The organism is Nocardioides panacisoli, assembly GCF_039537325.1.
Taxonomy (GTDB): Bacteria; Actinomycetota; Actinomycetes; order Propionibacteriales; family Nocardioidaceae; genus Nocardioides; species Nocardioides panacisoli.
In genome coordinates this window covers 56,386-112,503 of record NZ_BAABAH010000002.1, presented here as the reverse complement: position 1 = coordinate 112,503, position 56,118 = coordinate 56,386, and the positions used below count along the sequence as shown (strand labels likewise).

General features: G+C 72.0%; 59 protein-coding genes (2 of these 59 cut by a window edge). 44 read left to right on the top strand and 15 right to left on the bottom strand.

Annotated features, from left to right (window positions below):
* Nucleotides 1-698, top strand: the 3' portion of a protein-coding gene (locus tag ABD709_RS03520) for a phosphatase PAP2 family protein (RefSeq protein ID WP_344772417.1). The gene continues 85 nt to the left of window position 1, outside the view; 698 of the gene's 783 nt are visible here — the last part of the coding sequence; its start codon lies beyond the left edge, outside the window; its stop codon occupies nt 696-698.
* Here the strand turns inward: ABD709_RS03520 and ABD709_RS03515 are convergent.
* The 4 genes from ABD709_RS03515 to ABD709_RS03500 are packed head-to-tail and all read right to left on the bottom strand — an operon-like array spanning nt 630 to nt 5,494.
* Complete coding sequence (locus tag ABD709_RS03515) at nt 630-2,789, bottom strand: molybdopterin-dependent oxidoreductase (RefSeq protein WP_344772416.1); 2,160 nt, start codon at nt 2,787-2,789, stop codon at nt 630-632. The genes ABD709_RS03520 and ABD709_RS03515 overlap by 69 nt on opposite strands.
* Nucleotides 2,719-3,552 carry a polyprenol monophosphomannose synthase gene (locus ABD709_RS03510; protein WP_344772415.1) on the bottom strand — a complete coding sequence of 278 codons (834 nt, stop codon included), beginning with the start codon at nt 3,550-3,552 and terminating at the stop codon, nt 2,719-2,721. Before ABD709_RS03510 ends, ABD709_RS03515 begins: the two co-directional genes overlap by 71 nt.
* A gap of 29 nt (nt 3,553-3,581) precedes the next feature.
* Nucleotides 3,582-3,950 (bottom strand): response regulator transcription factor, encoded by a 369-nt coding sequence (locus ABD709_RS03505; RefSeq protein WP_344772414.1) that lies wholly within the window; start codon nt 3,948-3,950, stop codon nt 3,582-3,584.
* Nucleotides 3,947-5,494, bottom strand: coding sequence for a hypothetical protein (locus ABD709_RS03500; RefSeq protein WP_344772413.1), 1,548 nt, complete (start codon nt 5,492-5,494; stop codon nt 3,947-3,949). The genes ABD709_RS03505 and ABD709_RS03500 overlap by 4 nt, the downstream gene beginning before the upstream one ends.
* 78 nt (nt 5,495-5,572) lie before the next feature.
* Between ABD709_RS03500 and ABD709_RS03495 the strand changes: the two genes are divergently transcribed.
* Both ABD709_RS03495 and ABD709_RS03490 read left to right on the top strand, forming a co-directional pair.
* On the top strand, nt 5,573-6,145 hold the full coding sequence (locus ABD709_RS03495) for a hypothetical protein (protein ID WP_344772412.1): 573 nt from the start codon (nt 5,573-5,575) through the stop codon (nt 6,143-6,145).
* 133 nt (nt 6,146-6,278) lie between these two features.
* Complete coding sequence (locus tag ABD709_RS03490; protein WP_344772411.1) at nt 6,279-7,010, top strand: AIM24 family protein; 732 nt, start codon at nt 6,279-6,281, stop codon at nt 7,008-7,010.
* Nucleotides 7,011-7,024: 14 nt separating this feature from the next.
* On the opposite strand, the gene ABD709_RS03485 is transcribed toward ABD709_RS03490, so the two are convergent.
* Nucleotides 7,025-7,507 (bottom strand): hypothetical protein, encoded by a 483-nt coding sequence (locus ABD709_RS03485; RefSeq protein ID WP_344772410.1) that lies wholly within the window; start codon nt 7,505-7,507, stop codon nt 7,025-7,027.
* Between the two features lie 119 nt (nt 7,508-7,626).
* Here ABD709_RS03485 and ABD709_RS03480 point away from each other — a divergent pair, with 119 nt between their 5' ends.
* Together ABD709_RS03480 and ABD709_RS03475 are read left to right on the top strand one after the other, a co-directional pair.
* A complete protein-coding gene (locus tag ABD709_RS03480; RefSeq protein ID WP_344772409.1) occupies nt 7,627-9,105 on the top strand; it encodes an AlkA N-terminal domain-containing protein in 1,479 nt (492 codons plus the stop codon).
* Nucleotides 9,105-9,584, top strand: coding sequence for a methylated-DNA--[protein]-cysteine S-methyltransferase (locus ABD709_RS03475; protein WP_344772408.1), 480 nt, complete (start codon nt 9,105-9,107; stop codon nt 9,582-9,584). Before ABD709_RS03480 ends, ABD709_RS03475 begins: the two co-directional genes overlap by 1 nt.
* A 251-nt stretch (nt 9,585-9,835) precedes the next feature.
* On the opposite strand, the gene ABD709_RS03470 is transcribed toward ABD709_RS03475, so the two are convergent.
* Entirely contained in the window at nt 9,836-10,558 is a 723-nt protein-coding gene (locus ABD709_RS03470) for an IclR family transcriptional regulator (protein WP_028655929.1), read from the bottom strand.
* 98 nt (nt 10,559-10,656) lie between these two features.
* Here ABD709_RS03470 and leuC point away from each other — a divergent pair, with 98 nt between their 5' ends.
* The 3 genes from leuC (at nt 10,657) to ABD709_RS03455 (ending at nt 13,526) form a co-directional block, all read left to right on the top strand.
* Nucleotides 10,657-12,069 (top strand): 3-isopropylmalate dehydratase large subunit, encoded by a 1,413-nt coding sequence (leuC, locus tag ABD709_RS03465; protein ID WP_344772407.1) that lies wholly within the window; start codon nt 10,657-10,659, stop codon nt 12,067-12,069.
* Nucleotides 12,070-12,074: 5 nt separating this feature from the next.
* Complete coding sequence (gene leuD / locus ABD709_RS03460) at nt 12,075-12,674, top strand: 3-isopropylmalate dehydratase small subunit (RefSeq protein ID WP_344772406.1); 600 nt, start codon at nt 12,075-12,077, stop codon at nt 12,672-12,674.
* A gap of 198 nt (nt 12,675-12,872) precedes the next feature.
* Nucleotides 12,873-13,526, top strand: a complete 654-nt coding sequence (locus tag ABD709_RS03455; RefSeq protein ID WP_344772405.1) for an HU family DNA-binding protein — start codon at nt 12,873-12,875, stop codon at nt 13,524-13,526.
* Between the two features lie 57 nt (nt 13,527-13,583).
* Here the strand turns inward: ABD709_RS03455 and ABD709_RS03450 are convergent, their stop codons facing one another.
* Nucleotides 13,584-14,090: a hypothetical protein gene (locus ABD709_RS03450; protein WP_344772404.1), complete on the bottom strand. Its 507-nt coding sequence runs from the start codon at nt 14,088-14,090 to the stop codon at nt 13,584-13,586.
* Nucleotides 14,091-14,159: 69 nt separating this feature from the next.
* Nucleotides 14,160-14,804, bottom strand: coding sequence for a 2-phospho-L-lactate guanylyltransferase (gene cofC / locus ABD709_RS03445; RefSeq protein ID WP_344772403.1), 645 nt, complete (start codon nt 14,802-14,804; stop codon nt 14,160-14,162).
* An 88-nt stretch (nt 14,805-14,892) separates the two neighbouring features.
* On the opposite strand from cofC, the gene ABD709_RS03440 reads away from it, so the two are divergent.
* Nucleotides 14,893-15,639 (top strand): lysophospholipid acyltransferase family protein, encoded by a 747-nt coding sequence (locus ABD709_RS03440; protein ID WP_344772402.1) that lies wholly within the window; start codon nt 14,893-14,895, stop codon nt 15,637-15,639.
* Nucleotides 15,636-16,640, top strand: a complete 1,005-nt coding sequence (locus ABD709_RS03435) for an NAD(P)H-dependent glycerol-3-phosphate dehydrogenase (protein WP_344772401.1) — start codon at nt 15,636-15,638, stop codon at nt 16,638-16,640. The genes ABD709_RS03440 and ABD709_RS03435 overlap by 4 nt, the downstream gene beginning before the upstream one ends.
* 3 nt (nt 16,641-16,643) lie before the next feature.
* On the opposite strand, the gene ABD709_RS03430 is transcribed toward ABD709_RS03435, so the two are convergent.
* On the bottom strand, nt 16,644-17,729 hold the full coding sequence (locus ABD709_RS03430) for a trans-sulfuration enzyme family protein (RefSeq protein WP_344772400.1): 1,086 nt from the start codon (nt 17,727-17,729) through the stop codon (nt 16,644-16,646).
* 24 nt (nt 17,730-17,753) lie between these two features.
* Here ABD709_RS03430 and ABD709_RS03425 point away from each other — a divergent pair, with 24 nt between their 5' ends.
* Nucleotides 17,754-18,878 (top strand): D-alanine--D-alanine ligase family protein, encoded by a 1,125-nt coding sequence (locus ABD709_RS03425; RefSeq protein WP_344772399.1) that lies wholly within the window; start codon nt 17,754-17,756, stop codon nt 18,876-18,878.
* Here ABD709_RS03425 and ABD709_RS03420 read toward each other — a convergent pair whose 3' ends face one another.
* Nucleotides 18,879-19,355: a DUF3515 domain-containing protein gene (locus ABD709_RS03420; RefSeq protein WP_344772398.1), complete on the bottom strand. Its 477-nt coding sequence runs from the start codon at nt 19,353-19,355 to the stop codon at nt 18,879-18,881.
* Nucleotides 19,356-19,357: 2 nt separating this feature from the next.
* Entirely contained in the window at nt 19,358-19,594 is a 237-nt protein-coding gene (locus ABD709_RS03415; protein ID WP_425575019.1) for an Lrp/AsnC family transcriptional regulator, read from the bottom strand.
* A gap of 87 nt (nt 19,595-19,681) precedes the next feature.
* On the opposite strand from ABD709_RS03415, the gene ABD709_RS03410 reads away from it, so the two are divergent.
* On the top strand, nt 19,682-20,653 hold the full coding sequence (locus ABD709_RS03410; protein ID WP_425575018.1) for a thiamine-phosphate kinase: 972 nt from the start codon (nt 19,682-19,684) through the stop codon (nt 20,651-20,653).
* Between the two features lie 97 nt (nt 20,654-20,750).
* Here ABD709_RS03410 and rpmB read toward each other — a convergent pair whose 3' ends face one another.
* Nucleotides 20,751-20,936: a 50S ribosomal protein L28 gene (gene rpmB, locus ABD709_RS03405; protein WP_344772396.1), complete on the bottom strand. Its 186-nt coding sequence runs from the start codon at nt 20,934-20,936 to the stop codon at nt 20,751-20,753.
* Between the two features lie 121 nt (nt 20,937-21,057).
* Here rpmB and ABD709_RS03400 point away from each other — a divergent pair, with 121 nt between their 5' ends.
* From ABD709_RS03400 to ABD709_RS03360, 9 genes are all read left to right on the top strand, one after another.
* Entirely contained in the window at nt 21,058-22,752 is a 1,695-nt protein-coding gene (locus ABD709_RS03400; RefSeq protein ID WP_344772395.1) for a DAK2 domain-containing protein, read from the top strand.
* A gap of 22 nt (nt 22,753-22,774) precedes the next feature.
* A complete protein-coding gene (locus ABD709_RS03395) occupies nt 22,775-25,006 on the top strand; it encodes an ATP-dependent DNA helicase RecG (protein ID WP_344772394.1) in 2,232 nt (743 codons plus the stop codon).
* Nucleotides 25,003-25,575, top strand: a complete 573-nt coding sequence (gene rsmD, locus ABD709_RS03390) for a 16S rRNA (guanine(966)-N(2))-methyltransferase RsmD (protein WP_344772393.1) — start codon at nt 25,003-25,005, stop codon at nt 25,573-25,575. Before ABD709_RS03395 ends, rsmD begins: the two co-directional genes overlap by 4 nt.
* 28 nt (nt 25,576-25,603) lie before the next feature.
* The gene (gene coaD / locus ABD709_RS03385; protein WP_344772392.1) at nt 25,604-26,101 is read left to right on the top strand and encodes a pantetheine-phosphate adenylyltransferase; all 498 of its coding nucleotides are present in this window, start codon (nt 25,604-25,606) and stop codon (nt 26,099-26,101) included.
* An 85-nt stretch (nt 26,102-26,186) separates the two neighbouring features.
* Nucleotides 26,187-26,789, top strand: coding sequence for a YceD family protein (locus tag ABD709_RS03380; RefSeq protein ID WP_344772391.1), 603 nt, complete (start codon nt 26,187-26,189; stop codon nt 26,787-26,789).
* 30 nt (nt 26,790-26,819) lie between these two features.
* Nucleotides 26,820-27,005, top strand: a complete 186-nt coding sequence (gene rpmF / locus ABD709_RS03375; protein WP_194706333.1) for a 50S ribosomal protein L32 — start codon at nt 26,820-26,822, stop codon at nt 27,003-27,005.
* Nucleotides 26,962-27,741, top strand: coding sequence for a ribonuclease III (gene rnc, locus ABD709_RS03370; protein WP_344772390.1), 780 nt, complete (start codon nt 26,962-26,964; stop codon nt 27,739-27,741). The genes rpmF and rnc overlap by 44 nt, the downstream gene beginning before the upstream one ends.
* Before the next feature lie 16 nt (nt 27,742-27,757).
* Nucleotides 27,758-28,648 carry a bifunctional DNA-formamidopyrimidine glycosylase/DNA-(apurinic or apyrimidinic site) lyase gene (mutM, locus tag ABD709_RS03365; RefSeq protein WP_344772389.1) on the top strand — a complete coding sequence of 297 codons (891 nt, stop codon included), beginning with the start codon at nt 27,758-27,760 and terminating at the stop codon, nt 28,646-28,648.
* 92 nt (nt 28,649-28,740) lie between these two features.
* Entirely contained in the window at nt 28,741-28,941 is a 201-nt protein-coding gene (locus ABD709_RS03360) for a hypothetical protein (protein WP_344772388.1), read from the top strand.
* A 192-nt stretch (nt 28,942-29,133) separates the two neighbouring features.
* Here ABD709_RS03360 and ABD709_RS03355 read toward each other — a convergent pair whose 3' ends face one another.
* On the bottom strand, nt 29,134-30,552 hold the full coding sequence (locus tag ABD709_RS03355; protein WP_344772387.1) for a DHA2 family efflux MFS transporter permease subunit: 1,419 nt from the start codon (nt 30,550-30,552) through the stop codon (nt 29,134-29,136).
* 102 nt (nt 30,553-30,654) lie between these two features.
* On the opposite strand from ABD709_RS03355, the gene ABD709_RS03350 reads away from it, so the two are divergent.
* From ABD709_RS03350 to ABD709_RS03285, 14 genes are all read left to right on the top strand, one after another.
* Nucleotides 30,655-31,413, top strand: a complete 759-nt coding sequence (locus ABD709_RS03350) for a TetR/AcrR family transcriptional regulator (RefSeq protein ID WP_344772386.1) — start codon at nt 30,655-30,657, stop codon at nt 31,411-31,413.
* A 48-nt stretch (nt 31,414-31,461) separates the two neighbouring features.
* The gene (locus tag ABD709_RS03345) at nt 31,462-32,730 is read left to right on the top strand and encodes an MFS transporter (protein ID WP_344772385.1); all 1,269 of its coding nucleotides are present in this window, start codon (nt 31,462-31,464) and stop codon (nt 32,728-32,730) included.
* Nucleotides 32,731-32,816: 86 nt separating this feature from the next.
* On the top strand, nt 32,817-36,380 hold the full coding sequence (smc, locus tag ABD709_RS03340) for a chromosome segregation protein SMC (protein WP_344772384.1): 3,564 nt from the start codon (nt 32,817-32,819) through the stop codon (nt 36,378-36,380).
* Nucleotides 36,370-36,843 (top strand): acyl-CoA thioesterase, encoded by a 474-nt coding sequence (locus ABD709_RS03335; RefSeq protein ID WP_344772383.1) that lies wholly within the window; start codon nt 36,370-36,372, stop codon nt 36,841-36,843. The genes smc and ABD709_RS03335 overlap by 11 nt, the downstream gene beginning before the upstream one ends.
* Before the next feature lie 49 nt (nt 36,844-36,892).
* A complete protein-coding gene (locus ABD709_RS03330) occupies nt 36,893-38,101 on the top strand; it encodes a sulfotransferase family protein (protein ID WP_344772382.1) in 1,209 nt (402 codons plus the stop codon).
* On the top strand, nt 38,098-39,084 hold the full coding sequence (locus ABD709_RS03325; protein WP_344772381.1) for a glycosyltransferase family protein: 987 nt from the start codon (nt 38,098-38,100) through the stop codon (nt 39,082-39,084). The genes ABD709_RS03330 and ABD709_RS03325 overlap by 4 nt, the downstream gene beginning before the upstream one ends.
* Before the next feature lie 40 nt (nt 39,085-39,124).
* Entirely contained in the window at nt 39,125-39,328 is a 204-nt protein-coding gene (locus tag ABD709_RS03320) for a hypothetical protein (protein WP_344772380.1), read from the top strand.
* A gap of 54 nt (nt 39,329-39,382) precedes the next feature.
* On the top strand, nt 39,383-40,519 hold the full coding sequence (ftsY, locus tag ABD709_RS03315) for a signal recognition particle-docking protein FtsY (protein WP_425575017.1): 1,137 nt from the start codon (nt 39,383-39,385) through the stop codon (nt 40,517-40,519).
* A gap of 147 nt (nt 40,520-40,666) precedes the next feature.
* A complete protein-coding gene (locus ABD709_RS03310; protein ID WP_344772378.1) occupies nt 40,667-42,013 on the top strand; it encodes an ammonium transporter in 1,347 nt (448 codons plus the stop codon).
* Nucleotides 42,010-42,348 carry a P-II family nitrogen regulator gene (locus ABD709_RS03305; protein ID WP_344772377.1) on the top strand — a complete coding sequence of 113 codons (339 nt, stop codon included), beginning with the start codon at nt 42,010-42,012 and terminating at the stop codon, nt 42,346-42,348. The genes ABD709_RS03310 and ABD709_RS03305 overlap by 4 nt, the downstream gene beginning before the upstream one ends.
* Before the next feature lie 6 nt (nt 42,349-42,354).
* A complete protein-coding gene (locus ABD709_RS03300; protein ID WP_344772376.1) occupies nt 42,355-44,607 on the top strand; it encodes a [protein-PII] uridylyltransferase in 2,253 nt (750 codons plus the stop codon).
* 149 nt (nt 44,608-44,756) lie between these two features.
* The gene (gene ffh, locus ABD709_RS03295) at nt 44,757-46,337 is read left to right on the top strand and encodes a signal recognition particle protein (RefSeq protein ID WP_344772375.1); all 1,581 of its coding nucleotides are present in this window, start codon (nt 44,757-44,759) and stop codon (nt 46,335-46,337) included.
* 11 nt (nt 46,338-46,348) lie between these two features.
* Nucleotides 46,349-46,717: an NYN domain-containing protein gene (locus ABD709_RS03290; RefSeq protein WP_344772374.1), complete on the top strand. Its 369-nt coding sequence runs from the start codon at nt 46,349-46,351 to the stop codon at nt 46,715-46,717.
* Between the two features lie 117 nt (nt 46,718-46,834).
* A complete protein-coding gene (locus tag ABD709_RS03285; protein WP_344772373.1) occupies nt 46,835-47,908 on the top strand; it encodes an amidohydrolase family protein in 1,074 nt (357 codons plus the stop codon).
* Here ABD709_RS03285 and ABD709_RS03280 read toward each other — a convergent pair.
* Nucleotides 47,899-48,426 carry a hypothetical protein gene (locus ABD709_RS03280; RefSeq protein ID WP_344772372.1) on the bottom strand — a complete coding sequence of 176 codons (528 nt, stop codon included), beginning with the start codon at nt 48,424-48,426 and terminating at the stop codon, nt 47,899-47,901. The two genes, ABD709_RS03285 and ABD709_RS03280, sit on opposite strands and share 10 nt — an antisense overlap.
* 37 nt (nt 48,427-48,463) lie before the next feature.
* A complete protein-coding gene (locus ABD709_RS03275; protein WP_344772371.1) occupies nt 48,464-49,363 on the bottom strand; it encodes a VanW family protein in 900 nt (299 codons plus the stop codon).
* Nucleotides 49,364-49,578: 215 nt separating this feature from the next.
* On the opposite strand from ABD709_RS03275, the gene rpsP reads away from it, so the two are divergent.
* The 9 genes from rpsP to ABD709_RS03230 all read left to right on the top strand — a co-directional run.
* Complete coding sequence (gene rpsP / locus ABD709_RS03270) at nt 49,579-50,157, top strand: 30S ribosomal protein S16 (RefSeq protein WP_344772370.1); 579 nt, start codon at nt 49,579-49,581, stop codon at nt 50,155-50,157.
* A 4-nt stretch (nt 50,158-50,161) separates the two neighbouring features.
* Nucleotides 50,162-50,413, top strand: coding sequence for an RNA-binding protein (locus tag ABD709_RS03265; protein WP_344772369.1), 252 nt, complete (start codon nt 50,162-50,164; stop codon nt 50,411-50,413).
* Nucleotides 50,414-50,968 carry a ribosome maturation factor RimM gene (rimM, locus tag ABD709_RS03260; protein ID WP_344772368.1) on the top strand — a complete coding sequence of 185 codons (555 nt, stop codon included), beginning with the start codon at nt 50,414-50,416 and terminating at the stop codon, nt 50,966-50,968.
* Nucleotides 50,965-52,125, top strand: coding sequence for a tRNA (guanosine(37)-N1)-methyltransferase TrmD (gene trmD, locus ABD709_RS03255; RefSeq protein WP_344772367.1), 1,161 nt, complete (start codon nt 50,965-50,967; stop codon nt 52,123-52,125). Before rimM ends, trmD begins: the two co-directional genes overlap by 4 nt.
* A 158-nt stretch (nt 52,126-52,283) precedes the next feature.
* Nucleotides 52,284-52,646, top strand: a complete 363-nt coding sequence (rplS, locus tag ABD709_RS03250; RefSeq protein WP_344772366.1) for a 50S ribosomal protein L19 — start codon at nt 52,284-52,286, stop codon at nt 52,644-52,646.
* A gap of 109 nt (nt 52,647-52,755) precedes the next feature.
* Entirely contained in the window at nt 52,756-53,610 is an 855-nt protein-coding gene (gene lepB / locus ABD709_RS03245) for a signal peptidase I (RefSeq protein WP_344772365.1), read from the top strand.
* A gap of 17 nt (nt 53,611-53,627) precedes the next feature.
* Nucleotides 53,628-54,344 carry a ribonuclease HII gene (locus tag ABD709_RS03240; RefSeq protein WP_344772364.1) on the top strand — a complete coding sequence of 239 codons (717 nt, stop codon included), beginning with the start codon at nt 53,628-53,630 and terminating at the stop codon, nt 54,342-54,344.
* The gene (locus tag ABD709_RS03235) at nt 54,341-54,646 is read left to right on the top strand and encodes a DUF2469 domain-containing protein (protein WP_344772363.1); all 306 of its coding nucleotides are present in this window, start codon (nt 54,341-54,343) and stop codon (nt 54,644-54,646) included. The genes ABD709_RS03240 and ABD709_RS03235 overlap by 4 nt, the downstream gene beginning before the upstream one ends.
* 116 nt (nt 54,647-54,762) lie before the next feature.
* Nucleotides 54,763-56,118, top strand: the 5' portion of a protein-coding gene (locus ABD709_RS03230) for a pilus assembly protein TadG-related protein (RefSeq protein WP_344772362.1). Its footprint extends 444 nt past the window's final position; the window shows 1,356 of its 1,800 coding nt (coding positions 1-1,356); the start codon lies at nt 54,763-54,765; its stop codon lies off the right edge, out of view.

The window sequence follows — 56,118 nt, the reverse complement described above, 5'->3', positions numbered from 1 at the left end:
ACGTCGACGCGGCGCTCGACCACGCACACTCGATCGTCGGCGCCGAGCGCTGGCTGTTCGACCACGTGGAGCGGCCGCTGAACCACTGGCTGGTCACGGTCACCGTGCTCGCGGTGCCGGCCTGCTACTTCTACGCGGTCTTCCACTACGTCGCGACGCCGTTCGTGCTGTTCCGGTCCTGGCGCATCGGAGGGTGGGTCTACCGCCGCGGCTACTGGACGATCGTGCTGGCCTCCGCCATCGCGCTGGTCGTCTACGCGCGCTACCCGGTGGCACCGCCGCGGCTGGTCCCCGACCTCGACTCGATCGACGTGATGCGACGGTTCGCCGACTACGGCTGGTGGGGGGAGGCCGCGTCCGCGCCGCGGGCGATCGGCGACGCCACCAACCAGTACGCCGCGATGCCGTCGCTGCACTTCGGGTGGTCGCTGTGGTGCGGGATCCAGATGTGGAGCTTCGGCGCGAGGCGCTGGCGGATCGCCGCGGTGGTCTATCCGACGCTCCAGGTCTTCGTCGTCATCGGCACCGCCAACCACTTCGCGCTCGACGTCGTCGGTGGCGCGGCCTGCGTGCTCGTCGCGATCGGCGTCGTCTGGGGGGTCCGGGTCCTCGGCGAACGTCCGTGGCGGTCAGACGGGCGCGACCTCGACCGGAAGGCCGTTCAGCACGGCATTCCCGCTGGGTGCGTCGAGCAGTAGGTCGTCGGACAGCACGTTGCTGTTCGTCCCGGCGTGCGTCTCCGCGACAGCCATCCGCACACCCGAGAGGTCGTGGCCCCAGCCGTGCGGCACGCTGACCGTGCCGGGTCGCACGACGTCGGTGACCTCGACGGGCACCTTCACCTCGCCGGTGCGCGACCTGATCAGCGCGGTGCCGCCGTCGAGGAGCCCGAGCCGCGTCGCGTCCTCCGGGTGGATCTGGGCCGTGCACCTGTTCTCGCCTCGCACCAGGGGAGTGATGTTGTGCATCCAGGAGTTGTTGGAGCTCAGGTTGCGCCGACCGATGAGGACCATGCCGCCCGGGTCGCCGGTCGCGGCCGCGAGGCTGTCGACCAGCCGCGGCACGTCCTGCACGATCGGCTCCGGCGCGAGCTCGATCCTCCCGCTCGGGGTCGAGAGCACGTCGGGCAGCCGCGGCGCGAGCGATCCGAGGTCGACGCCGTCGGGGGACGCCTCGAGGTCGGCCAGCGTGACGTCGTACGGCCCGCCGCGCAGGAGGACGTCGATCAGCCGCTCCGGCCCGACGCGACCACCCACGTCGGCGAGGTCGACGCCGGCCCGGCCGGCGAGGTCGGCAGCGACCATGTCGTCGAGAGCGGTGATGTCGACGTCGGGTCCCTGCCCGGCGACCACGCCGGCGAGCCGGAGCAGCGTCCGCCACTCCTGGGGAACGTCGGAGTCCAGCGCGGCAACGGACCAGTTCGCGACGTTGCGCACCGCCAGCTGGTAGAGCGCGATGTCGTAGTGCGGCCGGGCCAGCGGCGAGGGTCCCGGCAGGATCACATCGGCGTGCCGGGTCGTCTCGTTGAGGTAGACGTCGACCGACACCATGAAGTCCAGCCCGTCCAGCGCGGCGTCCAGGGCGGCGGCGTTCGGCGTGGACAGGCACGGGTTGCCGCAGACCGTGATCAGCGCGCGCACCTGGCCCGCGCCCGGCGTCCGGATCTCCTCGGCGAGCGCGGCCACCGGCAGCTCGCCGATGACCTCGGGCAGGCCGCGCACCCGGCTCTGCCAGCGGTCGTGGCGGAACGGGCGCCCTGCCCCCGGTGCGCTGTTCGCCTGCCCGGCCGCCGCGAGCGGGAACATCGCGCCACCGGGACGGTCCAGGTTGCCGGTGAGCACGTTCAGCACGTCGACCAACCAGCTCGCCAGGGTGCCGAACTCCTGGGTCGTCGTACCCATCCGGCCGTAGACCGCCGCGCTGTCGGCAGCGGCGAGCTCGCGCGCGATCCGGCGTACGTCGTCCGCCGCGATCCCGGTCCGCGCCTCCACGCCCTCCGGCGCGAAGTCCTTCGCCCAGGCCTCGACGCGGTCCATGCCCTCGACGAGCCCGTCCAGCGCACCGAGGGTGACGAGCCCTTCCTCGAACAGCACCTGCACCAACGCGAACAGGAACAGCGCGTCGGTGCCCGGCCGGATCGCGAGGTGCTCGTCGGCGGCCTCGGCAGTGCGGGTGCGCCGCGGGTCGAGGACCACGATCCGCCCGCCGCGCTGCTGGATGCCACGCAGCCGGCCGCGGATGTCCGGCGCGGTCATCAGGCTGCCGTTGGAGACCAGCGGGTTCGCGCCGAGCATCAGCAGGTAGTCGGTGCGGTCGACGTCGGGCACCGGGATGGTCAGCGGGTGCCCGAACATGTAGCCGGCGGTGAAGTGCTTGGGCAGCTGGTCGACGCTGCTGGCGCTGTAGACGTTCTTGGTGCCGAGCGCCTTCAGCAGCACCCGGGCGTAGAGCGAGGTGGAGAGGTTGTGGACCGACGGGTTGCCGAGGTACGCCGCGACGGAGTCCGCCCCGTGCTCGGCGATGACGGCCGGCAGCCTCTCGGCGATGACGGCGAACGCCTCGTCCCACGTCGCCGGCTCGTGCCGCCCGTCGCGCTTGACCATCGGCGTGCGCAGCCGGTCGGGGTCCTCGTGCAGCGCGCCCAGCGAGGCGCCCTTGGGACAGATGTAGCCGTGGGAGAACACGTCGTCCGGGTTGCCGCGCACCCCGGTGACGCGGTCACCGTCGAGCGTGACCCGGAGGCCGCAGGTCGCTTCGCAGAGCGGGCACGTGAGAGTCGCGGTCGTCACAGGGGACACCGTCCCACAAAGCGCGGACCTCGCGGCGTGCCCGAGCGCCGGTCAGCTCGTCCATCCGCCACCGCAGCACCAGCCGGGCGGCCTCCCGGGCGACGTCGGCGGTCATCTTCGACGCGCCGGCGGTGCGCTCGGTGAACGTGATCGGGTGCTCCACGATCCGCAGCCCGCGGCGCTCCGCTTGCCAGGTGTTCTCCACCTGGAAGCCGTAGCCGCTCGAGGCGGTCTCCAGCACGCCCACGGCCTCGAGCGCTGCCGCGCGCCAGGCGCGGAAGCCCGACGTCGTGTCCCTGGTGCGCAGGCCGAGGACGCCGCGCGCGTAGGTGTTGGCCCCCGAGGAGAGGACCCGGCGACGCATCGGCCAGTTCACGGTCTCGCCGCCGGGGACGTAGCGCGAGCCGACCACGAGGTCGTGGTCGCGAAGCAGGCCGAGCATCGCCGGGACCTCGGCAACGGGGTGCGAGCCGTCGGCGTCCATCTGCACGATCGCGTCGTAGCCGCGGTCGAGCGCCTCGCCGAACCCGGCGCGGTACGCCGCACCGAGACCGTCCTTGCTGGTGCGGCTGAGGACGTGGACCCAGTCGCCGTACCCGGGGTGCGAGCGGACCAGGTCCGCGGTGCCGTCCGGGCTGCCGTCGTCGACGACGAGGAGGTCGACGGTGTCGACGACCATGGACCGGACCTGCGCGAGCTCGGCGAGCAGGGTGGGGATGGTGGCGGCCTCGTTGTAGGTCGGGACCACGATCACGCAGCGCATGCCGCGAAGGTAGGGATGCGTAGATGAAGTCACGATGAAGAACCTCCTGCTAGCGCGAGGAGCCGCGCGAGCAGCTCGTCGAGGTCGAACGGCTTGGACAGGTAGTCGTCCGCACCCGAGTCCAGGCCGGTGGCCCGGTCCTGCGCGCCACCGCGCGCGGTGAGCACCAGGATCGGCGTGGCCATCCCGCTCCCGCGCGCCCGGCGCGCGACGCTGATGCCGTCCATCCCGGGCAGCATCCAGTCGAGCAGCACCACGTCGTAGACGGCCTCGCCGAGCATCCGCTCGTACGCCGAGCGCCCGTCGTTGACCACGTCGACGTCCCAGCCGGCCTCGGCGAGCGAGCTGTCGAGCACCTTCGCGAGGCGTACGTCGTCCTCGGCCACGAGCACCCTCACCGCGGGCCCTCGTCGAAGCGGTGCCAGACGTACCAGTCGCCGAAGATCGCCTCGCGCACGTAGTGCTCGGCGAGGTAGTGGTCGGCCGACTCGGCGTCCAGGCCCCAGGTGTCCAGCGCGCTGCCGGCGGTGACGACCCAGTCCGGCGCGTCCGGACCGGACAGCACCCGCTGCAGCTCGGTCAGCCGAGGGTCGTTCACCCGGACCGGCAGGCTCCACAGGTGCTCGTAGGGGCTGGACAGGCCGCTGCCGGCCACGATCCCCGGATGGCCGAAGCCGACGACCACGCCGTCGGAGGGCTCGGCGTGCGCGCGCAGGTAGCTCTCGACCTGGGCGTCGCTCGTCTCGCCCACCGGGGTGTTCGCCACGTCGATCCAGACGACCGCGGCGGCCAGGACGACGTACGAGACGACCCCGGTGAACAACAGGGTGACCCAACGCCGCGACGCGCGGGCGATCGCGACGAGCAGGACGAGCCCGGGGACGAGCCCGGTCAGGTAGTGGAGCCAGTAGCTGCCGCCGCACGCCACGCCGACGAGCTCCCAGGCGACCAGAACCAGCGCGGGCACGGCCAGGGGCTGGGTTCGGCGGACGGCCTCGCGGAGCGCCAGCACGGCGGTCATCACGAGCACAGCTGCCGCACCGCTGGCGAGGAACGCCTCGATCAGGCTGTGCATCCGCTCCGGGGTCGCGCTCGAGGCCGACGAGCCGATCACCGCGGTCGCGTGGAACCGGAAGACGACGATCGCGTTCCAGACCCCCGCGGGCGACGTGCCCTGCGCGGCGGCGGCCACCATCGCGACCGCGAGCGTCCCGACGGCGCCGGACGTGAAGGCGGCCGCTCGAGCCGCCGGGCGCTCGACCTGCCGGTGGGCGACGAGGAGCGCGACGAGGGCGAAGACGAAGACGTCGACGACGTTCTGCTTGACCAGCGCTGCCGAGGTCGCCGCGGCACCGGCGCCGACGGTGAGGAGCAGGGCACGGCTGCCCCACGGGCGGAGCGCGCTGCCGATCAGGAGGAGCAGGCCGAGCAGGACGAGAGGTACGGCGAGCACCTCGCCGTCGGTCTCCGGCATGCCGAGCAGCGGGCTGCACAGCAGCGCCGTCGCGACGACGATCGCGCCGACCCGTGCCCACCTCGTCGTGGGGGCGACGCGGCGTGCGAGCAGGCCGGTCAGCAGCACCGCGAGCCCGCTGGCCAGCGCCCCGAGGATCTTGACCGCCGGTGCGACCACGCCCACGGTCGCCGTACTCGTGGGGCCGGCGTGGTCCGCCAGGTCGAAGAGCCAGAGCAGCAGGGGCGGTCGGTCCACCCAATAGTCGCCGTAGAGAGAGGTCCCGTGCGACCAGTGCTGGGCGAGCAGGAGGAAGCCGCTCTCGTCGGAGCCGAGCGGATGCTCGAGGAACGGCACCCACGCGAGCACCGTGATGACCACCGCAAGAACCAGGGCAGCGGTCTCCCACCCGGGCGCCCGCGTGGCCGGCGGGTCGGCGGGCTCGGGGGGCCTGGTGGTCGGCCTCTCGCGTACCGGGTCCTGGAGCACGCCGTGACGTTAGGCAGCACCGCATGAAGCAAAGATGAAGGCGGCGGGACACCGGTCGGTCCGTGAGAAGGTCAGCCGGTGAACCGGATCTGGCTGCCCGCCGCGATTCTCGTCGCCACCGAGGCCCAGCTCGCCGTCGCCGAGTTCGTGCCGGGCATCGAGCGGTTCGAGGGCAAGGCTTTCGGGGCGCGGCTGATCGCCTATCCCGTGCTGATGGTGCTGGTGCCTGCGATCTGGTGGCTGGTCCGGCGCGGTGAGCGGCCGCCGTGGGGCGCGTTCGCGCTGATCATGGTGCCGTTCCTGGTCGACGTCACCGGCAACAGCCTCGACCTCTATGACTCGGTCGTGTGGTGGGACGACGCCAACCACTTCGTGAACTGGGTGCCGCTCAGCCTCGGGATCGGGCTGCTGGTCGCGGCCGGCCTGCCGCGGGCGTGGCAGAAGGTCGTGATGGTGGCCGGCATCGGGGCGCTGCTCGCGATCGCGTGGGAGCTGGGGGAGTGGTGGACGTTCATCCGGCACGGCACCGAGCTCGCGACGGCGTACGAGGACACCCTCGGCGACGAGGCGCTCGGCTCCGCCGGTGCTGTCGTCGCCGGCGTGCTGACCGCCGTCCTCACCAGGCCCGACGCCGTCGACGCTCGTCCCTGAGGACGGTTTTCCGGCGCATCTCGGGCATCTCGGTTTCCGGGCGCTGTGGGCTCGGGTAGGCATGCTCCATCACCGTCCCCGTCGGGAACGGTCCAGCCAACGACTCGGGCAGATCGGAAAGTGAGATCCCGCCATGCGCAGCGACCTGTTCGCCCAGGAGCACCACGAGGTCGAGGGACCGGGCAACTTCGTCAAGCAGAGCTCGAAGATGATGAAGGTCGAGCTCTCCCAGGGCAGCGTGAAGGCCCTCGCCGGGTCGATGGTCGCCTACCAGGGTGACGTCCGGTTCGAGCACCAGGGAGCAGGCGGAGCCGGCAAGTGGATCAAGCAGAAGCTGACCGGCGAGGGCCTGCCGATCATGCGGATGACCGGGTCCGGCGAGATCTTCCTCGCCAAGAACGGCATGGACGTCCACGTGATCGAGCTCGAGAACGACTCGATCTCGGTCAACGGCGCGAACATCCTGGCCTACTCGGAGTCGCTGGAGGACAACATCCAGCTCGTCCGCGGCGCCGGCATGCTGTCCGGCGGCCTGTTCAACACCACGCTCACCGGCAGCGGCCAGGTCGCGCTCGTCACCGACGGCCCGCCGCTGCTCCTCAACGCCGGCGAGGCTGCCACGTTCGTCGACCCGGACGCCGCTGTGTGCTGGTCGGCCGGCCTGCAGATCCAGCTCAAGACCGACATCGGCATGAAGGCGCTCCTGGGCCGGACGACCGGCGAGGAGTTCCAGCTCGGGTTCCACGGCCAGGGCTTCGTGATCGTGCAGCCGAGCGAGAACATGCGCTTCGGCGGTGCCCACGACGGCGGTCAGCAGGTCAACAACCAGAGCCCGCTCGGCGGGCTCGGCAACCTGCTGCGCTGACCGGCCGGCCGGAATCACTTCTTCGGCTTCGCGGTCTTCTTCGCGATCGGCTTCGACGTCTTCGTCGGGTCGGCCGCAGCCTGCCGGGCGCGCCCTGCGCGGGTCCGCGCTGCGGTCGGCTCGGCGCCGACGATCGCGAAGACCGGCGCGGTCACCTTCTCCAGGGCGGTGACCGCGTCGGCGTGCCGCTCGGCGAGCTTCGCGACGACCTGCGCGAGGTCTGCCTGCGCCTCGGCGAGCATGGCGACGGTGTCGGCCAGCTCGCGCTGGCGGACGATGAAGTCCTGCAGCGGCTGGGCCGTCGCCCCGGCCAGGCCGGTGATCGCAGCGCCCATGCTCGCGACCGCGGCGGCCAGGTCGCCGACCTGGCGGACCAGCTCCTCGGGCTGGGTCACGCCGGTGACGGCGGTGTCGCGCACCGTGCGGAGGGTGTCGGTGGCGAGCTTGACGGCCAGCTGCTGCGACTTCAGCATCAGCTCGAGCGGGTTGTCGACCATGACGGACAGCGTGGCAGACATCCGCGCGACGCCGTGGGATCCGGACCGCCGGGACGGGCTGCGCCGCCATGTCCGATTCCCGCCAGAAGATGTCGGTGTCGCCGTACAGAATGGACGGCATGAGCACGGTGACGACAGCGATCGCGGACCTCGACCCGGAGTCCTGCTACGCCGCGGTGAAGTCGCGTGACCGGCGCTTCGACGGGGTCTTCTACACCGCGGTGCGCACGACCGGCATCTACTGCCGGCCGTCCTGCCCGGCCCGCACGCCGGCCTTCGCCAACGTGACCTTCCACCGCAGTGCGGCGGCGGCCCAGGCCGCCGGCTACCGCGCCTGCAAGCGCTGCCTGCCCGACGCGACACCCGGCAGCCCCGACTGGGACGTCGCGTCGAACGTCGCCGGCCGGGCGATGCGGCTGATCGCCGACGGCGTCGTGGACCGGGAGGGCGTGGAGGGCCTCGCGCAGCGGGTCGGCTACACGCCGCGACACCTCCAGCGGGTGCTGACCGCCGAGCTCGGCGCGGGTCCGCTCGCCCTCGCCCGGAGCCAGCGCGCGCAGACCGCGCGCGTGCTCGTGGAGACGACCGACCTGTCCCTCGCCGATGTCGCGTTCGCGGCCGGGTTCGCGAGCGTGCGGCAGTTCAACGACACGATCCGGGAGGTCTACGCCGCGACGCCGTCGCAGCTGCGCGGGCGGCGCTCGGGACCGCGGACGGCGGGTGCCCTCGAGCTGCGGCTGGCCGTGCGGACGCCGTACGCCGGACGTGCGCTGCTGGGCTTCCTCGCGCCGCGAGCGGTGCCCGGCATCGAGGTCGCATCGGTCCGGCCCGACGGCTCGGGCTCCTACGCCCGCACGCTCGACCTGCCGCACGGCCCCGGCACGGTGCAGCTCGAGCTGACCGACCTGCTCGAGCCCGGGACCGGCTTCGTCGCCGCGCGCTTCATGCTCCACGACGTCCGGGACACGGCCGCGGCGGTCGCACGAGTGCGGCGCCTGCTCGACGGCGACTGCGACCCGATCGCCGTCGCCGACCACTTCTCGGGCGACCCGGTCCTCGGACCGCTGGTCCGGCGCCGGCCCGGGCTGCGCGTGCCTGGCCACCCGTCCGGTGACGAGATGGCGGTCCGGGCGGTGGTCGGCCAGCAGGTCAGCGTCGCCGGCGCGCGCACCGTGGTCTGCCGGCTCGTGGCCGAGCACGGCCGGGCCGTCGACACCGAGGTCTCCGGCCTCACGCACCTCTTCCCCGATGCGGACACGATCGCCGCGCTCGACCCCGCGTCGCTCCCGATGCCGCGGGCGCGCGGGCGCTCGCTCGTCGGCCTCGGCGCTGCGCTCGCCAGTGGCGAGGTGTCGCTGGACCGCGGCCCCGACCGCGACGACGTACGGCGACTGCTGCTCGCGCTGCCCGGCATCGGGCCGTGGACGGCCGACTACGTGGCGCTGCGGGCGCTCGGACATCCCGACGTGTTCCTGCCGACCGATCTCGGCGTGAAGCATGCGATGGCCCGGCGGCCCGGCGCTGATCCCGAGCGATGGCGCCCGTGGCGCTCCTACGCACTGCTGCACCTGTGGACTTCACTGGAGGATGAGGACTGATGTACACCGTGATCGAGTCGCCCGTCGGGCACCTGCGCATCGTCGAGCACGACGGCGCCATCACCGCGATCGAGTTCGAGCCGTTCCGCGACTCCGACGGTCGTCCGCGCGGCACCAGGGACGACGACCACCCGCTGCTCGTCGAGGCGGCCCGCCAGCTGCGGGCCTACTTCGCCCGCGAGCTGACCGAGTTCGACCTGCCGCTCTCACCGGAGGGCAGCGCGTTCCAGCGCAAGGTGTGGGACCAGCTGCTGGGTGTCGGGTTCGGCCAGACCGCGTCGTACGGCGAGATCGCCAAGCGGCTCGGCATGACCAACGCCGCGTCCCGCGCCGTCGGTCTCGCCAACGGCCGCAACCCGATCCCGATCGTGATCCCGTGCCACCGGATCATCGGCGCCGACGGCACCCTCACCGGCTACGCCGGCGGCCTCGACCGCAAGCAGACCCTGCTCTCCCTCGAGCAGGACTCCCTGTTCTGAGCCGAACCCTCACTCAGAACACGCCGAACCCTCAGTTCGAGCACGTCGAACCCTCAGTTCGAGCAGGTCGAGCCCTCAGTTCGAGCACGTCGAACCCTCAGTTCGAGCAGGTCGAGCCCTCAGTTCGAGCACGTCGAGCCGTCAATTCGAGCACGTCCAACCTTCAGTTCGGCGCGGTCCGCGAGCCGACCGAGCCGACGGTTCAACCCGCTCAAAGGCAAGGTTCGACATGCTCGAACTGAGGGTTCGACCTACTCGGCGGCGGCGCGGCGGAGGGACTCGGAGAGACGCTCGGCGGCGGCGAGCACGGCGGGGGCGTGCATGCGTCCGGGCTGGCGGGAGAGCCGCTCGAGCGGGCCGGAGACGGACACGGCGGCGATGACCTTGCCGCCGGGGGAGCGGACGGGCGCGGAGACCGACGCGACCCCCTGCTCCCGCTCGCCGACCGACTGGGCCCAGCCGCGTCGTCGGATCGCGGACAGCTCGGCGGCGGAGAACGCGGCGTTCTGCAGGCCGCGGTGGATGCGCTCCGGGTCGTCCCATGCCAGCAGGACCTGGGCGGCGGAGCCGGCGCGCATCGTCAGCTGCGAGCCGACCGGGATCGTGTCACGCAGGCCCGACGGGCGCTCGGCCGCCGCGACGCAGACGCGGTGGTCGCCCTGCCGACGCCACAGCTGAGCGGACTCGCCGGTGATGTCACGCAACCGCGCCAGCACGGGCCCGGCGGTCGCCAGCAGGCGGTCCTCGCCGGCGGCGGCGGACAGCTCGGCGAGCCGGGGGCCGAGCACGAACCGGCCCTGCATGTCGCGCGCCACCAGCCGGTGGTGCTCCAGTGCGACGGCCAGCCGGTGCGCGGTCGGACGGGCGAGGCCGGTACCGGCGACGAGCCCAGCCAGCGTCGCCGGCCCGGACTCCAGTGCGGTAAGAACCAGGGCCGCTTTGTCCAGCACGCCCACGCCGCTCGAGTTGTCCATATGGCAATACTGCCGTCTCAGGGAATGGGATGCAAGAGTAGGCTGCCGTGACGCAGGTCAAACAGGCCGTGCCACCGAGGGATCAAGGAGCGAGAGTCATGGGCAAGACCCTGGCGGAGAAGGTGTGGGACGAGCACGTCGTCCGGTCGAACCCGGGGGAGCCGGACCTCCTCTACATCGATCTCCACCTCATCCACGAGGTCACCAGCCCGCAGGCCTTCGACGGCCTCAGGCTCGCCGGTCGCAAGGTACGGCGCCCCGACCTCACCCTCGCGACCGAGGACCACAACGTCCCCACCCTCGACTGGGACAAGCCGATCGCCGACCCGGTCAGCAGGACCCAGGTCGAGACGCTGCGCAAGAACGCCGAGGAGTTCGGCGTCCGGCTGCACCCGCTCGGCGACCTCGACCAGGGCATCGTGCACGTGGTCGGCCCGCAGCTGGGCCTCACCCAGCCCGGCATGACCATCGTCTGCGGTGACAGCCACACCAGCACCCACGGCGCGTTCGGCGCGATCGCGTTCGGCATCGGCACCTCCGAGGTCGAGCACGTGCTCGCGACCCAGACCCTGATGCAGGCCAAGCCGAAGACCATGGCGGTCACCGTCAACGGCAGCCTGCCGGAGGGCGTGACCGCCAAGGACCTGATCCTCACCCTGATCAGTCGCACCGGAACCGGCGGCGGCCAGGGCTACATCGTCGAGTACCGCGGCCAGGCCATCGAGGAGCTCTCGATGGAGGGCCGGATGACGGTCTGCAACATGTCGATCGAGTGGGGCGCCAAGGCCGGCCTCATCGCGCCGGACCAGACGACCTTCGACTACATCGAGGGCCGGCAGGAGGCGCCGAAGGGAGCCGAGTGGGACGCCGCGGTCGAGCACTGGAAGACCCTCGTCACCGACGACGATGCCGAGTTCGACAAGGAGATCGTGCTCGACGCCGGCGAGGTCACGCCGTTCGTCACCTGGGGCACGAACCCCGGCCAGGGCGTGCCGTTGGCCGCGAAGGTCCCGTCACCGCAGGACTTCGAGGAGCCCAGCGACCAGGTCGCGGCCGAGAAGGCTCTGACCTACATGGGCCTCGAAGCCGGTACGCCGATGCGCGACATCAAGGTCGACACGGTGTTCATCGGCTCGTGCACCAACGGACGGATCGAGGACCTGCGTGCGGCGGCCGCGATCATCAAGGGCCGCACGGTCGACCCGGACACTCGCGTGCTCGTCGTGCCCGGCTCGGTGCGGGTCCGGTTGCAGGCCCAGGACGAGGGCCTCGACGTGATCTTCAAGGAGGCGGGCGCCGAGTGGCGCGGCGCCGGCTGCTCCATGTGCCTGGGCATGAACCCCGACACGCTTCAGCCCGGCGAGCGCAGCGCATCGACGTCCAACCGCAATTTCGAGGGCCGGCAGGGCAAGGGCGGTCGCACGCACCTGGTGTCCGTTCCGGTCGCCGCCGCCACCGCCATCCGCGGCACCCTCTCCTCGCCCGCCGATCTCGAGACCGTGGAGGCCTGATCGTCATGGACAAGTTCACCAGCCACACCGGCGTCGGCGTACCGCTCAAGCGCAGCAACGTCGACACCGACCAGATCATCCCCGCCGTCTACCTGAAGCGTGTGACCCGGACCGGCTTCGAGGACGGGCTCTTCGCCGCATGGCGAGGCGACGCCGACTTCGTGCTCAACCAGGACGCGTACAAGTCCGGCACCGTGCTCGTCGCCGGCCCCGACTTCGGCACCGGCTCGTCGCGCGAGCACGCCGTCTGGGCGCTGCAGAACTACGGCTTCAAGGTCGTCATCTCCTCGCGGTTCGCCGACATCTTCCGTGGAAACTCCGGAAAGTCCGGGCTTCTGGCCGCTCAGGTCGACGAGAAGGTCGTCCAGCGACTGTGGGACTTCCTCGAGGACAACCCCGGTGGCGAGATCACCGTCGACCTCGAGAACAAGACGATCCGTACTGCCGACGGCTCTGTCGAGGACAGCTTCGACATCGACGACTACACGCGCTGGCGCCTCCTCGAAGGGCTCGACGACATCGGCATCACCCTCGGTCACGAGGCCGATATCGCGGCCTATGAAGGCAAGCGTCCGAGCTGGAAGCCGGTTACGCAGCACGCGTGACAGGTCGCGCACGACCGGCCTAATTGCCCTTCCGAGGCCGAATTCCGCTCAATACCGCGAAAAAACGGCGGAAAACGCGGCGTGGTCGTTGTGACGATGCCCACGAATGCCTAGCGTGCCGAGCAAGGTGCCGAGCGGGGGCTCGGCCAGAAACGGCCCACGAACGGCGAATCGCCGATCTGGCGGAAGGACAAAGCAGTGAACAAGTCTCAGTTGGTCGACGAGCTCTCCGCTCGCTTCGAGGGCAATCGCAAGCAAGCGGCCCACGCCCTCGACTCCGTCCTCGACACCATCACGCGCCAGGTCGCGAAGGGTGAGAAGGTCGCCATCACGGGCTTCGGCTCCTTCGAGAAGGCGGTGCGCAACGCGCGCTGGGTCCGCAACCCGCAGACCGGCGAGCGCGTGAAGACCAAGAAGAAGGCGGTCCCGAAGTTCACCGCCGGCGCTGACCTGAAGAACGTCGTCTCCGGCGCGAAGAAGCTGCCTGCCGTCAAGGCGGCTGCTGCTCCGGCCAAGAAGGTCGCCTCCTCCGCGACAGCCAAGAAGGCCGCTGCGCCGGCCAAGAAGGCCGCAGCTGCGGTCAAGAAGGCCGTCTCGCCGGCCAAGAAGGCGCCCGCCAAGAAGGCGCCTGCGAAGAAGGCGCCGGCCAAGAAGGCGCCGGCCAAGAAGGCGCCGGCCAAGAAGGCGCCCGCGAAGAAGGCGCCCGCGAAGAAGGCTCCGGCCAAGAAGGCGCCCGCCAAGAAGGCGCCCGCCAAGAAGGCGCCTGCGAAGAAGGCGCCGGCCAAGAAGGCGCCGGCCAAGAAGGCGCCCGCGAAGAAGGCTCCGGCCAAGAAGACCGCCAAGAAGTCCTGAGCCAACGCTTCGAACGGCGGGCCGTCCCGAAAGGGGCGGCCCGCCGCCGCATTTCCATCAGGAGACGTGTGCCCACTCGGTCCAGCCGGTGCGGTCGGACCAGCCGAACTCGTCGTCCCACGCGATCGCCTTCACCCGGACGGCCTTCGGAGGACCGAAGCAGCTGCGCGGAACCACGAAGCGCAGCACGGTCTGGTCCGCATTGGTGTGCGCGTTCCGGCGCACGCAGACGTTGTCGTCGGCGTGCCGCCTCTGCACGAACACCTTGCGCGGCGTGTACGCCGTCCACGTGACGAGGTACTTCCAGGGCTTGGGTCCGGGGACGTCGACGCGGATCTCGTACCAGTAGGGCGTGAAGCTCTGGTCGAGCTCGAAGGCGATCCGCTTCGCCTTGTGCTCGACGCGAACCCTCGTGATGTCGTAGCCCAGGTGGTGCCGGGTGTCACCGCTCGGGTCGTGCACGGTGACCGTCTCCGCCCGGGCAGCCGGCGAGCCGGCGACCGCCCCGACGAGTGCGAGCGACGCGGCCAGTGCCGGCACGAGCGGTCGCTTGAGTTTTCGCATGGTTCCTCCAGGTCGTCGACGGTCCGTCGACGGGTAGGACGCCGGACACGTCCAGGAAGTTGCGAGCCGCTACCGCCCGGTGGGTTCGGCGAGCACCGCAGTCGTCGAAGCGCCGACGCCGAGCGTCAACGCGGCTTGGAGTCCATCGGCGTCGTCGACGTCGCGCCGCAGGCTGGGCAGCTCACCGGGCACCGGCCAAGCGCCCGCCTCGGCATGGGCGGCAGCGGAGTCGACGCCGAACCGCGGGGCGAAGTCGTCGTACGGCGCGGTGTAGAGCGTCGTGCCGGAGCCGTCGGCGTCGATGACGTACGACGTCCCGCCGGCCTCGCGGTCCGCGACGGCTGCCAGCGCAGCACCCAGGTCCTCGGGCCGCAGCGCCGGAAGGTCGGCGAGCAGCGCAACCGGCGTGAGCGACGGCCACCGCTCGCGGGCGACGGACGCGCCGTGCCGCAGTGCGGGGTTGAGGCCGGGGACCGGCCCGTCGGGGCAGACCTCCGCGCCGAGCGCCTCGAGGCCACGAGCCACGTCGTCGTCCTCGGTGACCGCGAGCACCCGCAGGACCCCGGGCGTGGCCAGGCAGGCCGCGACCGTGTCGGCCGCGAACGCGGCAGCCAGGAGCCGTCGGTCCACCGACAGGCCGGTCAGCCGGGACTTCCCGACGGACGGCGACTTTACCGGGACGATGGCGGCGAAGCCGTCGGCGGGGGCGACCACTGCTCGATCCTCTCAGGCCGCTCGTCGGTGCGCGCCGTCGGGCGTCGCCGGGCGCCGCCGTCCGTTCCGACCGGTAACCTGCACCCTCGTGACGGTGCGGAAGATGCAGGAGAAGCGCGGCTGGCCGTTCTGGCTGGCGGTGTCGATCATCAAGCCGACGCTCCTCACGACCACCAAGCGCACCTGGATCGACCCGGAACGGCTTCCGGAGTCCGGCGGCTGCGTCGTCGCGATGAACCACCTCTCGCACATCGACCCCGTCACCGCCGCCCACCTGCTCTACGACTACGGCCGGCTGCCGCACTACCTCGCCAAGGCGGGACTCTGGAAGAACAAGGCGCTCGGCCGGTTCCTCACCGCGGCCGGGCAGATCCCCGTCGAGCGGGAGAGCGGTGGAGCAGGCGCCTACGCCGCCGCGGTGGCGGCCGTGCGCAAGGGCCACTGCATCATCGTCTACCCCGAGGCGACGATCACCCGCGACCCGGACCTGTGGCCGATGCGCGGCAAGTCCGGTGCCGCCCGGATCGCGCTCGAGACCGGCTGTCCCGTGATCCCGGTCGGCCAGTGGGGTGCGCAGGACATCCTCCCGCCCTACACCAAGAAGCCGCTCCTGTTCCCGCGCAAGCGGATCACGATGGCGGTCGGCGATCCGGTCGACCTCGCCGACCTCGTCGACAAGCCGCGCACGATGGAGGTCGTCAACGAGGCGACCGACCGGATCATGCAGGCGATCACCCACCAGCTCGAGATCATCCGCGGGGACACGGCGCCCACCGAGCGCTACGACATGCGCGTCCACGGCGACCGTTTCAAGGACAGGAAGAAGACCTCATGAGCGGAAAGGTCGCGGTGCTGGGCGGCGGCTCGTGGGGGACGGCGTTCTCCATCGTCCTGGCCGACAGCGGCAACGACGTGACGATCTGGGCCCGGCGGGAAGAGGTCGCCGAGAGCATCAACGAGCGACGCGAGAACGCCGAGTACCTGCCCGGCATCCAGCTGCCGCCCACGATCAAGGCGACCCACGACCACGAGCGCGCCCTCGTCGACGCGGACCTCGTCGTGCTCGCCGTACCGTCCCAGTCGCTGCGCGAGAACCTCCCCGCGTTCCTGCCGTTCGTGCAGCCCGACGCCGTCTTCGTCTCGTTGATGAAGGGCGTCGAGCTCGGCACCCTCAAGCGGATGAGCGAGGTGGTCTCGGAGGTCGGCGACGTGGGGCCGTCGCGCATCGCGGTGGTCAGCGGGCCGAACCTGGCCCGGGAGATCGCCCGCCGCGAGCCCGCCGCGTCGGTGGTCGCGTGCGAGGACGAGGACGTCGCGACGATCCTCCAGAAGCGGATCCACGCGCCGGCGTTCCGCCCCTACACGAGCGTCGACGTGCTCGGCTGCGAGCTCGGCGGCGCCTACAAGAACGTGGTCGCCCTCTGCGTCGGCATGGCCGTGGGACTCGGCTTCGGCGACAACACCACCGCGTCCCTGATCACCCGGGGGCTCGCCGAGACAGCCCGGCTCGCCATGAACCAGGGCGCCAACCCGTTGACGCTGATGGGCCTCGCCGGGCTCGGTGACCTCGTCGCGACCTGCTCGTCGCCGCTGTCGCGCAACCGCACGTTCGGCGAGAAGCTCGGCCAGGGCATGACCGTCGACGAGATCTACGGGTCGACCCGTCAGGTGGCCGAGGGTGCCAAGTCGTGCTCGTCGCTGCGCGCGCTTGCCGAACGCACCGGCATCGAGGCCCCGATCGTCGAGAACGTCGACGAGGTCGTGGCGGGCCGGATGTCGACCTCGGACCTGATGCACTCGTTCATCTCGCGCGATCCCAAGGCGGAGATGGGCTAGTCGTCAGCCCTTCTCGAGCGCCTGGCTGAGATCGGCCCACAGGTCCTCGACGTCCTCGATGCCCACGGAGAGCCGCACCAGGCCGTCCGGGATCGTCTCCGCCTCGGCCTTCCAGCGCCGCCGCCGCTCGAGCGTGGACTCCACGCCGCCGAGCGAGGTGGCGTGCACCCACAGCCGCGTCTGGCGTACGGCGACGTCGGCCGCGTCACCGGACCGCAGCACCATCGCGACGATGCCGCCCAGGCCGGGGTAGCGGACCTCCTCGACCGCGGGGTGGTCCTCGAGCCTCCGCGCCAGTTCGGCGGCGTTGGCCTGCGCGCGGTCCAGCCGTACGGCGAGCGTGCGCATGCCCCGCAGCGCCAGCCAGGTCTCGAACGGCCCCGGCACCGCGCCCACCAGGTCGCGGCGGCCCTTCACGGCGTCGTACACCTCGTCGTCGGCGACCACCAGCGCGCCGAGCTGCACGTCGCTGTGGCCGGCGAGGTACTTCGTGGCGGAGTGGACGACGATGTCGGCGCCGAGCGCGAGGGGCTGCTGCAGCAGGGGAGTGGCGAAGGTGTTGTCGACGACGACCCGCACCCCGAGTGCGTGCGCCGCCTCGGCGAGGGCGGCGATGTCGGCGAGCTCGAGCGCCGGGTTGGTCGGCGACTCGATCCAGAGCAGTGCGCAGTCCTCGTCGGCCCGCATCGCGGCGATGACGGCCTCCGTGTCGGCGATGTCGACGAGGGTCCCGCGGCCGCGACCGCGCGACTCGAGGTCCCCGAGGGCCATGACAGTGCCGCTGTAGGCGTGCCGCGGAGCGACCACGCCTGCGGCCGGCCCGAGCAGGTCGAGCACGGTCCCGACCGCTGCCATCCCCGACGAGAACGCCAGCGCGCGCCCGCCCTCGAGCTGTCCGAGGACGTCCTCGAAGGCCGACCAGGTGGGGTTGCCGTAGCGGCCGTACTCGACGTCGCCGGTCGCGACGTACGTCGACGCCATCGTGATCGGCGGGTTGAGCGGCGCGTCGGGCTCTCGGGGCGGCCGGCCGGCGCTGACGGTGACCGTCGCGGGCCGCAGGTCCTCAGGGTGGGGCCGTGGGTCGGGCATGCCCCAACGGTAGGGTCAGCCGGGATGAACGCAGCAGCCGACCGCCGGATCCGGGTCGCAGTCGTCTTCGGCGGCCGCTCGAGCGAGCACGCCATCTCCTGCGTGACGGCGGGCAGCGTGCTGCAGGCCCTCGACGCCGAACGCTACGAGGTCGTGCCGGTCGGCATCGCCACCGACGGCCGCTGGGTGCTGGAGTCCGGCAACGTCGAGCGGCTGCAGATCATCTCCCCGGACAAGCTGCCCGAGGTCGACGCGGACCGTGAGCAGGTGACCCTCGCCCGTACGTCGTCCGGCGCCGGCCTGGTCGTCAGCGATCCGACCGCACCCCCGCGCGAGCTCGGTGACGTCGACGTCGTCTTCCCGCTGCTGCACGGGCCGTGGGGCGAGGACGGCACGCTGCAGGGCATGCTCGAGATGGCCGGCGTGCGGTACGTCGGCGCCGGTGTGCTCGCCTCCGCGGTGTCGATGGACAAGGCCTACATGAAGATCGTGCTGGCAGCTGCGGGGCTGCCGGTGATGCCCAGCACGACCACCACCGCGCGGGAGTGGGAGCGGGACCAGGGCGCGGTCCGCGAGCGCTGCGAGCAGCTCGGCTACCCCCTCTTCGTGAAGCCGGCCCGCGGCGGCTCGAGCATCGGCATCGCCAAGGCGCACGGACCCGACGAGCTCGCCGACGCGCTCGAGGGCGCGTTCGAGCACGACCCCAAGGTGCTGATCGAGGTGTCCGCCGAGGGCGCCCGCGAGATCGAGTGCGGAGTGCTGGAGACGCTCGACGGTGACGTCGAGACCAGCCTGCCGGCGGAGATCCGGGTCACCGGCGAGCACGAGTTCTACGACTTCGAGGCGAAGTACCTCCCCGAGGAGGCCACCGAGCTCGACGTACCCGCCGTCCTCGACGACGCCACCCTGGCCCGGATGCGCGAGCTGTCCGCCCAGGCGTTCCGCGCGGTCGGCGGCGAGGGTCTCGCCCGCGTGGACTTCTTCCTGATGCCCGACGGCTCGCTCGTCGTCAACGAGCTCAACACGATGCCCGGCTTCACGCCCCTGTCGATGTTCCCGCGGATGTGGGCCGCGACCGGGTTGGCGTACGGCGACCTCGTCGACCGGCTGGTCAGCCTCGCGCTGCAGCGGGGGACCGGCCTGCGCTGATCAGAGCCGCTGGCAGTGGCCGACGGTCTCCATGTGCTTCTCGACGATCGGGCTCAGCACGCCGGTGGCCGCGGCGGTCGCCTCCGGCCAGTAGTCCTTGGGGATCTGGACCTCGACCCGGGGCCGGCTCCACGCGCTGGTGAGCGTGACGTCGATGGCATGGTCGGTGTACTCGCCGTCCGGCACGAACCAGTCCACGCCCGCGACGGACTCGCAGGACGCGCCGGCGTGGTAGCCGTCGGGCTGGCCGACGCCGCAGGTGATCACGATGGCCGGGTCGCCGTACGCCGCTCCGGGCGCGCCGGCCGGCTGCACGTCGACCCGGTCGAGGTCGTCGAGCGTCTCGGGCAGCTCGTCGACGAACGCCGCGCACGCCTTCGCGTCCGCGTCGGACAGGTCGCCGGCGTCGATCTGCACCGGTCCGCCGCAGGCGGAGACGAGCAGCAGCGGGAGGAGCAGGAGCGCCGCGCGCGTCACCTTCAGATGTGCACCACGGGGCAGGTGAGGGTGCGGGTGATGCCGTCGAGGTTCTGCACCTTCGAGACGACCAGCTTGCCGAGCTCGTCGACGTTGCGTGCCTCGGCGCGGACGATCACGTCGTAGGGGCCGGTCACGTCCTCGGCGAGGGTGACGCCCTTGATCTTGGCGATGGCCTGGGCGACCTCCGCAGCCTTGCCGACGTCGGTCTGGATCAGGATGTAGGCCTGCACCACCATGGGTCGCGCTCCTCGGTCGACTTGCTTGGACGTCCGACAACCTACCGTGACCCCCGGTCCCAGGACGACTCGTCGGTTTCTGGTGGGATGTGCCTCATGTCCGAGCAGACGCTGGCCGAGATCGGGGAGTTCGGCCTGATCACCCGCATCGAGGAGCTCGTGGCCCGGCTGGCCCCGGGCGAGCAGGTCCTCGTGGGACCGGGGGACGACGCCGCGGTGCTCCGTGTGCGGAACGGGCACGTGGTCGTCTCGACCGACCTGATGGTCGAGGGCCGGCACTTCCGCCGCGACTGGGCGGACGCCGCCGACGTCGGGCACCGCGCTGCGGCGCAGAACCTCTCCGACCTGAACGCGATGGGCGGACGCGCGACCTGGCTGACCGTCGGGTTCGCGGCGCCGCCGGCGCTGCCCGCGCAGTGGGCGCTCGACTTCACCCGCGGCTTCGCCGAGGAGTGCGCGCTCGTCGGGGCGGGGCTGGTCGGCGGGGACGTCAGCTCCTCGGACCAGATCGTCATCAGCGTGACGGTGATGGGGAGCTGCACGGTCTCCCCGGTGCTCCGCTCGGGCGCCCAGCCGGGCGAGATCGTCGCGCTCGCCGGGCGGCAGGGCTGGGCGGCCGGTGGCCTCGCGGTGCTCGGCCGGGGCTTCCGCTCACCCCGCAAGCTGGTGGACGCCTACCGCCGCCCGGAGCCACCGTACGACGCCGGCCGCGCCGCCGCCGAGGCCGGCGCCACGGCGATGATCGACGTGTCCGACGGGCTGCTGGCCGACGCGCTCCACGTCGCGCGGGCCTCGGGAGTGGCGATCGACGTACGCACCGAGGCCTTCGAGGTCCCCGAGCCGCTGGTCGCCGTCGGAGCCGCGACCGGCGCCGACCCGATGTCGTTCGTCCTCGGCGGCGGCGACGACCACTCCCTGCTCGCCACGTTCCCGCCGGACGCCGCGCTCCCCGAGGGCTGGCTGGAGATCGGCCGGGTGTCCCAGGCGAGCGCGGACGGCCCTGCCGTCACCGTCGACGGCGAGCCCTACGACGGCCCCTACGGCTGGACCCACTTCTGAATCGAGGAGGGGTCTTCACCCGGTCGAAATGAAGCAACCGCCCGCGAGCTGCGGGCGGTTGTCACACTTCGACCGGGCGAAGACCCCTACTCGGACTCTAGCGGGAGACCTTGCCGGCCTTGAGGCAGCCGGTGCAGACGTTGAGGCGCTTCGGGGTGCCGTTGACGACCGCGCGCACGCGCTGGATGTTCGGGTTGAAGCGGCGCTTGGTGATCTTGCGCGACCACGGCCGGTTGTTGCCGAACGCCGGCTTCTTGGCGCAGATGTCGCAGACGGCAGCCACGGTGACTCCTACGGTTGGATCGGTCTCGGGTGCCCGTTCGGGCAACCGGAACAGACTAACGGACGTCGCGCCGCGGGCAGAAATCAACGGATACCTCCGGCCACGCAATAGTCTGGCCCGGATGGACGACGGGACGGACGCAGGCGGGCAGGCGCCGCAGGACGCGGGCTCCGGCATCGCGCTGGAGACCGTCGTCCGGTTCGTCGAGATCGCCGTCGACGCCCTCGCGGACGCTCGCGAGGAGATCGACGCGCTCAACGTCTACCCGGTCCCCGACGGCGACACCGGGACGAACATGTACCTCACCATCGCCGCCGCCCGGGACGCGATCCGCGACGCGATCGGTGACGGCTCGGGATCACGGCACGCCGCCCTCGCGGCGTTCTCCCGCGGCGCCCTCCTCGGCGCCCGCGGCAACTCGGGGGTGATCCTCAGCGAGATGCTCGGGGCACTCGTACGCCGGATCGGCGCGGCCGCCGCGGACGAGCCGAACGCGCAGGTGCTCACCGACGCGCTGCACCAGGCGACCGACGCGAGCTACGCGGCGGTGGGGGAGCCCGTCGAGGGCACCATGCTCACGGTGCTGCGGGCGGCATCCGACGCCGCGCTCGAGCGGGCCAAGGAGAGTGGTGTCCGCAGCAGCGACATCGTGACGACGGCCGCCGCGGCGGCGCGGGAGGCGCTCGCGCGCACGCCGGAGCAGCTCCCCGTCCTGGCCCGCGCGGGCGTCGTGGACGCCGGTGGCCGCGGCATCTGCGTGATCCTCGACGCGGCCGAGACCGTGCTGACCGGTCGCCGGCCGGTGCCGGTGACCTCGCCGCTCGGCCAGCACGCGATCCCCGTGCCGCAGCTCGGCGACGGCGCCGGCGACCTCGGCCCGGACGGGCCGGCCTTCGAGGTCATGTACCTCCTCGACACCGGCGACGGCGAGGTCCCGCACCTGCGCGGCCGGCTCGCCGAGCTCGGCGACAGCGTCGTCGTGGTCGGCGGCGAAGGGTTGTGGAACGTCCACGTCCACACCGACGACCCGGGCGCGGCCGTCGAGGCCGGTGTCGCCGTCGGCCGGCCGCACCGGATCCGGATCACCCACTTCGCGCAGCCGGTCGCGGCCCAGGCGGGCGCCGCGAGCTCGCCGGCACAGCGGGACGGGCGGCGGGTGGTCGCGGTCGCCGCCGGTCCCGGCCTCAGCGCGCTATTCGCCGAGGCGGGCGCCGAGGTGGTCGAGGGCGGGCCCGGTCGGCGGCCCTCCACCGGCGAGGTGCTCGACGCGATCGTCCGCTGCGGCGCGCGGGAGGTCGTCGTGCTCCCGAACGACCACGACAGCGTCCGCACGGCCCGGATGGCCGCCACCACCGCTGAGGCCGACCACCCCGGCGTCCGGGTCGCTGTCATCCCGACCGAGGCCCAGGTCCAGGGGCTCGCGGCCATCGCGGTGCACGAGCCGGGCCGGGCGTTCGACGCCGACGTGACCGAGATGACCGCGACCGCCCGGCACGCCCGGCACGGCGCGATCACCGTGGCCGCGCGCGAGGCGATGACGATGGCCGGGCCGTGCAGGGAGGGCGACGCCCTCGGCGTCATCTCCGGCGACTTCGCCGTCGTCGGCGACGACCTCGGCAAGGTCGCGGTCGAGGTGGTCGCGCGGCTGCTGGCCCCCGGCGGCGAGCTCGTCACGCTGGTCCGCGGCGCCGACCCGGCCTCGCGGGAGCACGCCGACCGGGTCATCGCGTGGGTCGAGGAGCACCAGCCCCATGTCGACGCCGTGGTGTACGACGGTGGCCAGGAGCGGTACCCGCTCCTGATGTCGGTCGAGTGACCCACGAGAGGGGTGGAGCCGGGTGATCACCCTCGACTCCCCGGTCGCGAGCGTGCTCGGCGCGGCCACACCGGCGAAGCGGCAGAAGTTCGTGTCCGGCCTGGGCATCACGACCGTCGGCGACCTGCTCGACCACTTCCCGCGCCGCTATCTCGAGACCGGTTCGCTGACCAAGGTCGAGGACCTCCGGCCCGGACAGATGTTGTGCGTCGTCGGCGAGATCAGCGCCTGTGACATCAAGACCTACAAGGATCGACGCACCGGACGGCCCGCCTTCCGCGTCGAGGCGACGCTGCGCACCGACGGGCCGCCGCTCCGGATGACGTTCTTCGCCAAGAACCAGGGCACCGCCGGCTGGCACGCGAAGCGGGTCGCCGTCGGCAACCGCGGAATCTTCGTCGGCAAGGCCGACCGCTTCAACAACAACTGGCAGCTGGTCAATCCCGAGCTCACCGTCTTCGGTCTCGCCGACGAGGAGATCGCCGGCGCGATGCCTGACGAGATCGGCGGCCTCTACCCGATCTACCCGCTCACCAAGGGCGTCAACTCGTGGGACGTCGCCCGGGCGGTGCGCTTCGCGAGCACGGTCCTGGACGAGCTGCCCGAGGTGCTGCCCCCAGCGGTCCGGAGCGAGTACGGCGTGCTCGACGTGCAGCAGGCCTACGAGTGGGTCCACCGGCCGGACACGCGCCGACAGGTCGAGCAGGCACTGCACCGGTTCCGGTTCGAGGAGGCGCTGGTCACCCAGATCGTCCTCGCCAAGCGCCGCCGCGCGATCCGCGAGTTCGGCGCGACGATGCGCACCGGCGGCTCGGGAGAGCTGCAGACGGCCTTCGACGCGTCGCTGCCGTTCGAGCTGACCAGCGGCCAGCGGGAGATCGGCGCCCAGATCGCCAGGGACCTTGCCGAGCCCCACCCCATGAACCGGCTGCTGCAGGGCGAGGTCGGCTCCGGGAAGACGCTGGTCGCCCTCCGCGCGATGCTTCGCGTGGTCGACTCGGGCGGGCAGGCGGCGCTCCTGGCACCGACCGAGGTGCTCGCCCAGCAGCACCACCGGTCGATCGCGACCATGCTGGGCGACCTGGCCATGGGCGGCACCATCTTCGGGTCCGGAGCCGGCACCCGGGTGGAGCTGCTGACCGGCTCGATGACCAAGACCCAGCGCACCGAGCCGCTCTCGCGCATCGCGAGCGGCGAGGCAGGCATCGTGATCGGGACCCACGCGCTGCTGCAGGACAACGTGTACTTCGCCGACCTCGGGCTCGTCGTCGTCGACGAGCAGCACCGGTTCGGGGTCGAGCAGCGGGCCGCGCTCACGGACAAGGCCGCGATCCCGCCGCACCTGCTGGTGATGACCGCAACCCCGATCCCGCGCACCGTCGCGATGACCGTGTTCGGCGACCTCGAGGTCTCCACGCTGCGGGAGCTGCCCGCGGGCCGGGCTGCGATCCAGACCAATGTGGTGCCGCTGGCCGAGCACCCGGACTGGATGGACCGGGTCTGGCAGCGGGTGCACGAGGAGGTGGACAAGGGCCACCAGGTCTACGTCGTCTGCCCCCGCATCGCCGGCGAGGAGGCCGAGGCCGGAGAGGCCGACGCCGTCGACGTCGACGAGGACGGCCAGGTGATCGCACCCGTCGGGGGACCGTCGGCCGTCGAGGAGCTCGTCGTCCGGCTCGCCGAGGGGCCGCTCTCCGACGTCCGGGTCGGGCGGATGCACGGGCGGCTGCCCGGCGACGAAAAGGACGCGACGATGCGCGCCTTCGCAGCCGGCGAGATCGACGTGCTGGTCTCGACGACGGTGATCGAGGTCGGTGTCGACGTCCACAACGCCACGGCGATGGTGATCCTCGACGCGGACCGGTTCGGCGTCTCCCAGCTGCACCAGCTGCGCGGCCGGGTCGGTCGTGGCGGGCTTCCCGGTCTCTGCCTGCTGGTCACCCGCACGGAGGCGCTCACCCCCGCCCGGGAGCGGCTCGACGCCGTCGCCTCGACCGCCGACGGTTTCGTCCTGAGCCGGGTCGACCTCGAGCAGCGGCGCGAGGGCGACGTGCTGGGGGCGTCCCAGGCCGGCCGGAGGTCGAGCCTGGAGCGGCTCCGCGTGCTCCGGGACGAGGACACCATCGTCGCTGCCCGGGCGGCCGCCGAGAGCCTCCTGGACAGCGACCCGGCGCTCGCGGACGCGCCGTTGCTCGCCGACGCCGTCGCCGACCTCGAGCGCTCGCAGCAGGCCGAGTTCGTGGACAAGTCGTGACGCGCATCATCGGCGGCGTCGCCGGTGGCCGCCGGCTCCAGACCCCCAGAGGAGACGCCACCCGCCCGACGAGCGACCGCGTCCGCGAGGCGCTGTTCTCCGCCATCGAGGCTGCCGTCGGCTCGCTCCACGGGCTGCGCTTCCTGGACCTGTACGCCGGCAGCGGCGCCATCGGCCTGGAGGCGTGGTCGCGCGGCGCGGCCCACGTGACGCTGGTCGAGTCCGACCGCCGCACGGCGCGGCTGGTCGAGGCCAACGTGGCCGCCGTGGGCTGCGACGTCGCCGACGTGCGTGCCCGCTCGGTCGCCGCGGTGCTCGGCGAGGGCGCGCGGTCGCCCTACGACATCGTGTTCAGCGACCCGCCCTACCCGCATACCGAGGCCAGGCTGGCCGAGGACCTCGAGCTGCTCGCCACGGGCCACTGGCTGGCCCACGAGTCCCTGCTGGTCGTCGAGCGCTCGGCGCGGAGCCCGGAGCCGGCATGGCCCTCGGGGGTCGAGCGGCTGGGCGGCAAGCGCGGCGAGCGGCGCTACGGCGAGACCACGCTGTGGTTCGCGTCGCATCCCTGAGCGGGCCGGGCCGATACGCTGCCGTGCCATGACCCTCGCGGTGTGCCCCGGCTCGTTCGATCCGGTCACCAACGGCCATCTCGACATCTTCCGGCGCGCCTCGGCGCTCTTCGACGAGCTCGTCGTCGCCACCGGCACCAACGTCTCGAAGTCGCGGCTGTTCAGCCCCGACGAGCGGCTGGAGATGCTCGAGGAGGCCTGCGCGGGCCACCCCAACATCAAGGTGATGGGCTTCACCGGCCTGATCGTCGACTTCTGCCGCGAGATCGGCGCGCAGGCGATCGTGAAGGGCCTGCGCGGCGGCAACGACTACGAGTACGAGCTGCCGATGGCGCAGATGAACGCCCACCTCACCGGGGTGGAGACGGTCTTCGTCCCGACCACGGCTTCGCTCGGCTACGTGTCCTCGAGCCTGGTCAAGGAGGTCGCCTCGCTCGGAGGCGACGTGTCGGGGCTGGTGCCGGAGGCCGTCCTGGCACGACTGGAGGAGCGGCTCGGCCGCTCCGGAGGCACGCACGGCGCATGACCGGCGCCGATCCTCGTTTTGCCGCGGGTCACCCCCGCCACTACGATTGCTTCGATCTGTTGGTGCCTGGACCAGGAGTGATCGCGTGACCGGCCTGGACCCGAGAGCGCCGTTCGTGCTCGACACCCGCGAGCTCGGACGCCGCCCGGGGTCCCAGCGTCACGTGACGCTCACGGTCCCGGCGCCCGCAGATCTGGGCATCGAGGTTCTCCATGTCCCCGAGGGTGCGCCGGTCGACCTCGACCTGCGCCTCGAGGCGGTCATGGAGGGCGTGCTCGTCACCGGCACGGCGGAAGCCGTCGCCGAGGGGGAGTGCGCACGGTGCCTGGAGCCGATCCGCGACGAGCTCGAGGTGACGTTCCAGGAGCTGTACGTCTATGACGACTCCCGTGAGGTCCTGCGCAGCAAGCAGGGCATCGACGAGGGCATCGATGACCAGGACACAAGCCTGCTCCAGGACGACCTGCTCGACCTGGAGCCGGTGCTGCGGGACGCGGTGGTGCTCGCACTGCCGTTCCAGCCGCTGTGCAGGGACGACTGTCCCGGCCTGTGCCCCGAGTGCGGAGCACGCCTGGCCGACGACCCGGACCACGCACACGAGGCTGCGATCGACCCGCGGTGGGCAGCGCTCACCGAGCTGGGTGGGAGCGACCCGGCAGACAACGACAAGGCGAACCCCGCGCGGTGACCACCGCGCGGAACAACTGAGGAGATCACAGTGGCTGTCCCGAAGCGCAAGATGTCGCGCAGCAACACGCGGCACCGTCGCTCGCAGTGGAAGGCCGTCGCCCCGACCCTGGTGACCTGCGCCAACCCGGCCTGCGGTGCGAAGCACCTCCCGCACCGCGCGTGCGGCACGTGTGGCCAGTACGGCGCGCGCAGCGACCGTCGCCAGGTCCTCTGACCGACCTCACGCAGGTAGGGCAGCGGTCATCGCTGACGAGACGGGCTACGACGACCTACGTCGTGCGCTCGGCGAGCCGGTACTCGACGCCGAGCTGCTGGACCGCGCCCTGACCCACCGCTCGTACGCCTACGAGCACGGCGGCCTGCCGACCAACGAGCGCCTGGAGTTCCTGGGCGACTCGGTCCTCGGCGTGGTCGTCACCGAGACCCTCTACCGCACCCACCCCGACCTGCCCGAGGGCCGGCTGGCCAAGCTGCGCGCTGCGGTCGTCAACGCCCGGGCGCTCGCCGGCATCGCGCGCGAGATCGGGCTCGGGCAGTACATCAAGCTCGGCCGCGGCGAGGAGTCCACCGGCGGGCGCGAGAAGGCGTCGATCCTCTCCGACACCGTCGAGGCGGTCATCGGCGCGGTCCACCTCAGCGGCGGCATCGCGGTCTCCTCCGACGTCGTCCACCTGCTGTTCGACCCGCTCATCGAGGCGGCCTCGGCGATGGGTGCCGGCCTCGACTGGAAGACGTCGCTCCAGGAGCTCGCCGCCGAGCACGCGCTCGGCGTGCCCGAGTACGTCATCGAGGACGAGGGCCCCGACCACCAGAAGTCGTTCACCGCGCAGGTGCGGGTCGCCGACAAGCTCTACGGCAACGGCCACGGCCGCTCCAAGAAGGAGGCCGAGCAGGGCGCCGCCGAGACGGCGTACGGCGAGATCGTCGCCGCCCTCGGCGTCCAGGCCTGACGCCAGGTCGCGCAGCGTGCCCGAGCTCCCCGAGGTCGAGACGGTCCGGACGGGTCTCGAGCGCCACGTCGTGAGCGCCCGGATCTCCGAGGTCCAGGTGCTGCACCCGCGGCCGGTCCGACGCGACCTCCGCGGCCCCGAGGGCTTCGCCGCCGCGCTCACCGACCGCACCGTGCTCGCCGCCCGCCGTCGCGGCAAGTACCTCTGGCTCCCGCTCGACGACGGGAACGCCCTCCTCGGCCACCTCGGCATGAGCGGCCAGCTGCTCGTCCAGCGCGTCGGCGCCCCCGACGAGCGCCACCTCCGCGTGCGCTTCATCCTGGAAGCGCCCGACAACGGTGGCGGCGTGTCGAGATTCGAGCTGAGGTTCGTCGACCAGCGGATGTTCGGCGGGCTGTCGGTGTCCGAGGGCGGGGCGGAGCTGCCCCCCGAGATCGCGCACATCGCCCGCGACCCGGTCGACCCGGACTTCGACGACGCCGCCTTCGTGCAGAAGGTACGGCGCCGCGCGTCCGGCGTGAAGCGCCAGCTGCTCGACCAGAACCTGATCAGCGGCGTCGGCAACATCTACGCCGACGAGGCGCTGTGGCGGGCGCGGATCCACGGCGACCGGCCCGGGGACCGGCTCACCCGGGCCCAGGTCGTCGACCTGCTCGCCCAGGTCCGCGGCGTGCTGGGGGAGGCCCTGGTCCAGGGTGGGACGTCCTTCGACGCGCTCTACGTCAACGTCAACGGCGAGTCGGGGTACTTCGACCGCAGCCTGCACGCCTACGGCCGCGACGGCGACCCCTGCGACCGCTGCGGCACGCCGATCAGGCGGGTGGCGTTCATGAACCGCTCGTCGTACTTCTGCCCGCGCTGCCAGCCCGTCCCGAGGAGTGGTCGGGCACCGCGGTCGGGGGTTTGACCCACGCGCCCTGAAGTGGGACATTTGGAGACGGCCCCCACTCGATCCCCCGGGGCCCGGAGTTTCTTTCTTCAACCGGAAGGCACACCTTCATGGCCAAGGCGCTGATCGGGCACCTGAACAGCGACCTGCGCGACCCCCGCCTCGCCGTCGAGAACGCTCGACTGCGCAACCGGGTGGCCGAGCTGGAGTCTCTCGTCCTCCGCCTCAGCGAGGAGAACGACAAGCTGATGGCCGCTCGGGCCGCCGACATCCTGACCGCCGACAAGGCGCAGGAGATGCAGCCGGCCTGAGCTGGACTGCGCGAGCGTGTCGCAAATCGACCGCTCGCCCACCCTCGCGCGCTCGGGCAGGCTCCCGGCCGATGCGGCTTCGCCGCCGTGCGACACGCTGCCGCGCCGCGGTCGAAGTGACCTCGGTGCCAGGCCGAGCTGGCGGCCAGACCTCGCCGAAGCAGGCCTGACCGCCGGTCGAACGCTCGTTCCTCAGTGCAGCGCCTCCTCGCGCGGCTTCAGCGGCAGCAGGAACGCTGCGAGGAAGCTGACTCCGAAGCAGCCGACCGTCACCCAGGCGATCGCCTCGGTGGCGTCGCCCCAGCCCGACGTCGGCACCCAGCGGAAGAAGAGCGTGCCGAGCAGGGCCACGCCGAGCGCCCCGCAGAACTGCTGCATCGCGTTGAGCAGACCCGAGCCGGTGCCGACCTCGTGGTCGCCGAGGTCGGCCAGGATGATGTCGAACAGCGGCGCGAAGATCAGCCCGCTCCCGATGCCGGCGACCAGCAGGGCGGGCGCGAGGTCCCAGCCGCCGACGCCGGTGCCGCTCGCCACCATGCCGAACCACGCCATCCCGGCGGCTGCGAGCGCGAGCCCGATGTGCAGGACGTGCCGGCCCAGCTTCGGGCCGAGCAGCGCCCCGGACAGCGCCGCGCCGATCGCGATGCCGAGGGCGTACGGCGTCATCACGATCGCCGCGTGGCGAGGGGTGAAGCCCAGCCCGAGCTGCAGGAACAGGCTGGTGACCAGGCTGGAGCCGGACATCGCGACGAAGAACGTGCCCAGGAAGACGACGCCGGCCACGAAGCCGCGGTGGGTGAACAGCGACGGCTCCAGGATCGGGTGGTCGCTGCGGCGCTCGCTCCAGACGAACACGCCGAACAGGACGACCGCCGCGCCCATCAGCACGTAGACCCACGCCGGCCAGCCGAGCTCGCGGCCCTGCACCAGCGGGTAGATCAGCGCGGCCGACGCCAGCGTCACCAGCACCGCGCCGAACGGGTCCAGCCGGGCGGCTGGGTCCTTGGGCACGTCGGGCAGGTACCGCCAGGCGATGAACGTCCCCGCGAGCCCCACCGGGACGTTGATGAGGAAGATCATCCGCCAGCCGGTGCCCCACAGGTCGGCGTCGATCAGGAAGCCCGCCAGGATCGGCCCGAGGACTGCCGAGAGCCCCATGATCGGGCCGAAGGGGATGAACGCCTTCTGCAGGTCCTCGGGCGGGAACGACTGCTTCACCATCGCCAGGCCCTGCGGGATCATCGTCGCCCCGAACAGGCCCTGCACCGCGCGGAACGCGATGAGCGTGCCCGCCGTGGGGGCCAGGCCGCAGGCCAGGGAGGCAGCGGTGAATCCCGCCATCCCGGCGATGAACATCGGCCGGCGCCCGACGATGTCGCCCAGGCGGGCGGAGGTCAGCAGCCCGACCGCGAAGGCCAGGGTGTAGGCCGCGAGCACCCACTGCAGGGTGGTCTCGCTGCCACCGAGGTCGGCCCGGATCGAGGGTCCGGCGAGGGTGGCGATCGTCGCGTCGAGCAGGTCCATGACGTCCGCGATGATCACGGCGGCCATGACGTGCCAACGGAAGCGGTAGGCGGTCGTGGCGACTGCCTCGGTGACGGTGCCGGCCATGGGACGGCCTCCTTCCCGGAGTGGTTTCGAACGGTGTTCGTGAATGACGAACAGTGTTCTATCTTCGAACGGTGTTCGTGTCAAGGGGGTAGGATGGGCGCCGTGGAGAAGCGGACGAAGACGTTCCGGGCCGGCCCGGTCCGGATCCGGGTGACGACCGACGACGCCGCTGCGCGGCCGAAGGAGCGACTCACCCGCGAGCGGATCGTCGACGCGGCGATGGACCTGATGGCCGAGAAGGGCTACGACGGGGTGTCCATGCGCTCGCTCGCCCGGGCGCTCGACACAGGCCAGGCCTCGCTCTACGCCCACGTCGCCAACAAGGAGGAGCTGGATCAGCTCGTCATCGACCGGATCTGCTCAGAGCTCGACGTACCGGAGCCGGACCCGGAGAACTGGGCCGAGCAGCTGAAGCAGGTGCTGCGCGACTGCCTGGAGCTCTACCGCGCCCACCCGGGCACCGCGCGGGCGGCGATGGGGATGATCCCGACCCAGGAGGGCGGCCTGCGGATCGCCGAGGGGATGCTTGCCATCTGCATCCGCGGTGGCGTCAGCCCGCAGGCGGCCGCGTGGTTCTGCGACATCGCCGCGCTCTTCGTCTGCGCGGTGGCCTACGAGGAGCAGATCTGGACCCAGCGGATGGTCGACGGTGCCGGCCACGACGACCTCCACGAGTTCCACGAGGACGTGGACGGCCAGCTGATGGCGGCGTTCGGCCAGCTCCCTGCCGACCGGTTCCCCTTCGTCACGGGCTACGCCCGCGAGCTGACTGCCGGCGACGGCGACGAGCGGCTCGAGTTCGGGCTCGACCTGCTGGTCTCCGGCCTCGAGGCCGCTTCCGAGCGCTACCGCGACCGATAGCGGAAATCGATGGCGGCCGCGGCCGCGGACGCCTAGCGTGGCGACCTTGTGAGCCGCGTCGTCGAAGCAGTCCTCCCGGCGCGCCTGGGCCCCGGCTTCCGGCTGCTGATGTCCTCGAGCTGGGTGTCCAACCTCGGCGACGGCATCGCGCTCGCCGCGGGCCCGCTGCTGGTCGCCTCGCAGACGCGCGACCCGTTCCTCGTCTCGCTCGCCGTCCTGCTCCAGCGGCTGCCGTGGCTGCTGTTCGGTCTGCACGCCGGCGCCATCGCCGACCGGCTGGACCGCAAGCGGCTGGTCGTCGCGAGCGACCTGTGCCGGGTCGCGGTCCTCGCCGGCCTCTGCGCCACGATCGTCACCGGCTGGGTGGACACCGGGGTGGTCCTCGTCGCCATGTTCCTCATCGGCACGGCCGAGGTCTTCGCCGACACCGCCACCGGGACGCTGCTGCCGATGCTCGTCGACAAGGACGACATCGGCATCGCGTTCGCGCGTCTCCAGTTCGGCTTCATCACGGTCAACCAGATCGCCGGCGCGCCCCTCGGCGCCGCCCTGTTCGCCGTGGGCCTGGCGGTGCCGTTCGGGGTGCAGATCGGCTGCGTGCTGCTGGCGGTCGTCCTCGTCGCCCGCATCGAGCTGCTGGCCGGGCCGGTCCGCGGCGAGGTCGCGACGCACGTGCGCCGCGACATCGTCGACGGCGTCAAGTGGCTGCTCGGGCACCCGCCGATCCGCACCCTGGCGCTGGTGATCTTCGCGTTCAACATCACCTGGGCCTCGGCCTGGTCGGTGCTCGTCCTCTACTCCCTCGACGTGCTGCACATGGGCCCGGTCGGCTACGGCCTGCTGACCACGGCGGGCGCCGTCGGCAGCCTGGTCAGCACGCCCTGGTACGGCTGGCTCGAGCGGCACGTCTCGCTCGCGACCCTGATGCGGGTCTGCCTCCTGCTCGAGGTGCTGATGCATCTCGGCTTCGCGCTCACGACCGCGCCATGGGTGGCGCTGCTGATCATGTTCGGCTTCGGTGCCTACGCGTTCGTCTGGGGCACGCTCTCGCAGGCGGTGCGGCAGCGGGCGGTGCCGACGGAGTTCCAGGGCCGGGTCGGCTCGGTGTACGGCGTCGGCGTGTTCGGTGGCATGGTGCTCGGCAGCGGGCTCGGCGGCCTGATCGCCGCCACCTGGGGAGTCACGGCGCCGTTCTGGGTCGGCTTCGTCGGCTCGGGGATCACGCTGGCGCTCGTCTGGCGGCAGCTGGCCCACATCGCCCACGCCGACGCGACGAGCGAGCCTGCGACCGAGCCCGGTGCCTCCCAGGTAGGGTGACCAGCGCCGAGCTTCCCCCGCGACGGCCGCTGGCCGGTCCGTTGCGTCCGCGCCGTGCCGACCAGCAGTGAAGACAGGGAGCCTGGGTGTACCTGAAGAGCCTGACCCTCAAGGGGTTCAAGTCCTTCGCCTCCGCGACCACGCTGCAGCTCGAGCCCGGCATCACCTGCATCGTCGGCCCGAACGGCTCGGGGAAGTCCAACGTCGTCGACGCACTCGCCTGGGTGATGGGGGAGCAGGGCGCCAAGAGCCTGCGCGGCGGCAAGATGGAGGACGTCATCTTCGCCGGCACGTCGGGCCGGCCGCCGCTCGGCCGGGCCGAGGTGGTGCTGACCATCGACAACTCCGACGGCGCGCTCCCCATCGACTACTCCGAGGTCACGATCAGCCGGACGATGTTCCGGTCCGGTGGCTCGGAGTACGCCATCAACGGCACGTCCTGCCGGCTGCTCGACGTCCAGGAGCTGCTCAGTGACTCCGGTATCGGCCGCGAGATGCACGTGATCGTCGGCCAGGGCCAGCTCGACACGATCCTGCACGCGACCCCCGAGGACCGGCGCGGGTTCATCGAGGAGGCCGCCGGCGTCCTCAAGCACCGCAAGCGCAAGGAGAAGGCCCTCCGCAAGCTGGACTCCACCGAGGGCAACCTGACCCGGCTCAACGACCTGCTCAGCGAGATCCGCCGCCAGCTGAAGCCCCTCGGTCGGCAGGCCGAGGTCGCCCGTCGCGCCGCGACCGTGCAGGCCGACGTACGTGACGCCCGCGCCCGGCTGCTCGCCGACGACCTGGTCACCGCCCGCACCGCGCTCGAGCAGGAGCTCGCCGACGAGAGCGTGCTGGTGGCCCGCCGCGAGGAGGTCGAGGCCGCGATCGCCGCGGCCCGCGAGCAGGAGGCGGCGCTCGAGGCCGCGCTGCGCGAGGACCTGCCCGCGCTCTCGGCCGCCCAGGACACGCTGTCCTCCCTCGGCACCCTGCGGGAGCGCCTCCGCGGGACCCAGAGCCTCGCCACCGAGCGGGTCCGCAACGCCCAGGGCGTCTCCGACGGTGACGACGCGGAGGGCGGAGCTGCCAGGGACCCCGACGAGATCGAGGCCGAGGCCGACCGCCTGCACGCTCAGGAGGAGGAGATCGCGGCACTCGTCGCCGACCAGCAGACCGCGCTCGACGACGCCGTGACCGCCCGGCGCGCCGCCGAGGAGGCCGCCGCGGCCGAGGAGCGCCGGGTCCAGGCGCTGCTCCGCGCGGCCGCCGACCGGCGCGAGGGCCTGGCCCGCCTGCACGGCCAGGTCAACGCGCTCAAGTCGCGGGCCGGTGCCGCCGAGGAGGAGATCGGCCGGCTCGAGTCGGCCCGCACCGACGCGCTCGCGCGCGCCGAGCGCGCGCAGCGCGACTTCACCGCCCTCGAGACCAGGGTTGCCGGGCTCGACGCGGGCGAAGAGGGTCTCGACGCCGAGCACGAGGCGGCCGTCGCGGCGCTCGAGGACATCACCGACCGGCTGGCGAAGACCCGCGAGGAGGCCCAGCAGTCCGATCGTGAGCGGTCCGCGCTGACGGCCCGCAAGGAGGCGCTCGAGCTGGGCCTGGCCCGCAAGGACGGGGCCGGAGCGCTGCTCGCCGCGAGCGACACCCTCTCCGGGCTGCTCGGCTCCGTGGCGGCGCTGGTCACCGTGCGCAACGGCTACGAGGCCGCCGTCGCGACCGCCCTCGGGGCCGCTGCGGACGCCGTGGCCGTCACGGACGCGGACGCCGCGGTCGCCGCCATCGGCCACCTCCGCGACGAGGACCTCGGTCGCGCCGGGCTGCTGCTCGGCGGGGGCGCGGTCGACCGGCAGGGGTGGCCGCAGCTGCCCGGCGGCTCGTCGTACGCCGTGGACGTGCTCGAGTGCCCGGACGACCTCCGGCCCGCGCTCACCCGGTTGCTGCACAAGACCGCCGTCGCCGACGACCTCGCCGCAGCCCGCGCGCTCGTCGCTTCCCTTCCAGACGTCGTCGCGGTCACCCGCGAGGGCGACCTGCTCGGCGCCCACTTCGCCGCGGGTGGCTCCGGCGGGCAGCAGAGCCTGATCGAGGTCCAGGCGGCCGTCGACGAGGCCGGCGCGGCGCTCGCCGACGCGATCGCCGCGTCCGAGCGGCTCGCGTTCGACCTCGCCCGGCTCGAGACCGAGCGTGCCGAGGCGCAGCAGCGCGTCGACGTCGCCCTGGCCAAGCTGCACGAGTCCGACGCGACGCTGGCCGCGGTGGCCGAGGAGCTCGGCCAGTACGGCTCGGTCGCGCGCACCGCCCGCGCCGAGGCCGACCGGGTCACCGACGCGATCGCCCAGGCCCGGGCCGCCCGCGAGCAGGCCATCACCGGGCTCGCCGAGCTCGAGGAGCGGCTCGCCTCCGCCGAGGAGGCCGGTGAGGAGGAGCCCGACACCTCCGACCGCGAGCGGCTCGCCGAGGAGACCCGGGCGGCCCGCCAGTCCGAGATGGAGGCGCGGCTGGCGCTGCGCACGTCCGAGGAGCGCGGCCGCGCCCTGCACGGACGGGTCGACCAGATGCGCAAGGCCGCCGCCGCCGAGCGGGAAGCGCGCGCCCGGGCCGCCGAGCGGCGCGAGCGGCTGCTGCGCGAGGGTCGCGCCGGCCAGGCCGTCGCCCGCGCGGCCGCCTACGCGCTGGAGCGGCTCGAGGCCTCGCTGGGCCGCGCCCGCGCCGACCGGGAGGCCGTCGAGGAGTCACGTCGTGGCCGCGAGCAGGAGCTGATGAGCGTGCGCGGCCGGCTGCGCGAGCTCGGCAAGGAGCTCGAGGAGCTGGTCAGCTCGGTGCACCGCGACGAGATGGCCCGCACCCAGCAGAAGATGCGGATCGAGCAGCTCGAGGAGCGCGCGCTGGAGGAGCTCGGGCTCGCGGCCGAGTCCCTGGTCGAGGAGTACGGTCCCGACCAGCTGGTGCCGGTCGCGCTCGACCCGGCCGCAGAACCGGCCGAGGACGCCGAGCCGGAGGCCAAGGCCTACGACCGCGAGGAGCAGCTCAAGCGGCTCCGGGCGGCCGAGCGGGCGCTGCGCGAGCTCGGCAAGGTGAACCCGCTGGCGCTGGAGGAGTTCACCGCGATGGAGGAGCGGCACAAGTTCCTCACCGAGCAGCTCGAGGACCTGCGGGCCACCCGCAAGGACCTGCTCGACATCGTCCGCGACGTCGACGCCCGCGTGGAGCAGGTCTTCACCGAGGCCTACCGCGACGTCGAGGTCGCCTTCGACCACGTCTTCAAGCGGCTCTTCCCCGGCGGTGAGGGGCGGCTGGTGCTGACCGATCCCGGCGACATGCTGGCCACCGGGGTCGAGGTCGAGGCCCGCCCGCCGGGCAAGAAGGTCAAGCGGCTGTCCCTGCTCTCCGGCGGCGAGCGCTCCCTGGTCGCCGTTGCGTTCCTGGTCGCCCTGTTCAAGGCGCGACCCTCGCCCTTCTACATCCTCGACGAGGTCGAGGCCGCGCTCGACGACACCAACCTCGGCCGGCTGCTGGAGATCTACGAGGAGCTGCGCGAGAACTCCCAGCTGCTGGTGATCACCCACCAGAAGCGGACCATGGAGGTCGGCGACGCGCTCTACGGCGTCACCATGCGCGGCGACGGCGTGTCGACGGTGATCAGCCAGCGGCTCCGCGATGCCGGATAGGACCCGGCCTCCCCGCCCCGATCGATCCGGGTACGTCGCCTGGCGGAGCGCGACGCTGCGCTGGGCCGACATCGACGTCTACGGCCACATGAACAACGCCCGCTACTTCGAGCTGATCGACACCGTCGTCAACGACCAGCTCGCTGAGAGCGTGGGCACCGACATCCGGGAGCTGCCGGCGATCGGGGTGGTGGCCGAGGTGTCGTGCCGCTACTTCAGCGAGATCACCTACCCCGGCATCCTCGAGCTCGGGATCGTGGTCGAGCGGCTCGGGCGCTCCTCGGTCGTCTACCGCGTCGGGATCTTCCAGGGCGACCCAGACGGCGACGGCGCCCTCGCCGCCGCGGAGGGCCGGTTCGTCCACGTGTACGTCGACAACACCGACCCTGCGCGTCCGGTGACCCCGCTGCCGGACGCCGTACGCGCCGCGTCCGAGCAGCTGTGCGCGGAGCAGCCCACGTAGTGCGCGGTGCGTGCGTAAGCCCTGCGACTGCAAGGGATATCGTGCTGGCGTGACTGAATCGACCGATGTGACCGCACGGTCGTCGGCTCCCGACACCGACCGCCTGCCCGACGAGCTGCCCGACGCGGAGGCGGTCGAGGCCGCCGAGGCGGCCGAGCTCGAGGAGGTCTACCCGCGCAAGGTCCTGTTCGTCGCGGGCGCCGGGCGCAGCGGCACCAGCACGCTGGCCGGCCTGGTGCGCATCCTCGGTCTGCACGTGCCGCAGCCGGAGGTCACCGCCGACGAGACCAACCCCAAGGGGTTCGGTGAGCCGGCCTGGGCTGTCGAGTTCCACACCGAGCTGCTGCGCAAGGCCGGCGTCCAGGTCAGCGACGCCCGCCCGGCCGCCTGGTTCAAGACCAGCCAGGTCGGCGGCCGCGAGCGGCCCCGCGGCGCCGCTGCGGCGTGGCTCGAGCAGCACTTCGCCGAGGCCTCCGAGCTGGTCGTCAAGGACCCGCGCCTGGCCTGGTTCCTCACCATGTGGGAGGTCGCGGCCGTCCGATCCAGCGCCACGCCCGTGTTCGCCACGATGCTGCGCCCGCCGAGCGAGGTCGTGGCCAGCAAGGAGACCTACTACGCCAACCGGCTGGGCTCGGCCCACCTCGCGGCGTCCTGGGTCAACATGATGCTGCACACCGAGCGCGCGACCCGCGCGCACGTCGACAACGGCGGCCGGGTGTTCGTCCGGTACGCCGACCTGCTCGACGACTGGACCAAGACGGTCATGCACGTCGGCGAGACGCTCCAGCTCCAGCACATCCTGCACGCGGGCACCGAGACGATCCGCGAGGGCCACCGGTTCGTGGATCCCGGGCTGCGCCGGATGAGCCGCAGCCTCGACGACCTGGGCCTGCCCAAGCGGCTGCACGAGATCGTCGCCGAGTCCTGGGAGGGCCTCGACCGGCTCGCGGAGCCGGGCGGCGACACGGCCGACGTGCACCGGACCCTCGACCAGCTCCGGGACGGCTACTCCGAGCTCTACGAGGAGGCCGAGGCGATCTCGCGCTCGTCCGCCGTGGCCGCGCGGAGCGCGGCCTCCGAGCAGCTGGCCGGCGCCGAGAAGGAGGCGGAGCGCGTCGAGCGCAAGGCCGAGCGGCCGGGCGGGAACGCTGGCCAGGGCCCCGCCGACCCGGCGGACCGGATCCCGCACCGGGTCCGGGCGATGGTGCCGGCCTCGCTGCGCAGGCGGCTCCGCCAGCGCTGGGCCCGCCGCGCATGACGGGCGCGACCACACCGCCGCCACCGCCGCGGCCGCTCGCCGAGGGGCTGACCAACCTCGAGGGCATCACGGACTTCGACATCACCTGGCCCTGGCGGTCCGGGCCGATGCGGCGCGGCGCGACGGCGGTGCTCCGGGTCAAGAACGAGGCGCCCTCGCTGCCCTTCGTCCTGCCGCCGCTCCTGCGCGCCTGCGACGAGGTGCTGCTCGTCGACAACGGCTCCGACGACGGCACCCCCGAGGTGTCGGTCGAGACGGCCGAGCGGATCGGCCTGGGGGAGAAGCTCCGGGTGCTGCACTACCCGTTCGCCGTCGCCCCCGCCGGCACCGACCACCTCCAGGTCCACGAGCGGTCGGTCCACTCGCTCGCCTACTTCTACAACTGGTGCTTCGCCCAGGTGCACACGCGCTACTCCTGGAAGTGGGACGGCGACATGGTGCTCACCCGGGAAGGTGAGATCTCGATGGCCGGCATGAGCTGGCAGATCAACGGCACCGAGGCCGTCGTACGCATCCCGCGGCACCCCCTGTACGTCGAGGGCGACCGACGCGCGTTCCTCGACCTCGGGCTGCGCAACCTCGAGGCCTGGGGCTACCCGATGGGCCCGGAGTACCTCTACACCAAGGCCTTCGAGTGGGAGATCCGGATGGTCCCGGACAACGTGCCCACGATCCGCTGGCCCAACGGGCTGTGCGTCGAGGTCAAGCACCTCGCCGAGGACGAGTTCGACCACTGGAGCGCGCCCGAGGCGTTCTCGGTCAGCAACCGCAACAAGCGCAAGCGGCGCGAGTGGGAGGTCTTCAACGCGCTCGCGGAGGGCATCGTCCCCGCCGGCGTGGTCGTGATCGACGCCCCGGCCGGCGTGCACGTCATCGACCACGTGACCCAGGACTGGCTGCCCTCGCTCCCGCGCCCGATCCAGACCAGCAACTACCCGTCCAAGATCGAGCCGTACCGCGCGATGTTCGACGACGCCCGGTAAAATCGGCAGCGTTCCGCCCTACTCGGAGGAGTCGAAACCCTTGCTCTACCTCGTCGTCGCCATGGTCTTCGTCCTGGTCGTCGCCGCACTCGTGGTCGTCTACGTCGCCTACCCGCACCGCGGCGAGCGGATGCCGCACACGCCGTGGCTCGGCGAGGCACTCGGCAAGGCCGCCGACCGCGTCCCGGTGATCGAGGAGGACGAGTACGACCTCCTGCGGCTCACCGGGGACCACCAGCGCTGAGCCCCCGCTCGCCCCAGCCCTCCCGCCTGCGCGGCTGCTGATTGGATGGTGCCCATGGAGTGGCTCTACGTCGTCATCGGTATCGCGGTCCTCGCGGTCGTCCTCGTCGGCGGCGGCATGGCCGGCCTGTTCCGTGGTCGGCAGGCACCGCCGCCGAAGGCCCCCGCCGCGCCGCCGCGCGGCGCGGGCACCGACGTCCTCGCCCCGCCCGCGGAGCCGGAGGTCGTCACCCCGGAGGCGCCCACGGCTGCGGAGGCGCCCGCGCTCGAGACTCCCGAGCGCCCCGCCTCCCGCCTGGTCCGGCTCCGTCAGCGGCTCGCCGGCTCCGGGACCCTCGGGCGCGGCCTGCTCGGGCTGCTCAGCCGGGACCGCCTCGACGAGGACACCTGGGAGGCGATCGAGGACCTGCTCATCGGCGCTGACATCGGCGTGGAGCCGACCCAGCAGCTGGTCGAGAAGCTCCGGACCCGGATGCGGGTCGAGGGCGGCGACACGCCCGACGCGCGCGAGGTGCTCCGCGAGGAGCTGGTCGCGCTCGTCGATCCCGGCCTGGACCGCTCGCTGCACATCAGCGGCACCGAGGGCGTGCCGGGCGTGGTGCTGGTGGTCGGCGTGAACGGGACCGGCAAGACCACGACCGTCGGCAAGCTCGCCCGGATCCTGGTCGCCGAGAACCGCACCGCCCTGCTGGGCGCCGCCGACACGTTCCGTGCCGCGGCGACCGAGCAACTGGCCACCTGGGGCGAGCGGGTCGGCGTCGAGGTCGTCCGCGGGCCCGAGGGCGGCGACCCGGCGAGCGTGGCGTTCGAGGCGGTCAAGCAGGGCATCGATCAGGGCGTCGACACCGTCGTCGTCGACACCGCCGGGCGGCTCCAGAACAAGCAGGGCCTGATGGACGAGCTCGGCAAGGTCAAGCGCGTGATCGAGAAGCAGACGCCGGTCACCGAGGTGCTGCTCGTGCTGGACGCCACCACCGGCCAGAACGGCCTGATCCAGGCCAAGGTCTTCTCCGAGGTCGTCGACGTCACCGGCATCGCGCTCACCAAGCTCGACGGCTCGGCCAAGGGCGGGATCGTCGTGGCCGTGCAGCGTCAGCTCGGCGTACCGGTGAAGCTGGTCGGTCTGGGCGAGGGCCCCGACGACCTGGCGCCGTTCGACGTCGGCGCCTTCGTGGACGCCCTGCTCTCCTGACGGCGCGAGCGTGTCGCGCGGCCCGCGAAACATGCTCGTAACGGGGTGCGGGAACTAGTTACACGGCCGACATGACGCTCGGTCCGCCCGGAAACCTGTCGGGAGGAATGTTCGGGACGTATCCCGACTGTTCCGACTGGAGGTTCCATGGACGGCTATTACGCCTTCATGCTGGTGGCGACGGCGCTGGTCCTGATGATGACCGTGCCCGCTCTGGCACTGTTCTACGGCGGCATGAGCCGCTCCAAGTCCGTGCTGAACATGATGATGATGTCGTACGGCGCCTTCGCCATCGCGTCCATCGTGTTCGTGCTCTGGGGCTGGTCCGAGGGCTGGGGCGGCGACGGCGCCGGCAATGCCGACGGCAACATCGTCAACAGCCCGTTCGACATGTTCGGTCTCGACGGCGTCGGGCACGCCAACTACATCTACGTGCTGTTCCAGCTCACGTTCGCCGCGATCACCGTCGCGCTGATCTCGGGCGCGATCGCGGACCGCGTGAAGCTGAGCTCCTGGCTCGTGTTCGTGCCGATCTGGCTGACGCTCTGCTACTTCCCGATCGCGCACAACGTGTGGGGCGGCGGCTGGCTCGCCCAGCAGCTCGCCAAGGGCTCGACCTTCGCCCAGGACTACGCGGGCGGCACGGTCGTCCACATCAACGCTGGTGTCGCGGGCGGCATCCTGGCCCTGATCATCGGCAAGCGGGTCGGCTTCATGAAGGACCCGATGAAGCCGCACAACCTGACGCTGACCATGATCGGCGCCGGTCTGCTGTGGTTCGGCTGGTACGGCTTCAACGTCGGCTCGATCGTCTTCCTGCCGGACAACCTCGCGGACCCGACCCTCTTCTCGGGCCAGTTCCAGGGTGAGACCGGTGTGACGTTCATGAACACCACCATCGCCACCTGTGCCGCGATGCTCGGCTGGCTGCTGATGGAGCGGATCCTGCACGGCAAGGCCACCTCGCTCGGTGCCGCTTCCGGCATCGTCGCGGGTCTGGTCGCGATCACCCCGTCCTGTGGCGCGGTGGACCTGTACGGCGCGATCGCCGTCGGCGCCGTGGCCGGCGCCCTGTGCGCGGCGGCCGTGGGCCTGAAGTTCAGGCTCAAGCTCGACGACTCGCTCGACGTCGTCGGTGTCCACCTCGTCGGTGGTCTGGTCGGCACCCTGCTGATCGGCTTCCTGTCGACCTCGAAGGCGCCGGGCGGGATCGACGGCCTCTTCTACGGCGGTGGGCTCTCCTCGCTCGGTGACCAGACGCTGGCGGCGCTCTTCACCCTCGTCTGGACCGGTATCCTCACGACGGTCATCGCCCTGGCGATCAAGTACACGATCGGCTGGCGCGTGGACGAGGAGGCCGAGGTCGAGGGCATCGACTTCGACCAGCACGGCGAGTCGGCCTACGACCTGCACACCAGCACCTCCAGCGCCGGGTCGAGTGGTGTCCTCGCCGCCTCGACCGTCGCGCCGAAGTCGGAAGGAGCGAACGCATGAAGCTCGTCACCGCGGTCATCAAGCCGCACAAGTGGGAGGACGTCCGCGAGGCCCTCGAGACCTTCGGCGTCACGGGGATGACCGTCAGCGAGGTCTCGGGCTACGGCCGCCAGAAGGGCCACACCGAGGTCTACCGGGGCGCGGAGTACGACATCGCGCTGGTGCCGAAGATCCGGATCGAGATCGTCGTCGACGACGAGGACACCGAGGACATCGTCGGGATCATCACCAAGACGGCACAGACCGGCCGGATCGGTGACGGCAAGGTCTGGGTCAGCCCGATCGAGACCGTGGTCCGCGTCCGCACCGGCGACAAGGACAGCGCGGCGCTCTAGCCGGACATGACAGCGACCGACCGGGCCGCCCGCACCGCCGCGGCCGACGAGCTCTGCTCCTCGGCCTACGGCACCGCGGGCGGCCCGGACTCCGGGATGGCCCTGGTCGCCGTCGGCGGCTACGGCAGGGGCGAGCTGGCGCCGTACTCGGACCTCGACGTGGTGCTCGTCGCGGACGAGGACGTCGACCGCGACGCCTGGACGCGGCTGGCGAGCGAGGTCTGGTACCCGATCTGGGACTCCGGTGCGAAGCTCGACCACTCCGTCCGCACCCTGCCGCAGATGATCACCGCCGCCGCGGACGACGTACGGGTCGCCTCGGGGCTGCTCGACGTGCGGCACGTGGCCGGTGATCCGAGCCTGACCCTGCGGCTGCGGACGACGATCCTCGCCGCGTGGCGGCGCGGCGCCCGGGACCGGCTGCCCGAGCTGCACGAGCTGGTCCGCAACCGGCACCGGCTGACCGGTGAGGTGGCGCACCTGTCGGTCCCGGACATCAAGGAGGCCGAGGGCGGGCTGCGCGACGCGACCGTGCTCAAGGGCCTCGCGGCGACCTGGCTGGTCGACGTACCGGCCGCCGACCTCGAGCGCTGCCGGCAGCAGCTGCTCGACGTGCGCGACCTGCTGCACGCCGCCGCCGGGCGGGCGACCGACCGGGTCGCACCCGAGTACTGGGCGCCGATCGCCGAGGGACTCGGGCTCTACGACGGCGGCCCGCCCGACGACCTGGCCGCCCAGCGGCAGGTCCGCGAGCTCGGCCGCCGGCTCACCCATCTCTCGCGGCTGGCGTGGCGCCGTGCGGAGGACGCCGTACGCCGGCCGTCGGGCGCCCGGCCGCGGCGGCCCGAGCTCGAGCGGGTCGCGCCCGGCGTGGCGCTCTCGAAGGGCGAGGTCGTGCTCGACCGCGGCGCGACGCCGGCCTCGGACCCGACCCTGTTGCTGCGGGCCGCCGCCGAGGCGGCGGTCCGGGACGTCGTGCTCGCACCGCCGACGGCCGCCCGGCTGGTGCGCGAGTGCCCGCCGCTCCCGGAGCCCTGGCCCACCGAGGCGCGCCAGCAGCTGGTCCGCCTGCTCGCCGCCGGACCGGGACTGCTCGAGGTCTGGGAGACCCTGGAGGAGACCGGCGCGCTCGCGGGGATCCTGCCGGAGTGGGAGCGGATCCGGTTGCTCCCGCACGCGTCGGTGATCCACCGGTTCACGGTGGACCGGCACTCCGTGGAGACCTGCGTCGAGGCGGCCGCGCTGATCCGCGACGTGTCCCGGCCGGACGTGCTGCTCGTCGCCGCGCTGCTGCACGACATCGGCAAGGGCGGCCTGGTCGAGCACTGCCAGGCGGGGGCGCCGATCGCCCGGGCAGCCGCGGAGCGGATGGGGTTCGGGCCGACCGAGGTGGACCTCGTCGAGACGCTGGTCCGGCGCCACCTGCTCCTCTCCGAGACCGCGACCACCCGCGACCCGGACGACCCGGCCACGCTGCAGGTGGTGCTGCGCGACATCCACGACGCCGACTCTCTCGCCCTGCTGACGACGCTGACCGAGGCCGACGCCAAGGCCACCTCGCCCAAGGCGTGGTCCTCGTGGCGGGCCGGCCTGATCCGCGACCTGGCCCGCCGGGTCGGCGCCGCGCTCGAGGGTCGCGCCGCGCCGCCGGCGCTGCCCGCCGAGGACGTGCCCGTGCCACCCGAGGTCGACCACGGCGGCGTGGCGCTGACCCTCGAACCGGTGGTCGACGGCTCCCGGGTCACCGCCGTCGCGCTCGACCGCGTCGGGCTGCTGGCGGACGTCGCCGCGATGTTCGCCCTCGGGAAGGTGCCCGTGCGGGCCGCGCGGGTCTGGTCCCAGGAGGACTACGGCGTGTCGGTGTGGGAGCTCGCCGACGAGCACCTCGACGCCGGCGTCCTCCGCGACCGGATCGACAACATCGTCTCCCGGCGGGTCGATCCGGCCGCGCGGCTGGCGCCCCGGGCCGCCGCGGGGCCCGCGGAGCTGGCGCCCACGGTCGTCGTACGACCCGAGGCGAGCGAGCAGGCGACCGTCATCGAGGTCCGCGCGGGGGACCGGGTGGGCGTGGTCTACCTGGTGTGCGCCGCCCTCGCCGCGCTGGACATCTCGGTCCGCTCCGCGCACGTCTCGACGCTCGGGCCGCAGGCCGTCGACGTGTTCTACGTCCAGGAGGCGTCGGCTGGCGCCCTCTCCGACTCCCGGGCCGCCGACGCCGCCCACGCCGTACGCGCCCGGCTCGCGGTCGCGGACGGCTGATTTCCCAAGGTATGCAGCGACATCTGCGCTTCCCACGCCGTATCCGGCATGGGAAGCGCAGGTTTCGCTGCATACCTTGGTGAACCTGCACGTACGGCGCGCCCGTAGACTCGGACCGCCACGACTGTCATTCCACCCGAGGGACTCCTTTGTTCGCCACGCTGTCCGACCGGCTCACCGCCACGTTCAAGAACCTGCGCGGGAAGGGCCGGCTCTCCGAGGCCGACATCGACGCCACGGCACGCGAGATCCGGATCGCGCTGCTCGAGGCCGACGTCGCGCTGCCCGTGGTCAAGGACTTCGTGGCAGCGGTCAAGGAGCGGGCCCGCGGCGAGGAGGTCAGCGGTGCGCTGAACCCCGCGCAGCAGGTCGTCAAGATCGTCAACGACGAGCTGGTCAACATCCTCGGTGGCGAGACCAGGCGGCTGCGCTACGCCAAGAGCGGTCCGACCGTCATCATGCTCGCCGGTCTCCAGGGTGCCGGCAAGACCACGCTCGCCGCCAAGCTCGCGCTCTGGCTCAAGGAGCAGGGCAAGACCCCGATGCTCGTGGCCTGCGACCTGCAGCGCCCCAACGCCGTCAACCAGCTCCAGGTCAACGGCGAGCGCGCCGGCGTGCCGGTCTACGCACCGGAGCCGGGCAACGGCGTCGGCGACCCGGTCGCGGTCGCGAAGGCCTCGATCGAGGATGCCAAGCGCAAGCTGCACGACGTGGTGATCGTCGACACCGCCGGTCGCCTCGGCGTGGACGCCGAGATGATGGCGCAGGCGGCGGCGATCCGCGACGCGGTCCAGCCCGACGAGGTGCTGTTCGTCGTCGACGCGATGATCGGCCAGGACGCGCTCACGACCGCGCAGGCCTTCCTCGAGGGCGTCGGCTACGACGGCGTGGTGCTGACCAAGCTCGACGGCGACGCGCGCGGTGGTGCCGCGCTGTCGATCCGGCAGGTGACCGGCCGCCCGGTGATGTTCGCGTCGAGCGGCGAGAAGCTCACCGACTTCGACCTGTTCCACCCCGACCGGATGGCCTCCCGGATCCTCGACATGGGCGACGTGCTCACCCTGATCGAGCAGGCCGAGAAGGCGTTCGACCAGGAGCAGGCGCTCAAGGCCGCGCAGAAGCTCACCGGCCAGGGCGGCGAGTTCACCCTCGACGACTTCCTCGAGCAGATGCAGCAGGTGCGCAAGCTCGGTTCGATGTCGAAGATCCTCGGGATGCTGCCCGGGATGGGCCAGATCCGCGAGCAGCTCGAGAACTTCGACGACCGCGAGATCGACCGGGTCGCCGCGATCATCCACTCGATGACGCCCGCCGAGCGCGCCAACCCCAAGATGATCGACGGCTCGCGCCGTGCCCGGATCGCGAAGGGCTGCGGCCGCACGGTCTCCGACGTCAACAACCTCGTGGACCGGTTCTTCGAGGCCCGCAAGATGATGATGCAGATGGCCAGGGGCGGCGGGATGCCCGGGATGCCGGGCCTGCCGGGGATGCCCGGCGCCGGCGCGGGTGCCGGCAAGCGGTCCTCGGCGAAGCAGAAGGCCAAGCAGCAGGGCAAGGGTGGCAAGCGCCGCTCCGGCAACCCCGCCAAGGCGGCCCAGCAGGCCAAGGCGGACGCGGAGAAGGCCACGACGAAGCCCAACCCGTTCGGGTTGCCCGCCGAGGACGTCGACTACGAGGCCGCCGCCGAGAACCTCGACCTGCCCAAGGACTTCAGCAAGTTCCTCAAGTAGGACCGGCGGTCGTGGGCTCGGTCCTGGTCGTCGACGGCGCGAACGTCGTCGGCGCGCGCCCGGACGGCTGGTGGAAGGACCGCGCGGGCGCTGCCCGACGGCTGCACGACTCGCTGCTCGTCGCCGACGTGCCCTACGACGTCGTCGTGCTCGTCCTGGAGGGTCAGGCGAAGGGCGGCGTACGTCCCGGGCGCGATGCGCACGTCCACACCGTGCATGCACCCAAGGACGGTGACAGCGCGATCCTCGCGCAGGCGAAGGCGTACGCCGAGCGCGGCGACCGGGTCGCCGTGGTCACCGCCGACCGCGCCCTCGACGCCCGCGTGCACGGCGTCGGCGCCACCACGCTGAGCCCCACCTGGCTCCTCGACCACCTCTGACCGACGCCGACCCGGCAGAAACTCGGCAAGAATTGCGCCGAGTCGGCACAAGCTTGAGCCGACTCGGCGCGGGGCGCACCAAGTTTCTGCCGGGTCGGCGTTGGTAGCGTCGGCGGGGTGAGCGCGCTTCGGTTCTCCGGTCCGGTCCTGCCCGACGCCGAGGCGCGCGAGCTGTACGTCGTCGAGGGGCGGATCACCTACGAACGGCCGCAGGGCGCGGACACGGTCGCCGAGGGCTGGATCGTCCCGGGCCTGGTCGATGCGCACAACCACCTCGGGCTCGAGGACGGCGGCGGTGTGCCCGACGACGAGGTCGAGCGGCAGGCGGTCGCCGATCGCGACGCCGGCGTCCTGCTGACCCGCGACTGCGGGTCACCCGTCGACACCCGCTGGGTGCAGGAGCGCGACGACCTGCCGCGGCTGATCCGGTGCGGTCGGCACGTGGCGCGGACCAAGCGCTACATCCGCGGCTACGCGCGCGAGGTCGAGCCCGCCGAGCTCGCCGAGACCGTCGCCGAGGAGGCGCAGGGGAGCGACGGCTGGGTCAAGCTGGTCGGCGACTGGATCTCCCGTGACGAGGGCGACCTGGCGCCGTCCTTCCCCGCCGACGCGGTGGCGGCAGCCATCGCCGCGGCCCACGAGCACGGCGCGAAGGTCACCGCCCACTGCTTCGGAGCCGACTCGCTCTCGCCGCTCATCGACGCCGGCATCGACTGCATCGAGCACGGCACCGGCCTGCGGCCCGACCACATCGAGCAGCTGGTCGCGCGCGGGATCGCGGTCGTCCCGACCGTGCAGCAGACCGACAAGTTCCCGGAGTACGTCGACGCCGCTCGCGACAAGTTCCCGGCCTACGCCGGCACCATGGAGACGCTGCACCGGAGCCGTCGCGACGTGCTGATGTCCTGCTTCGAGGCCGGCGTCGATCTCTATGTCGGCTCCGACGGCGGCGGCACCGCCCGGCACGGCTACCTCCACGAGGAGATCCGCGCCATGGTCGACATGGGCCTGCCCGCCGACCACGTCCTGGGCGCAGCGTCGTGGCGAGGGCGGGCCTGGCTCGGCTGGAACTCCGGCCTCGGCGAGGGCGACCCCGCCGACTTCGTGGTCTACCCGCGCGACCCGCTCGAGGACCTGTCCGTGCTCGCCGAGCCCTCGGCGGTGGTGCTGCGGGGCAACGTCTACCGCTGAGCGCTCGCCGCGACGGCGCGCGGCGGCCGGGTGAACCACAGGACCGCGGTGACGACCAGCACGGCCATTCCGAGGAGACCGAGCCCCATCGGGGCCAGGATCGTCACGAGCAGCCTGACCACGAACCCCGCGCCGAGCGGGTCGCCGACCCGGATCCGGGTGACGGTCGTGCACCTGATGGTGAGGTTGCCGTCGCCCGAGTCGAAGGTCGCGAACCCCGTCCACTCGGTCCCGCCGGTGGTGACGGTGGTGGTCGCGGCGGGGTGGTCGAGCGGCCGCTCCGCGCCGGTGCCGTCCCTCACCGTGCAGCTGGGTTCCGCGGCGCCCGAGCGGACGAACAGCATCCGCTCGGTGCCGGGCTCCGAGTCGAACCCGATCGGCCCCGACGTGCGGAAGGTCGCGTCGGTGTCCGTGGAGGACCGGATGGTCAGCACGAGACCGACGACGAAGACCACGATCGCGACCAGGACGAGCCCACCGCCGACGATGAACCAGAGGGCACGGGGACGGTGCTTCACCCGGCGATCATGCCGGACGGACGACCGCCGGAGACGCTCATCCGGCGATGTCGACGATCCGGTCCTCGGGCGGCAGGTAGGTCACCAGCGCACAGTTGCGCTTGAGCAGCTCCTCGCCGACCCGGTCGCCGGTCCGCCGCGAGATGACGGTCCGCCAGATCTCGTTCTTGCGGAACACCCGACCCAGGTGCCGGAGGAACACCTCGTCGCGCGCCTGGACGCGGTAGGAGTGCTCGGGCGTCGTGTCGGAGCGGAGCTCACCGCGCAGGTGCCGCTCGTCGACCCAGGTGCGCAGCTCGAAGGTGTGCTCGGTGTCGTTGCGCACGACCAGGTCCACGTAGTTGTAGACGATCGAGCAGCCGACGCCCCAGGGCAGCACCCGGCCCTTGTCGGGGAACGGGTCGAAGGAGTGCTCCGACCGCTCGACCACGGTGAGCGGGGAATGCAGGAACATCCAGTGCAGCAGGTTCGCGAGCTGGCAGATGCCGCCGCCGACGCCGGCCCGGGCCTTGCCGTTCGACAGGCGCATGCCCTCGACGTACCCCTTGCGGCGCGTGCAGTTGCCGACCACCTTGTTGAACGAGAACGACTCGCCGGGGCGGATCAGGACCCGGTCGGTGCGCTCGGCAGCCAGCCGCAGGTTGGTGACCTTGTTGCGCTGGAGCACCATCTCCTCGGCCGAGAGCTCCCGCATCAGCAGCGAGGAGTGCTTGATCAGCCGGACCGGCAGCTCGGCGTCGGCGCGGTCGCGGGACCAGGAGTCGGGCGAGGCCAGCCACCGGAGGCTGCGGCGGGCCTGGTGGGCGCGCACGGCGAGCGGGTAGAGCGCGGGCACCCGCTCGGAGAGGCGGGGCTTCGCCGTCACGCGGCCCGGTACGGCGAAGCCGGCGGCGCGCGCCTCCGCGAGGGTGATCACGGGGCGGTCGATGATCGTCATACTCCTTGTGACGCACGAACCGCCCGTTCGGTTTTTGCGAAGTGCCGCCCGATTTCTGGGGCGCCGGATCGTCTGGCAGACTTGGCCGCTGAGTTCTGTACCCTCCGGACCCTCTCAACCGGTCGGTACGGCGCCCATCGAACCACTGTGCCGGTGTTCCCCACCTGGTCGCAGCGGCTCACCCACACACAAGTCGTCAAGGAGACACCACAGACGTGGCCGTCAAGATCCGTTTGAAGCGCCTGGGCAAGGTCCGGGTGCCGCAGTACCGCATCGTCGTCGTCGACTCGCGCAAGAAGCGCGACGGCGCCGTGATCGAGGAGATCGGCAAGTACCACCCCAAGGAGGACCCGTCGTACATCGACGTCGTCTCCGACCGGGCTCAGTACTGGCTGGGCGTCGGCGCGCAGCCGTCCGAGGCCGTGGCCCGGATCCTCGAGATCACCGGCGACTGGCAGAAGTTCAAGGGCATCGACGGCGCCGAGGGCACCCTCAAGGTCAAGGAGCCGAAGCGCGACAAGCAGGAGATCTTCAACGAGGCGCTCCGCGAGGCCCAGAACGAGCCCAAGGGTGCCGCGGTGACCGCCAAGAAGAAGGCGGAGCCCAAGGCCGAGGAGCCCAAGGCCGAGGAGCCCAAGGCCGAGGAGCCTGCTGCCGAGACCCCCGCCGAGGAGGCTCCCGCTGCGGAGGCCGCCTCGGAGGAGCCGGCTGCCGAGGCCCCCGCCGAGGAGGCTCCCGCTGCGGAGGCCGCCTCGGAGGAGCCGGCTGCCGAGGCCCCCGCCGAGGAGGCCTGAGCCGATGCTCGCCGATGCGCTGGAGCACCTCGTGCGCGGCGTGGTCGACCACCCCGACGACGTCGTGGTGCGCGACAAGCAGCTGCGCCGCGGGTCGGTGCTCGAGGTCCGGGTGCACCCCGACGACCTCGGCAAGGTGATCGGCCGCGGCGGCCGTACGGCGACCGCGTTCCGGACCGTCATCTCCGCACTGTCGGGCAGCGGCGGGACCCGGATCGACTTCGTCGATGTCGACCGGCCGAGCGCTCGCCGCTGAGTGGAGACCTTCGAGGTCGTCGTCGGCCGGATCGGGAAGCCGCACGGCCTCCGCGGTGAGGTGACGATCGACGTACGGACCGACGAGCCGGACAAGCGCTACGTCCCCGGGGCACGCCTGCTCGCGCAGGCGCCCCGGGGTTCGGCTTTTTCCCGCCGGGAGCTCACGGTCGCCCGCACCCGCTGGCACCAGTCGGTGCTGCTGGTGACCTTCGAGGAGCTCGCGGACCGGACCGCCGCCGAGGGCGCGCGCAACGTCGTCCTGCGGGCGACCGTGCCCGCGGACGAGCGGCCGGAGGACCCGGAGGAGTTCTACGACCACCAGCTGGTCGGCCTCGCGGCCTACGACACCGACGGTGCCGCCCTGGGCGAGGTCGCCGGCCTCGTGCACGGAGCCCAGGACCTGCTGCGGATCAAGACGCCGGACGGCCGTGAGGCGCTGGTCCCGTTCGTGACGGCACTGGTGCCCGAGGTCGACGTGGACGGCGGCCGCGTCGTGATCGCCGACCGTCCCGGGCTGGTGCGGCCGGCGCCCGACGAGGACGCCGAGGCATGAGGCTCGACTACCTGACCATCTTCCCGGACTACCTCGCGCCGCTCGGCCTCTCGCTGCCGGGCAAGGCGGTCGAGTCGGGGCTGATCGACGTGCACGTCCACGACCTGCGGGAGTGGACGCACGACCGGCACCGCACCGTCGACGACACCCCCTACGGCGGCGGCGCCGGCATGGTGCTGAAGCCCGAGCCGTTCGGCGAGGCGTTCGAGGCCCTGGGGGTCGACGAGCACACCACCGTCGTCTTCACCACGCCGTCGGGGGAGCCGTTCACCCAGCGGCTGGCCGAGGAGCTGGCCACCCGGCAGCGGCTGGTCTTCGCGTGCGGGCGCTACGAGGGCATCGACCAGCGCGTCATCGACCACGCGCGCGAGGTCGCCGAGGTGCGCGAGGTCAGCCTGGGCGACTACGTGCTCAACGGCGGCGAGGTCGCGGCGCTGGCGATCACCGAAGCCGTCGTGCGGCTGCTGCCCGGGTTCATGGGCAACGCCGAGTCGCTGGTCGAGGAGTCGCACACCGGCGGCCTGCTGGAGTACCCCGTCTACACCAAGCCGCCGGTCTGGGACGGCCGCGAGGTGCCGATGGTGCTCAGGTCGGGCGACCACGGGCTCGTCGCCGCGTGGCGCCAGGAGCAGGCGCGACGCCGTACTGCCGAACGACGGCCCGACCTGCTCGCCCCCTCCGCCCTCGACGACGGCACGCCGATCGAGCGGGCCGTGCCGGCCGACGCGGCGGAGGTCCTGACCCTGCAGCGCGCCTGCTGGGTGCAGGAGGCGCTCGCCAACGACTCCCTCGACATCCCCGCCCTGCACGAGTCGCTCGACGACGTGCGGGCGTGGCTGGCCGAGTGGGACACCTACGTCGTACGCCGATCCGGCCGGCTGGTCGGCGCGGTGCGCGGCCGCCGCGACGGACCCGAGGGACAGGTCTGGGACATCGGCCGGGTGATGGTGGCGCCGGACCTGCAGGGCGCGGGTCTCGGCCGGGCCCTGCTCGAGCACATCGAGGCCGTCGCTCCCGCCGGCGTGACGTCCTACGCGCTCTTCACCGGTGCCGCCAGCGCCCGCAACCATCGGATGTACAAGAAGGCCGGCTACCGGCTGCGCCGGGACCTGCCCGCACCCCCGGGCGCCGTCGTGCTCACCAAGCGACGTCGCTGACCGACGCGGATTACCGGCGCCCCCGCCGGATGTGGGAGGATCGTCCGTCGGCGCCACGGACGCTTCTGCCACAGGGGAATCGTCGGACGTGCTGCGCCATCGAAGAGATCACGACCCACTATCCGCGGTTGACCTGTGGCACTCGCGAGGAGCCCATCATGAGCAACGTTTCCCCCGCCGTCGTCGCCGAGCTCGGCAACGCGTCGAAGCGCACCGACATCCCCGACTTCCGCGCCGGTGACACCGTCAAGGTGCACGTGAAGGTCGTCGAGGGCAGCCGGTCCCGCGTCCAGATCTTCCAGGGCGTCGTGATCCGCGTCCACGGCAGCGGCGTCGGCCGCACCTTCACCGTCCGCAAGGTCTCCTTCGGCGTCGGTGTCGAGCGGACCTTCCCGCTCCACTCGCCGATCTTCGAGCAGATCGAGATCGTGACCCGCGGTGACGTCCGCCGGGCGAAGCTCTACTACCTGCGCAACCTGCGCGGCAAGGCCGCCAAGATCAAGGAGCGCCGCGAGGCGTGAGGCGTGGGCTGGGCCTTGATCGGCGGAGCGAAGCGACGCCCGATCTGACCCAGGCTGAGGCGTGAGCCTCCTGCGGGTGCCGTTGGGTTCCTGCATACACTCCTGACTCGTGACCAACGACGCCTCCGGACCGGAGCACCCCGAGGAGCCTGGCTCCCAGGATCAGCCGGCCCCGGAGGCGTCGGTCTCTGTCGAGGAGGCCGCGCCGGGGGACTCCGAGGACACCTCGGAGAAGAAGCACCTGCCGGTCTGGCAGGAGAGCATCCTGCTGCTCGGGATCGCGCTGGTGCTGGCGATCGTCATCAAGACGTTCTTCGTCCAGGCGTTCTACATCCCGTCGCAGTCGATGGAGCCCGGCCTCATCGAGAACGACCGGATCCTCGTCCAGAAGGTGTCCTACTGGTTCGGTGGCGACCCGCAGCGCGGTGACGTCATCGTCTTCAAGGACCCCGGCGGCTGGCTCAGCGCGGAGGAGGACAAGAGCCCGACCGGCGTCGCCAACTGGCTGTCCAAGATCGGGCTCTACCCGACCGGCGGGCACCTGGTGAAGCGGGTGATCGGCACCGAGGGCGACGTCATCAAGTGCTGCGACGACCAGGGCCGGATCCTGGTCAACGGACAGCCGATCGACGAGGACGACTTCCTGGCCAAGCGCGAGGGGGAGTGCGACGCGGTGCTTCCCTCGGGTGCGGGCCAGAAGCCGTGCGACTGGACGGTCGGGCCGGTCCCCGAGGGCAAGCTCTTCGTGATGGGCGACAACCGCACGCAGTCCGCCGACTCGCGCTACCACATGTGCGCCCCCGACCAGGATCCCTGCACCCAGAGCCCGTGGGTCGACGCCGACCTCGTGGTCGGGAAGGTCTTCTCGCTCGTGTGGCCCCAGAGCCGGTGGACCTGGATCAGCCGCCCCGACGACTTCGACGACGTGCCGGACACCCCGCCGGCGGGCAGCGACCCCTCCTAGTCAGGAGGTACGCCCTGATGTCCACGCTGCCCAGGGGAGCGACGGTACGGCGGGACGCCGGCCTCTACGGCTACGAGCGCGCGCTGCGGCGCCACGGCATCGAGCCGATCGCCGGCGTCGACGAGGCCGGCCGTGGCGCCTGCGCCGGCCCGTTGGTCGCCGGCGCGGCGATCCTGCCCGCGGGCAAGGCGGGCATCGTCCCCGGCCTCGCCGACTCGAAGCTGCTCACAGCCGCGGCCCGCGAACGCTGCTACGAGCAGATTCTCCGCCGCGCCGTCGCGTGGTCGGTCGTGGTGCTGCCGCACGACGAGTGCGACCGGCTCGGCATGCACGTCGCGAACGTCGAGGCGCTCCGCCGCGCGGTGGCGAAGCTCGACCTGCCGCCGGCCTACGTGCTGACCGACGGGTTCCCCGTCGACGGTCTCGGCGCGCCCGGGCTCGCGGTGTGGAAGGGCGACCGGGTGGCGGCCTGCGTCGCGGCGGCCTCGGTGCTCGCCAAGGTCACGCGGGACCGGATCATGACCGAGCTCGACGAGCAGTGGCCGGCGTACGACTTCAAGACCCACAAGGGCTACGTCACCCCGACCCACACCGAGGCGCTCGAGCGGCACGGTCCCTGCCCGGTCCACCGCCACCGGTTCGTCAACGTACGTCGAGCGGCGGGGTTGGCCGACGCACTAGAGTCGGACCAACCCGTGGGGGCCGTGCGAACAGTCGAAGGGGGACGCCGATGAGCGCCGAGGATCTCGAGAAGTACGAGACCGAGCAGGAGCTCACCCTCTACCGGGAGTACCGCGACGTCGTCGGCATCTTCAAGTACGTCGTCGAGACCGACCGGCGCTTCTACCTCTGCAACTCCGTGGACGTGAAGGCGCGCAGCGAGTCCGGCGAGGTCTTCTTCGAGGTCACCATCGCCGACGCCTGGGTGTGGGACATGTACCGCCCCGCGAGGTTCGCCAAGAACGTGAAGGTGCTGACGTTCAAGGACGTCAACGTCGAGGAGCTCGCGACCTCCGACCTCGACCTGCCGAAGTAGCCACCCGGGACCAAGGTCCTCAAAAGCTCCGATTGTCTGTGCCGGTGCCGATGGCCTTCCTATCGTGGTAGCGCTGTCAGGGAGGGCAGCGCTCGGGAGTTGGGGAGGCTTCAGCGTTGGGTCGATGGCTGCGCCATCGGAGGCCAGGTTCGCAGGGACCGGGGCTTCTGGGCAGACTGCGGCGCCGTACCCGTGACCGGGACGAGCGCGGAGCCGTCACGCTCTTCGTGGGTCTGCTGCTTCCCATCCTGATGGTCTCGGCGGCCTTCGTGGTCGACCTGGGCATGGCCCGGGTCACGCGCAGCGACCTGCAGGCCGCCGCCGACGTCGTCGCGCTCGACCTGGCGCGGGAGATGACGGGCAAGACCCAGGCGCAGCTCGCACCGGCCGGGGACTGGTCCAACCCGAACAGCGCCGTGCGGAAGGCCGCCGCGCGGACGGCGGACAACCTGCTCGGGAACGGTCTCGAGATGTCCGTGGACTGGGGGTCGTACACGAACGGGATCTGGAACACGACCACCGACCCGCCGTCCGCCGTGCGCGTGACCGCCCAGGCGTCCGGCCTGCGCGCGTTCAGCAGCAAGATCACCACGGTGGACCGGGCCGCCGTCGCCGTTGCGTCGTCGACGGCGTGCTACCGGCTCGGGTCCTTCGTCGCATCGGTCGACACGAGCGACTCGACCATCGTCGCTCCGCTGAACGACCTGCTCGGCGTGAACCTCGACCTGGTGAGCTACAAGGCACTGGCGGCCGCGAAGGTGCGGCTCGGCGACCTCGCAGCCGATCCGACCATCGGCAGTCCCCAGGCGCTGCTCACCGGGTCGCTGTCCTACAGCACGTTGATCCAGGCAATGATCACGGTGCTGTCGAAGGACCAGGCGAACAGCGTCGCGGTCTCCGCGCTCCGCACGATCCTCAACGTCGCGCCCACCCTGGGGTCGATCACGCTCGGCAACGTCCTGCACGTCGCGCCCACGGACACCGCCGCCCTGGACATCGCGATGAACGTGCTCGACGTCGTCGGCTCGGCAACGCTCTCCAACGGCCAGCACTTCCTCTCGATCCCGAACCTCCAGGCCGGCGTCCCCGGGGTCGGCTTCCAGTTCACCGGCGCCCTGAACCTGATCTCCGCCGCGCAGCTGGCCTGCGGTGCCCCGAACTCCGCCGCCGCCCGGGCGCACAACAGCCAGCTCGACGGCGACATCGGCATCGTCTTCACCAACCTGCCGAGCCTCAACACCGCGGCGCTGGGGACCCTGCAGACCGCCAAGGGCACCGCCACCATCGCCGTCCACATCGGCAACGCCGACGGGCAGCTCGTCGCGCCACCCGACGTGCACTGCGGAGCGAACACGGGGGCGGACCCGACCACGATGTCGGTCAGCGTGGCCTCGCTGCTGTCGACGTACACGCTCGACATCGACCTGGACGTCAACGGCAGCGTCAAGCTCACCGACCTGCTGGGGCTCGGT

Coding starts and splice junctions, on each gene's coding strand:
- ABD709_RS03510 (WP_344772415.1), bottom strand. CDS start 3,552: ATGCGCTGCGTGATCGTGGTCCCGACCTACAACGAGGCCGCCACCATC.
- ABD709_RS03490 (WP_344772411.1), top strand. CDS start 6,279: ATGCGCAGCGACCTGTTCGCCCAGGAGCACCACGAGGTCGAGGGACCG.
- ABD709_RS03485 (WP_344772410.1), bottom strand. CDS start 7,507: ATGGTCGACAACCCGCTCGAGCTGATGCTGAAGTCGCAGCAGCTGGCC.
- ABD709_RS03480 (WP_344772409.1), top strand. CDS start 7,627: ATGAGCACGGTGACGACAGCGATCGCGGACCTCGACCCGGAGTCCTGC.
- ABD709_RS03475 (WP_344772408.1), top strand. CDS start 9,105: ATGTACACCGTGATCGAGTCGCCCGTCGGGCACCTGCGCATCGTCGAG.
- ABD709_RS03470 (WP_028655929.1), bottom strand. CDS start 10,558: ATGGACAACTCGAGCGGCGTGGGCGTGCTGGACAAAGCGGCCCTGGTT.
- leuC (WP_344772407.1), top strand. CDS start 10,657: ATGGGCAAGACCCTGGCGGAGAAGGTGTGGGACGAGCACGTCGTCCGG.
- leuD (WP_344772406.1), top strand. CDS start 12,075: ATGGACAAGTTCACCAGCCACACCGGCGTCGGCGTACCGCTCAAGCGC.
- ABD709_RS03450 (WP_344772404.1), bottom strand. CDS start 14,090: ATGCGAAAACTCAAGCGACCGCTCGTGCCGGCACTGGCCGCGTCGCTC.
- ABD709_RS03435 (WP_344772401.1), top strand. CDS start 15,636: ATGAGCGGAAAGGTCGCGGTGCTGGGCGGCGGCTCGTGGGGGACGGCG.
- ABD709_RS03430 (WP_344772400.1), bottom strand. CDS start 17,729: ATGCCCGACCCACGGCCCCACCCTGAGGACCTGCGGCCCGCGACGGTC.
- ABD709_RS03425 (WP_344772399.1), top strand. CDS start 17,754: ATGAACGCAGCAGCCGACCGCCGGATCCGGGTCGCAGTCGTCTTCGGC.
- ABD709_RS03415 (WP_425575019.1), bottom strand. CDS start 19,594: ATGGTGGTGCAGGCCTACATCCTGATCCAGACCGACGTCGGCAAGGCT.
- ABD709_RS03410 (WP_425575018.1), top strand. CDS start 19,682: ATGTGCCTCATGTCCGAGCAGACGCTGGCCGAGATCGGGGAGTTCGGC.
- ABD709_RS03400 (WP_344772395.1), top strand. CDS start 21,058: ATGGACGACGGGACGGACGCAGGCGGGCAGGCGCCGCAGGACGCGGGC.
- coaD (WP_344772392.1), top strand. CDS start 25,604: ATGACCCTCGCGGTGTGCCCCGGCTCGTTCGATCCGGTCACCAACGGC.
- ABD709_RS03360 (WP_344772388.1), top strand. CDS start 28,741: ATGGCCAAGGCGCTGATCGGGCACCTGAACAGCGACCTGCGCGACCCC.
- ABD709_RS03355 (WP_344772387.1), bottom strand. CDS start 30,552: ATGGCCGGCACCGTCACCGAGGCAGTCGCCACGACCGCCTACCGCTTC.
- ABD709_RS03335 (WP_344772383.1), top strand. CDS start 36,370: ATGCCGGATAGGACCCGGCCTCCCCGCCCCGATCGATCCGGGTACGTC.
- ABD709_RS03325 (WP_344772381.1), top strand. CDS start 38,098: ATGACGGGCGCGACCACACCGCCGCCACCGCCGCGGCCGCTCGCCGAG.
- ftsY (WP_425575017.1), top strand. CDS start 39,383: ATGGAGTGGCTCTACGTCGTCATCGGTATCGCGGTCCTCGCGGTCGTC.
- ABD709_RS03310 (WP_344772378.1), top strand. CDS start 40,667: ATGGACGGCTATTACGCCTTCATGCTGGTGGCGACGGCGCTGGTCCTG.
- ABD709_RS03305 (WP_344772377.1), top strand. CDS start 42,010: ATGAAGCTCGTCACCGCGGTCATCAAGCCGCACAAGTGGGAGGACGTC.
- ABD709_RS03300 (WP_344772376.1), top strand. CDS start 42,355: ATGACAGCGACCGACCGGGCCGCCCGCACCGCCGCGGCCGACGAGCTC.
- ABD709_RS03275 (WP_344772371.1), bottom strand. CDS start 49,363: ATGACGATCATCGACCGCCCCGTGATCACCCTCGCGGAGGCGCGCGCC.
- ABD709_RS03265 (WP_344772369.1), top strand. CDS start 50,162: ATGCTCGCCGATGCGCTGGAGCACCTCGTGCGCGGCGTGGTCGACCAC.
- trmD (WP_344772367.1), top strand. CDS start 50,965: ATGAGGCTCGACTACCTGACCATCTTCCCGGACTACCTCGCGCCGCTC.
- rplS (WP_344772366.1), top strand. CDS start 52,284: ATGAGCAACGTTTCCCCCGCCGTCGTCGCCGAGCTCGGCAACGCGTCG.
- ABD709_RS03240 (WP_344772364.1), top strand. CDS start 53,628: ATGTCCACGCTGCCCAGGGGAGCGACGGTACGGCGGGACGCCGGCCTC.
- ABD709_RS03235 (WP_344772363.1), top strand. CDS start 54,341: ATGAGCGCCGAGGATCTCGAGAAGTACGAGACCGAGCAGGAGCTCACC.